Source organism: Streptomyces sp. NPDC033131 (genome assembly GCF_055578365.1).
In genome coordinates this window covers 171373-228679 of sequence record NZ_JBVIPA010000003.1, presented here as the reverse complement: position 1 = coordinate 228679, position 57307 = coordinate 171373, and the positions used below count along the sequence as shown (strand labels likewise).

At 70.7% G+C, this 57307-nt stretch carries 48 protein-coding genes and 1 tRNA gene (2 of these 49 running past the window's edge); 20 read left to right on the top strand and 29 right to left on the bottom strand.

Annotated elements, in window-relative coordinates; translation table 11 throughout:
- From ACZ5XS_RS06285 to ACZ5XS_RS06275, 3 genes are all read left to right on the top strand, one after another.
- Nucleotides 1-635, top strand: partial view of a glycoside hydrolase family 36 protein gene (locus ACZ5XS_RS06285; RefSeq protein ID WP_468648603.1) — the 3' portion only. Its footprint begins 679 nt before the window's first position; the window shows 635 of its 1314 coding nt (coding positions 680-1314); its start codon lies off the left edge, out of view; it ends in the stop codon at nucleotides 633-635.
- Nucleotides 632-2644 (top strand): beta-galactosidase, encoded by a 2013-nt coding sequence (locus ACZ5XS_RS06280; RefSeq protein ID WP_468648281.1) that lies wholly within the window; start codon nucleotides 632-634, stop codon nucleotides 2642-2644. Before ACZ5XS_RS06285 ends, ACZ5XS_RS06280 begins: the two co-directional genes overlap by 4 nt.
- Before the next feature lie 86 nt (nucleotides 2645-2730).
- A complete protein-coding gene (locus ACZ5XS_RS06275) occupies nucleotides 2731-3834 on the top strand; it encodes a hypothetical protein (RefSeq protein WP_468648280.1) in 1104 nt (367 codons plus the stop codon).
- A gap of 63 nt (nucleotides 3835-3897) precedes the next feature.
- Here the strand turns inward: ACZ5XS_RS06275 and ACZ5XS_RS06270 are convergent, their stop codons facing one another.
- The 4 genes from ACZ5XS_RS06270 to ACZ5XS_RS06255 all read right to left on the bottom strand — a co-directional run bounded on the left by ACZ5XS_RS06270 (nucleotide 3898) and on the right by ACZ5XS_RS06255 (nucleotide 8985).
- Entirely contained in the window at nucleotides 3898-5361 is a 1464-nt protein-coding gene (locus ACZ5XS_RS06270; RefSeq protein WP_468648278.1) for a GH1 family beta-glucosidase, read from the bottom strand.
- A gap of 125 nt (nucleotides 5362-5486) precedes the next feature.
- Complete coding sequence (locus ACZ5XS_RS06265) at nucleotides 5487-6389, bottom strand: carbohydrate ABC transporter permease (RefSeq protein WP_468648276.1); 903 nt, start codon at nucleotides 6387-6389, stop codon at nucleotides 5487-5489.
- Between the two features lie 11 nt (nucleotides 6390-6400).
- On the bottom strand, nucleotides 6401-7417 hold the full coding sequence (locus ACZ5XS_RS06260) for a carbohydrate ABC transporter permease (protein ID WP_468648601.1): 1017 nt from the start codon (nucleotides 7415-7417) through the stop codon (nucleotides 6401-6403).
- A gap of 242 nt (nucleotides 7418-7659) precedes the next feature.
- Nucleotides 7660-8985 carry an ABC transporter substrate-binding protein gene (locus ACZ5XS_RS06255; protein WP_468648274.1) on the bottom strand — a complete coding sequence of 442 codons (1326 nt, stop codon included), beginning with the start codon at nucleotides 8983-8985 and terminating at the stop codon, nucleotides 7660-7662.
- A gap of 355 nt (nucleotides 8986-9340) precedes the next feature.
- Here ACZ5XS_RS06255 and ACZ5XS_RS06250 point away from each other — a divergent pair, with 355 nt between their 5' ends.
- Complete coding sequence (locus tag ACZ5XS_RS06250) at nucleotides 9341-10396, top strand: LacI family DNA-binding transcriptional regulator (RefSeq protein ID WP_468648273.1); 1056 nt, start codon at nucleotides 9341-9343, stop codon at nucleotides 10394-10396.
- A 456-nt stretch (nucleotides 10397-10852) separates the two neighbouring features.
- Here the strand turns inward: ACZ5XS_RS06250 and ACZ5XS_RS06245 are convergent, their stop codons facing one another.
- The 6 genes from ACZ5XS_RS06245 to ACZ5XS_RS06220 form a co-directional block, all read right to left on the bottom strand.
- Entirely contained in the window at nucleotides 10853-11140 is a 288-nt protein-coding gene (locus ACZ5XS_RS06245; RefSeq protein WP_468648272.1) for a hypothetical protein, read from the bottom strand.
- Nucleotides 11141-11320: 180 nt separating this feature from the next.
- Nucleotides 11321-11818 carry a GNAT family N-acetyltransferase gene (locus ACZ5XS_RS06240; protein ID WP_468648270.1) on the bottom strand — a complete coding sequence of 166 codons (498 nt, stop codon included), beginning with the start codon at nucleotides 11816-11818 and terminating at the stop codon, nucleotides 11321-11323.
- 70 nt (nucleotides 11819-11888) lie between these two features.
- Nucleotides 11889-11961 (bottom strand) — tRNA-His (locus ACZ5XS_RS06235).
- A gap of 77 nt (nucleotides 11962-12038) precedes the next feature.
- Nucleotides 12039-12641 carry an oligoribonuclease gene (gene orn, locus ACZ5XS_RS06230; RefSeq protein WP_468648268.1) on the bottom strand — a complete coding sequence of 201 codons (603 nt, stop codon included), beginning with the start codon at nucleotides 12639-12641 and terminating at the stop codon, nucleotides 12039-12041.
- A 150-nt stretch (nucleotides 12642-12791) separates the two neighbouring features.
- Nucleotides 12792-14030, bottom strand: a complete 1239-nt coding sequence (locus ACZ5XS_RS06225; RefSeq protein WP_217240240.1) for a helix-turn-helix domain-containing protein — start codon at nucleotides 14028-14030, stop codon at nucleotides 12792-12794.
- Between the two features lie 387 nt (nucleotides 14031-14417).
- On the bottom strand, nucleotides 14418-14723 hold the full coding sequence (locus ACZ5XS_RS06220; protein WP_468648266.1) for a hypothetical protein: 306 nt from the start codon (nucleotides 14721-14723) through the stop codon (nucleotides 14418-14420).
- A gap of 318 nt (nucleotides 14724-15041) precedes the next feature.
- Here ACZ5XS_RS06220 and ACZ5XS_RS06215 point away from each other — a divergent pair, with 318 nt between their 5' ends.
- Nucleotides 15042-15569, top strand: a complete 528-nt coding sequence (locus ACZ5XS_RS06215) for a universal stress protein (protein ID WP_217240242.1) — start codon at nucleotides 15042-15044, stop codon at nucleotides 15567-15569.
- A gap of 149 nt (nucleotides 15570-15718) precedes the next feature.
- Nucleotides 15719-16276, top strand: coding sequence for a GPR1/FUN34/YaaH family transporter (locus ACZ5XS_RS06210; protein WP_468648263.1), 558 nt, complete (start codon nucleotides 15719-15721; stop codon nucleotides 16274-16276).
- A 347-nt stretch (nucleotides 16277-16623) separates the two neighbouring features.
- Here ACZ5XS_RS06210 and glmS read toward each other — a convergent pair whose 3' ends face one another.
- Both glmS and ACZ5XS_RS06200 read right to left on the bottom strand, forming a co-directional pair.
- Nucleotides 16624-18441, bottom strand: coding sequence for a glutamine--fructose-6-phosphate transaminase (isomerizing) (gene glmS / locus ACZ5XS_RS06205; RefSeq protein WP_217240244.1), 1818 nt, complete (start codon nucleotides 18439-18441; stop codon nucleotides 16624-16626).
- A gap of 48 nt (nucleotides 18442-18489) precedes the next feature.
- Entirely contained in the window at nucleotides 18490-18747 is a 258-nt protein-coding gene (locus ACZ5XS_RS06200) for a hypothetical protein (RefSeq protein ID WP_217240245.1), read from the bottom strand.
- 186 nt (nucleotides 18748-18933) lie between these two features.
- Here ACZ5XS_RS06200 and ACZ5XS_RS06195 point away from each other — a divergent pair, with 186 nt between their 5' ends.
- On the top strand, nucleotides 18934-20502 hold the full coding sequence (locus ACZ5XS_RS06195) for a purple acid phosphatase family protein (protein ID WP_468648261.1): 1569 nt from the start codon (nucleotides 18934-18936) through the stop codon (nucleotides 20500-20502).
- Nucleotides 20503-20514: 12 nt separating this feature from the next.
- Here the strand turns inward: ACZ5XS_RS06195 and ACZ5XS_RS06190 are convergent, their stop codons facing one another.
- Nucleotides 20515-21393: a DUF4429 domain-containing protein gene (locus ACZ5XS_RS06190; protein WP_468648259.1), complete on the bottom strand. Its 879-nt coding sequence runs from the start codon at nucleotides 21391-21393 to the stop codon at nucleotides 20515-20517.
- A 70-nt stretch (nucleotides 21394-21463) separates the two neighbouring features.
- Between ACZ5XS_RS06190 and ACZ5XS_RS06185 the strand changes: the two genes are divergently transcribed.
- Complete coding sequence (locus tag ACZ5XS_RS06185) at nucleotides 21464-23053, top strand: beta-N-acetylhexosaminidase (protein ID WP_468648257.1); 1590 nt, start codon at nucleotides 21464-21466, stop codon at nucleotides 23051-23053.
- A gap of 74 nt (nucleotides 23054-23127) precedes the next feature.
- Here the strand turns inward: ACZ5XS_RS06185 and ACZ5XS_RS06180 are convergent, their stop codons facing one another.
- The 7 genes from ACZ5XS_RS06180 to ACZ5XS_RS06150 form a co-directional block, all read right to left on the bottom strand.
- Nucleotides 23128-24903 (bottom strand): IucA/IucC family protein, encoded by a 1776-nt coding sequence (locus ACZ5XS_RS06180; RefSeq protein ID WP_468648255.1) that lies wholly within the window; start codon nucleotides 24901-24903, stop codon nucleotides 23128-23130.
- Nucleotides 24900-25469, bottom strand: coding sequence for a GNAT family N-acetyltransferase (locus ACZ5XS_RS06175; RefSeq protein ID WP_468648253.1), 570 nt, complete (start codon nucleotides 25467-25469; stop codon nucleotides 24900-24902). The genes ACZ5XS_RS06180 and ACZ5XS_RS06175 overlap by 4 nt, the downstream gene beginning before the upstream one ends.
- The gene (locus ACZ5XS_RS06170; protein WP_468648251.1) at nucleotides 25466-26746 is read right to left on the bottom strand and encodes a lysine N(6)-hydroxylase/L-ornithine N(5)-oxygenase family protein; all 1281 of its coding nucleotides are present in this window, start codon (nucleotides 26744-26746) and stop codon (nucleotides 25466-25468) included. Before ACZ5XS_RS06170 ends, ACZ5XS_RS06175 begins: the two co-directional genes overlap by 4 nt.
- Nucleotides 26730-28196: a lysine decarboxylase DesA gene (gene desA, locus ACZ5XS_RS06165; RefSeq protein ID WP_468648249.1), complete on the bottom strand. Its 1467-nt coding sequence runs from the start codon at nucleotides 28194-28196 to the stop codon at nucleotides 26730-26732. The genes ACZ5XS_RS06170 and desA overlap by 17 nt, the downstream gene beginning before the upstream one ends.
- Nucleotides 28197-28361: 165 nt before the next feature.
- Nucleotides 28362-29231, bottom strand: coding sequence for a siderophore-interacting protein (locus ACZ5XS_RS06160; protein WP_468648247.1), 870 nt, complete (start codon nucleotides 29229-29231; stop codon nucleotides 28362-28364).
- Between the two features lie 132 nt (nucleotides 29232-29363).
- The gene (locus ACZ5XS_RS06155) at nucleotides 29364-30410 is read right to left on the bottom strand and encodes an ABC transporter substrate-binding protein (RefSeq protein WP_468648245.1); all 1047 of its coding nucleotides are present in this window, start codon (nucleotides 30408-30410) and stop codon (nucleotides 29364-29366) included.
- Between the two features lie 444 nt (nucleotides 30411-30854).
- Nucleotides 30855-31481, bottom strand: a complete 627-nt coding sequence (locus ACZ5XS_RS06150; protein WP_468648243.1) for a Uma2 family endonuclease — start codon at nucleotides 31479-31481, stop codon at nucleotides 30855-30857.
- Between the two features lie 355 nt (nucleotides 31482-31836).
- On the opposite strand from ACZ5XS_RS06150, the gene ACZ5XS_RS06145 reads away from it, so the two are divergent.
- Complete coding sequence (locus ACZ5XS_RS06145) at nucleotides 31837-32394, top strand: hypothetical protein (protein WP_468648241.1); 558 nt, start codon at nucleotides 31837-31839, stop codon at nucleotides 32392-32394.
- Between the two features lie 55 nt (nucleotides 32395-32449).
- Here the strand turns inward: ACZ5XS_RS06145 and ACZ5XS_RS06140 are convergent, their stop codons facing one another.
- From ACZ5XS_RS06140 to ACZ5XS_RS06125, 4 genes are read right to left on the bottom strand one after another with little or no spacing between them, the layout of a single operon-like run.
- On the bottom strand, nucleotides 32450-33610 hold the full coding sequence (locus ACZ5XS_RS06140; protein ID WP_468648239.1) for an acyl-CoA dehydrogenase family protein: 1161 nt from the start codon (nucleotides 33608-33610) through the stop codon (nucleotides 32450-32452).
- Between the two features lie 6 nt (nucleotides 33611-33616).
- Nucleotides 33617-34573: a hydroxymethylglutaryl-CoA lyase gene (locus tag ACZ5XS_RS06135; protein ID WP_468648237.1), complete on the bottom strand. Its 957-nt coding sequence runs from the start codon at nucleotides 34571-34573 to the stop codon at nucleotides 33617-33619.
- Nucleotides 34570-36597 (bottom strand): acetyl/propionyl/methylcrotonyl-CoA carboxylase subunit alpha, encoded by a 2028-nt coding sequence (locus tag ACZ5XS_RS06130; protein WP_468648235.1) that lies wholly within the window; start codon nucleotides 36595-36597, stop codon nucleotides 34570-34572. Before ACZ5XS_RS06130 ends, ACZ5XS_RS06135 begins: the two co-directional genes overlap by 4 nt.
- Before the next feature lie 14 nt (nucleotides 36598-36611).
- Nucleotides 36612-38264: a carboxyl transferase domain-containing protein gene (locus ACZ5XS_RS06125; protein WP_468648233.1), complete on the bottom strand. Its 1653-nt coding sequence runs from the start codon at nucleotides 38262-38264 to the stop codon at nucleotides 36612-36614.
- A gap of 95 nt (nucleotides 38265-38359) precedes the next feature.
- On the opposite strand from ACZ5XS_RS06125, the gene ACZ5XS_RS06120 reads away from it, so the two are divergent.
- Both ACZ5XS_RS06120 and ACZ5XS_RS06115 read left to right on the top strand, forming a co-directional pair.
- Nucleotides 38360-38959: an SACE_7040 family transcriptional regulator gene (locus ACZ5XS_RS06120; RefSeq protein WP_217240260.1), complete on the top strand. Its 600-nt coding sequence runs from the start codon at nucleotides 38360-38362 to the stop codon at nucleotides 38957-38959.
- A gap of 355 nt (nucleotides 38960-39314) precedes the next feature.
- A complete protein-coding gene (locus ACZ5XS_RS06115) occupies nucleotides 39315-42350 on the top strand; it encodes an AfsR/SARP family transcriptional regulator (protein ID WP_468648231.1) in 3036 nt (1011 codons plus the stop codon).
- A 5-nt stretch (nucleotides 42351-42355) separates the two neighbouring features.
- On the opposite strand, the gene ACZ5XS_RS06110 is transcribed toward ACZ5XS_RS06115, so the two are convergent.
- From ACZ5XS_RS06110 to ACZ5XS_RS06095, 4 genes are all read right to left on the bottom strand, one after another.
- Nucleotides 42356-42502: a hypothetical protein gene (locus ACZ5XS_RS06110; RefSeq protein ID WP_468648229.1), complete on the bottom strand. Its 147-nt coding sequence runs from the start codon at nucleotides 42500-42502 to the stop codon at nucleotides 42356-42358.
- Nucleotides 42503-42674: 172 nt separating this feature from the next.
- A complete protein-coding gene (locus tag ACZ5XS_RS06105) occupies nucleotides 42675-43952 on the bottom strand; it encodes a cytochrome P450 (protein ID WP_468648227.1) in 1278 nt (425 codons plus the stop codon).
- Nucleotides 43949-44695, bottom strand: coding sequence for a thioesterase II family protein (locus tag ACZ5XS_RS06100; RefSeq protein ID WP_468648225.1), 747 nt, complete (start codon nucleotides 44693-44695; stop codon nucleotides 43949-43951). Before ACZ5XS_RS06100 ends, ACZ5XS_RS06105 begins: the two co-directional genes overlap by 4 nt.
- 11 nt (nucleotides 44696-44706) lie before the next feature.
- The gene (locus ACZ5XS_RS06095) at nucleotides 44707-46464 is read right to left on the bottom strand and encodes a non-ribosomal peptide synthetase (protein WP_468648223.1); all 1758 of its coding nucleotides are present in this window, start codon (nucleotides 46462-46464) and stop codon (nucleotides 44707-44709) included.
- Nucleotides 46465-46601: 137 nt separating this feature from the next.
- Between ACZ5XS_RS06095 and ACZ5XS_RS06090 the strand changes: the two genes are divergently transcribed.
- The 9 genes from ACZ5XS_RS06090 to ACZ5XS_RS06050 all read left to right on the top strand — a co-directional run bounded on the left by ACZ5XS_RS06090 (nucleotide 46602) and on the right by ACZ5XS_RS06050 (nucleotide 56802).
- Nucleotides 46602-47642: a pyridoxal-phosphate dependent enzyme gene (locus tag ACZ5XS_RS06090; RefSeq protein WP_468648221.1), complete on the top strand. Its 1041-nt coding sequence runs from the start codon at nucleotides 46602-46604 to the stop codon at nucleotides 47640-47642.
- A 31-nt stretch (nucleotides 47643-47673) separates the two neighbouring features.
- Nucleotides 47674-48891 (top strand): ATP-grasp domain-containing protein, encoded by a 1218-nt coding sequence (locus tag ACZ5XS_RS06085; RefSeq protein ID WP_468648219.1) that lies wholly within the window; start codon nucleotides 47674-47676, stop codon nucleotides 48889-48891.
- Nucleotides 48888-50099, top strand: coding sequence for an MFS transporter (locus ACZ5XS_RS06080; protein ID WP_468648217.1), 1212 nt, complete (start codon nucleotides 48888-48890; stop codon nucleotides 50097-50099). The genes ACZ5XS_RS06085 and ACZ5XS_RS06080 overlap by 4 nt, the downstream gene beginning before the upstream one ends.
- Entirely contained in the window at nucleotides 50092-51270 is a 1179-nt protein-coding gene (locus ACZ5XS_RS06075; RefSeq protein WP_468648215.1) for an ATP-grasp domain-containing protein, read from the top strand. The genes ACZ5XS_RS06080 and ACZ5XS_RS06075 overlap by 8 nt, the downstream gene beginning before the upstream one ends.
- Before the next feature lie 45 nt (nucleotides 51271-51315).
- A complete protein-coding gene (locus tag ACZ5XS_RS06070; protein WP_468648213.1) occupies nucleotides 51316-52323 on the top strand; it encodes an ATP-grasp domain-containing protein in 1008 nt (335 codons plus the stop codon).
- Nucleotides 52320-53669 carry a hypothetical protein gene (locus tag ACZ5XS_RS06065; protein WP_468648211.1) on the top strand — a complete coding sequence of 450 codons (1350 nt, stop codon included), beginning with the start codon at nucleotides 52320-52322 and terminating at the stop codon, nucleotides 53667-53669. The genes ACZ5XS_RS06070 and ACZ5XS_RS06065 overlap by 4 nt, the downstream gene beginning before the upstream one ends.
- 34 nt (nucleotides 53670-53703) lie before the next feature.
- Nucleotides 53704-54561, top strand: a complete 858-nt coding sequence (gene hisG, locus ACZ5XS_RS06060; RefSeq protein WP_217240271.1) for an ATP phosphoribosyltransferase — start codon at nucleotides 53704-53706, stop codon at nucleotides 54559-54561.
- 178 nt (nucleotides 54562-54739) lie between these two features.
- The gene (locus ACZ5XS_RS06055) at nucleotides 54740-55897 is read left to right on the top strand and encodes an acyl-CoA dehydrogenase family protein (protein WP_468648209.1); all 1158 of its coding nucleotides are present in this window, start codon (nucleotides 54740-54742) and stop codon (nucleotides 55895-55897) included.
- Between the two features lie 35 nt (nucleotides 55898-55932).
- Entirely contained in the window at nucleotides 55933-56802 is an 870-nt protein-coding gene (locus ACZ5XS_RS06050; RefSeq protein WP_217240273.1) for an acyl-CoA thioesterase, read from the top strand.
- A gap of 4 nt (nucleotides 56803-56806) precedes the next feature.
- Here ACZ5XS_RS06050 and ACZ5XS_RS06045 read toward each other — a convergent pair whose 3' ends face one another.
- A protein-coding gene (locus ACZ5XS_RS06045; protein WP_468648207.1) for a phosphatase crosses the window boundary here: on the bottom strand, nucleotides 56807-57307 show its 3' portion. 288 nt of this gene lie beyond the right edge of the window; 501 of the gene's 789 nt are visible here — the last part of the coding sequence; its start codon lies beyond the right edge, outside the window; the stop codon is at nucleotides 56807-56809.

The following is a 57307-nucleotide window of genomic DNA, read 5'->3' as shown; positions in this document are numbered from 1 at the left end:
TGGCCGCCGAACACCCCGACTGGCTGGTCCGTGACCCGGACGGCGGCTTCGCCCACGCGGGCCGCAACTGGGGCCACGACCTGAACATCCTCGACACCACCCACCCGGCCGCGGCCGAGTACCTGACCTCGGTCTTCACGACCCTGCGGGCGGAAGGCCACGACTACTTCAAGGTCGACTTCCTGTACGCGGGCGCCCTGGACGGCGTACGCCACGGAGCGCAGGACGCCCTCCAGGCGTACCGCGAGGGCATCCGGCTCATCCGCGACGCCATCGGCGAGGACGCCTACCTGCTGGGCTGCGGCGCGCCCATCCTCCCCTCCGTCGGCCTGTTCGACGCGATGCGGGTCAGCCCCGACACGGCCCCGCACCGGCGTCCCGCGGCCGACGACTACTCCCAACCCGGCCAGGATCCCGCCGAGTTCACCGGCGCCGGCCGCCAGTGGCAGCACGGCCGCCTCTGGACCAACGACCCCGACTGCCTGATGGCCCGCCCCGCGGTGGAGACCCGGGAGCGGTGGGCGGCGCACGTGGAGGCGACGGGCGGCCTGATGGCGTCCAGCGACCGGCTGCTGTCCCTGGACCAGTGGGGCGTGGAGACAACCCGCCGCCTTCTCGCGAAAGTCGACCGATGAACCCGTTGAACGTCCCCGGCATCGCCTACGGCGGCGACTACAACCCCGAGCAGTGGCCCGAAGAGGTGTGGGCCGAGGACGTACGCCTCATGCGCGAGGCCGGCGTCACCATGGTCAGCGTCGGCATCTTCTCCTGGGCGCTGCTCGAACCGTCCGAGGGCGTGTACGACTTCTCCCTCCTGGACCGGATCCTGGACCTGCTGCACGAGAACGGCATCGCCGCCGACCTGGCGACGCCGACGGCGGCCCCACCGGCGTGGTTCTTCCGCGCGCACCCCGAGGCGCTGCCGGTGGACCGGGACGGCCGCCGACTGTCGTACGGCAGCCGTCAGACGTTCTGCCCGAGCAGCCCCGCCTACCGCGAGGCCGCCCTGCGGATCGCGCGGGAACTCGCCGCGCGGTACGCCGAGCACCCGGCCGTGGTGATGTGGCACGTCCACAACGAGTACGGCTGCCACAACGCGGAGTGCTACTGCGACACCAGCGCCCAGGCGTTCCGGGGCCGGCTGCGCGCACGGTACGAGAACCTCGACGCGCTCAACGACGCCTGGGGCACCACCTTCTGGAGCCAGCGGTACTACGACTGGGACGAGATCATCCCGCCCCGCGCCACCGGTGCCGTCCCCAACCCGGCCCACCAGCTGGACTGGCGGCGTTTCTGCAGCGAGGAACTGCTGTCGCTGTACAAGGCGGAGCGGGAGGTGCTGCGGGAAGCGGCCCCCGGCACACCCGCCACCACGAACTTCATGGTGATGTACGCCTTCGACGCGCTGGACTACTGGCGCTGGGCCCCCGAACTGGACATCGTCTCCAACGACCACTACCTCCGCTCCACCGACCCCGAGTCGGAGATCGACATCGCGCTGAGCGGCGACCTGGTGCGCTCGCTCGCCGGCGGGCGGCCATGGCTGCTGATGGAGCACTCCACGGGCGCGGTCAACTGGCAGCCGGTCAACCGGGCCAAGACGGCGGGAGAGTTGCGGCGCAACGCCCTCGCCCATGTGGCGCACGGCGCCGACGGCATCGCCTACTTCCAGTGGCGGGCGGCCAAGGCGGGCGCCGAGCAGTGGCACTCGGCGATGCTGCCGCACGCGGGCACGGACAGTCAGATCTGGCGGGACGTGGTCGCACTCGGCGCCGACCTGAAGGCACTGGCCGAGGTGCGCGGCAGCACGGGCACGGCGTCCGTGGCCGTCGTCTGGGACTGGAACGCCCGCTGGGCCCTGGAACTCCCGTCCCAGCCGAGCGAACAGGTCCGCTACCTGGACCTGGTCCGCTCCTGGTACGAGCCGCTGTGGCGGTCGGGCGTCGCCGTGGACTTCGTACGCCCGGACGCCGACCTGTCGCCGTACCGCCTGGTGCTGGCCCCGAACCTCTACCTCGTCGACGACGAGGGCGCGGCGAACCTGACGCGCTTCGCGGAGGGCGGCGGCACGCTGGCGGTCGGCTTCCACAGCGGGGCCGTCGACGAGAACTGCCATGTGAGGCTCGGCGGTTACCCAGGCGCGTTCCGGGACGTGCTCGGTGTCCGCACGGACGAGCTGTTCCCGCTGCTGCCGGGTGAGTCGGTGAGCCTGAGCGGGGGCGGCACGGCGTCGCTGTGGTCGGAGCGCGTGCACCTGGCCGGCGCCGAGGCGATCACCTCGTACACCGAAGGCCCGCTCACCGGCATCCCGGCGGTGACGCGGCACGGCTGCGGCACGGGAACGGCCTGGTACCTGGCGACCCTGCCGGACCCGTCGACGCTGGCCGCCCTGTTGGACCGCATCCGCGCGGAGGCGGGTGTGGCGCCGGTCCGGGTGACGCCCGAGGGGGTGGAGGCGGTGCTGCGACGCGGGCCGGAGGCCGACTACCTCTTCCTCATCAACCACGGTGACCGGGGTGCGGAGGTAGAGGTGGCGCCGGACGCGACCGAGCTGCTGGCGGGGAAGCGGGTCGACGGCGGCCGGGTGACGGTGGCACCGGGAGACGTCAGGGTCGTACGGGAACCGCGCTCGACCACGCCATGAGCGGCCAGGGACGACCCGGTTGGCCTTCTTGCTGGCCAACCGGGTCGTCCCTACCCTGATCGGAGCGTCGACCAGGGGGAGCGGCTGTGGCCAGAGAACCGTCCGGCGAAGAAGTGCTCCAGGCGGTCGAGGCGCATGTCGCCCGGCGCGGCATCACCACCCGGTTGACCTCGCCCGGCACGGCGGACCTCACCTGGCACTCGCTGCTCGACTTCCGCATCGTCCGGTCCATCGAGACCCGCGGCGAGCGGCCGATGCGGGAGCCGGGCAGCAGGGGCGACATCGCCGGCCGTCCGACGTACACCGACATCCGCGCGTACCGCGTCGACCCGCCGGCCGGGCCGGAGCGGGCCGGCAGCCGGCTGCTGGTGCGCCGGGGCACGCTCGACGAGGTCCTGTGCGCCGACTGCCACGGCGGTACCAACGAGTGCACGGCGTGCGAAGGGCGCGGCCGGCGCGACTGCCCCCGGTTCGTCGACTGTGCCGCCTGCGACGGCGGCCCCGACGCCTGCTGGGAGTGCGAGGGCACCGGCCGCCCGCGCACGCGCCGGTCCCCGGCGTCCCGGCACCCCTACGCCACCGCCGGGGAACGGGCCGCGCGGGCCACCTGCACGCGCTGCCGGGTCCCGGACGTGGCCTGCCCGAAGTGCCGCGGCCGGCGCCAACTGGACTGCCCCGCCTGCAAGAAGGCCGGCTTCGTGGAGTGCGAGGTCTGCACGGGCACGAAACGGGTCACCCACCAGGAGTGCCAGGGCACCGGCCGCTTCACCGTCTGGACGGAGGGATTCGTCGACCACACCCCTCACCACGACAAGGAGAGACAGCTCGGCAGGCTGGACCTGCGGCGCGCGACCGGCAACCTGGGCGACTGGCGCGAGACGGGGCTGACAAACGCCACCGACAAACTCCCGGACGACCTCGAAGACGTTCACCGTCGGCTGGTCACGCCCCGACTGGCCGTGCACAAGGGGGAAGTGGCCCGCCGAGCCACCGTCCGCCACCTCCCGCTCGCCGTCGTCAGGGTCCACGCCGACCCGCACCGCGACTACTACGCCTTCCCCTCCCGTACCGGCATCGAGGTCACCTCCCGCCCCACCAGGGAACGCGTCCGCCACGTCGCCACGATCACCGCGGCCGCGGCGGCCGTCGTGGCCCTCGTGGTGGTGCTGGTGGTGGCGATGCTGAGGTGAGACGCATCGGGGCGCGGCACCCCCGTCGGACACCGCGCCCCGTCCCCCGCTTCCCCCTGGGTGTCAGTCCGTTGCCGCCAGGGGCGGCAGATCCTGCGAGGTCACCGGCGGGAGCGCTTTCGTGCGGGCCGCCTGGGCGTACCAGTGGGCGCTGGACTTGGGGGTGCGGGCCAGCGTCGCGTAGTCGACGTACACCGCGCCGAAGCGCTTGCCGTAGCCGTACGCCCACTCGAAGTTGTCCATCAGGGACCACAGGTAGTAGCCCCGGACGTCCGCGCCGTCCGCGATGGCGCGGCGGACCGCGCGCAGGTGGCCGTGGAGATACGCGATCCGCTCGGGGTCGTGCACGCGGCCGTCGGGGTCCGGCTTGTCGTCGTAGGCCGCGCCGTTCTCGGTGATGTACAGCGGCAGACCGGGAGCCTCACGCGTGTAGCGCATGATCAGGTCCTGCAGCCCCGTCGGGTCGATCGTCCAGCCCATCTCCGTACGGTCGCCCGGCGTCTGGTGGAAGGCGACGTCGTCCGCGCCCGGCCACGGCGAGTGCGAGCTGGAACCGTGGCCGTCGGCGCGCGGACCGCTCGCGTGCGGGTCGGTGGCCGAGACCAGCGCCGGCGTGTAGTAGTTGAGGCCCAGCGCGTCCAGCGGCTGGTTGATGGCCGCCAGGTCGCCGTCCTGGACGTACGACCAGTCCGTGATGAGCTCTGTCGCCGCGTACAGCGTCTCCGGGTACGCGCCGTGCAGCATCGGACCGTGGAAGACGCCGTTGGCCAGGTCGTCGATCTTCTGCACCGCCGCCAGATCCGCCGGGTCCGACGAAAGCGGCCTGACCACGGAGGAGTTGAGGCTCACCGCCACCGAGTTGCGGGCCGGCATCGCGGCACGCAGGGCCGTGGTGCCCAGGCCGTGCGCCAGGTTCAGGTGGTGCGCGGCCTTGAGGGAGGCCGCCGGGTCCGTACGGCCGGGGGCGTGCACACCGGAGGCGTAGCCCAGAAAGGCGCTGCACCAGGGCTCGTTGAGCGTGATCCACTGCTCCACCCGGTCGCCGAGCGCCTCGCCGACGATCTGCGCGTACTCGGCGAAGCGGTACGCCGTGTCGCGCTCGGGCCAGCCGCCCGCGTCCTCCAGCTCCTGCGGCAGGTCCCAGTGGTAGAGGGTGACCGCCGGCTTGATGTCATGCGCGAGCAGCTCGTCCACCAGGCGGCGGTAGAAGTCCAGACCGACCTGGACCGCCGGGCCCCGTCCCGTCGGCTGCACCCGCGGCCAGGAGATCGAGAAGCGGTACGAGGTCAGACCGAGCTCCGCCATCATCGCCACGTCGTCGCGGTAGCGGTGGTAGTGGTCGACAGCGATGTCACCGGTCTCGCCGCCGGCCGTCTTGCCCGGCGTGTGGCTGAAGGTGTCCCAGATGGAGGGCGTACGACCGCCCTCCCGCACCGCCCCCTCGATCTGGTAGGCGGAGGTCGCGGCGCCCCAGAGGAAGGCGGGGGGAAAGGTCACCGGGTTCGCCGGCGTTTCGGAATCAGGCATGGAAGCGCTCCCATAGGAGGTCGTGGAGACCGACAGGTGGAGGGGAGGGGGAGGGGAGGGGAGGGAGAGAAGGGGCCGAGGCGGCGATGGCTCGGCCCCCGAAGCAGGGGTGAACGGGGCAGGACTCAGCCCTTGACGGCGCCCTGCATGATGCCGCCCACGATCTGCTTGCCGAAGATGGCGAAGACGATCAGCAGCGGCAGCGTGCCCAGCAGCGCACCCGCCATGATCAGGGACTGGTCGGGCGTGAAGCCCCGGCCGAGTCCCGCGACCGCGACCTGCACGGTCGGACTGCCGGTCTGGGTCAGCACCAGGAACGGCCACAGGAAGTCGTTCCACGTCTGGACGAACATCAGCATGCCCAGGACGGCCATCGCGGGCCGCGCGGCCGGGAACACCACGTGCCACACCACCCGCCAGCTGCTCGCGCCGTCCACCCGGGCCGCCTCGATGATCTCGTCGGGCAGCGCCTGGATCAGGTACTGCCGCATGAAGAACACGCCGAAGGCGCTCACCAGCGAGGGGAAGATGACGGCCTTCAGCTGGTCGGTCCAGCCGAGCTCGGCGACCATCATGTACAGCGGGATCACGCTGAGCTGCGGCGGCACCATCATGGTGCCGATCACGATCAGCATCATCGCGCCCCGGCCCTTGAAGCGCAGCTTGGCGAAGGCGAACCCGGCGATCGTCGACAGGAACACGATGGTCACCGCCGACACCCCCGCCACGAACGTGGTGTTGATGAACGCCTCGCCCAGGTTGGCGTCGTTCCAGGCGATTTCGAGGTTGTCGAAGAGGTTCGAGCCGAACCAGAACGGCGGCGGCGTCTGCGCCAGGCGCTGGGTGTCGCGCGAGGCGGCGATCGCCGTCCACACCAGCGGGAACAGCGAGCCGATGGTGAACAGGGCGAGGATGATGTACGCGAGGGGACCGGCGTGCATCTGCCCGCCCGCGCGCGCCGACTTGGGCCGCCGTATCCGCTTGGGCTTCTGGTCGGTCGTGTCCACCGGGGTCAGTGTCGTCGTCACGGCCGGTTCTCCTAACTACTGGCGCGCAGCCGGCGCGAGATGACGTAGTTGACGATCCCGATCACGATGAGGATCAGGAACATCGTCCAGGCGATCGCCGAGGCGCGGCCCAGGTGCTGGTTGACCCAGCCCTGCTCGTACAGGTACAGGCCGAGTGTCTGGAACTGGTGCTGGGAGCCGCCCGAGGTGCCCTTGTTCGCGTCGAACAGCAGGGGCTCGCCGAACAGCTGGGAGGCACCGATGGTCGACACGACCACGGTGAACAGGATGGTCGGGCGCAGCGACGGCAGGGTGACGTGGATGAACTGCCGCCACCGGTTGGCCCCGTCCAGGGCCGCCGACTCGTACAGGTCCTGCGGGATCGCCTGCATCGCGGCCAGGTAGATCAGCGCGTTGTAGCCGGTCCAGCGCCAGATCACGATCGACGAGACGGCGAACTGGGAGGCCCACTTGTCGTTCTGCCAGTCGATGTGGTCGAAGCCGACGGCGTTCAGCGCCCAGTTGATCATGCCGTAGTCACGGCCGAAGAGCAGCACGAAGACCAGGGACGCGGCGGCGATCGACGTCGCGTACGGCGCGAGCATCATGACCCGGTAGAAGGTCGAGCCGCGCAGCTTGTAGTTGAGGATGTGGGCGATGCCCATCGCCATCATCAGCTGCGGGACCGTGGAGATGATGCCGATGGTCAGGGTGTTCTTCGCGGCGTTCCAGAAGAAGTCGTCGTCGAAGATCCGGGTGTAGTTGCGCAGGCCCGCCCACTCCATGTCGGTGGGCGCGGTCATCTCCACCGTGTGCAGCGAGGCCCAGCCGGTGTAGATCAGCGGGAACAGGCCGAACGCGAGGAAGAGCAGGAAGAACGGTGAGACGAAGGCGTACGGGCTCCAGCGCATGTCCCGCTGCCAGCGGCGGGACAGCCGGGCCCGGCGGCGCTTGTCCGCCTCGGGCACGGCGTCGGCGGGCGGGCGGCCCGGGGCCGCGCCCCCCTCCTTGGTGGGGGGCGCGGCGACGGTGTCGTGCCGGGGTGAGATTCCGGTCACCTGATGTCTCCGAGGAGGCGACGGCCTTCAGGCGTGAGACCGGTTGCCGTCCACACGATCGGGTGAACGGTGCTTGATGCGTTGCGAGAACCAAGCATGGGACTGGATCCTTGGTGTCGTTGTAGACCGGGCTGGTTCCAACCCGGCTGGCGTTGATCGCGTAGGACTCGATCGCTTGCTGAGCGGCCGAGCAGCGTGAGCCAGGAATCCCTCTGCTCCGGATGGGGGAGGGTTCAATTCTCCAGGTTGTTGTCGATCGTCTTGGTGGCGTTGGCCCAAGCCTCCTCAGGAGACTTGCCCTGGGTCACCAAGATGACGCCGTTGTCGGTCAGACCCTGCTGGATGATCTGGTCCTTCGGGCCGATCACCTGGGCGGGGATCTGCTTGGCGGCGTCGGCGAAGATCGTGCCGATCGGGGAGTCACCGGTCATGTCGTTCTTGGCGCCGGTGACCTGAGGCATGGTGTAGGCGGCCGGGGCGCTCGGGAAGCTGCCCTGCTTGGCGAAGAGCTTGGCCTGCTGCTCGGGCGCGGTCAGCCACGCGGCGAGCTTCGCGGCCTCGTCGGTGTTCTTGCCGGACTTCGGCACGGCGAGGAAGGTGCCGCCCCAGTTGCCGGGCTTGGGCGAGGTGGCCACGTCCCACTTGCCGGCCGCCTCGGGCTTCGACTTGCCCTTGATGTAGCCGAGCATCCACGGCGGGCAGGACATCGCGGCGAACTTGCTGTTGGCGATCGTCGTGTCCCAGGCGGGCTGGAACTGCGTCTGGTTGCCGATCAGCCCGTCCTCGGCGGCCTGCGCCGTCAGGTCGAAGGCATTCTTGATGGCGGGGTTCGTCTTGTAGATGACCTCGCCGGAGGCGTCGTAGAACTTCTCGCTCTCACCGCTGACGATCGCGTTCAGCAGGCCGCCGGGGGAGTCCAGGAAGGTGGTGCCCTTGGGAGCCTTCCCCTGGTAGTCCTTGCCGACCTTGACGAACTTCTCCCAGCTGCCCGCCCACAGCTTGCTGACCTCTTCGCGCTCGGACGGCAGTCCGGCCTGCTCGAACAGGTCCTTGCGGTAGCAGATGGCCATCGGGCCGACGTCGGTGCCGACGCCTATGGTCTGGCCGTCCTTGGTGGTGGCCTGCTTCCACTTCCAGTCGAGCCAGTTGCTCGACTGGACGCCCGACACCTTGGACAGGTCCATCAGCTTCGCGGCCTGGGTGTTCACGACCTCGGCGATGTTGCCGACCTCGACGGCCTGGATGTCCTGCAGGCCGCTGTTGGTGGTGAGGTGGTTGACGAGAGTCGGGTAGTAGTTCTCGTTCCGCTCGACGACGTTCTCGGCGATCTTGATGTCCGGGTTCAGCTTCTCGTACTCGGCGTAGAGGCCGGCTTCCTTGAAGCCCTGGGTGCCGAAGAGGCCCAGCGTGATCGTGGTCTTGCCGCTGCCTTCGCCCGAAGACGAGCCGTCGCCGCCGTCGTCTCCGTCGTCGGCACAGCCGGCCAGCAGCCCGGAGCCCAGCGCGGCGACGGCCGCGAGGACCATCGTCTTGCGGGCGATTCGGGTACGTGCTCGCATTGCGTCCTCCTGTTGCCCTGACGTGCCGACCCCCCGGCCAACTGCATTGTTGGGCCCGTTAGTTCTAGCTGCGGCTCGGGCGGGGAACGTGCGGGATGTGTATGTGTCAGGTACCGTGGGAGCGCTCCCACCGGTGATGTGTTGAAGCGTCGTCGGTCCGAGCGGGGGTGTCAAGGGACTAGGAGCGGAGAGATGCGTTCAGTTATCGGGCTGTTAACTGGAACCAGGGGATCGCGTTTCGGCCACTCCCGCACGTCATCGTGCGGAAACCCGGGAGCCGGCCAGGGGCGGGCTCCCCTCCGGCAGGACTGTTAGATTCCAGGCCAACGCAAGGGTCGACGGGAGGGCTAAGCCCATGGCAAGCCACGGAGCGCGGAGCCGGAGCGGTGGCCGGCCCACCCTCGAAGAGGTGGCAGCCCGAGCCGGCGTCGGCCGCGGCACGGTCTCCCGGGTGATCAACGGCTCGCCGCGGGTCAGCGACGCCACCCGCGCCGCCGTGGAGGCGGCCGTGGCCGAGCTCGGCTACGTCCCCAACACGGCCGCGCGAGCCCTCGCCGCCAACCGCACCGACGCGATCGCGCTCGTCGTCCCCGAGCCGGAGACCCGCTTCTTCGCCGAGCCGTACTTCTCCGACATGCTCAAGGGCGTCGGCGCCGAGCTGGCCGACACCCAGATGCAGCTGCTGCTGATCTTCGCGGGCAACGAACGGGAACGGGCCCGCCTCGCCCAGTACCTCGCCGCCCACCGGGTCGACGGCGTCCTGCTGGTCTCCGTGCACGCCGACGACCCGCTGCCCGACCTCCTCTCCCAGCTGGAGATACCGGCCGTCATCAGCGGCCCGAGATCGGCCGGGGAGACGCTTCCCTCGGTCGACTCCGACAACTTCGGCGGCGCCCGCTCGGCGGTCGAACACCTGTTGGCCCGCGGCTGCCGGGCGGTCGCCCACATCACCGGCCGCCTCGACGTGTACGGCGCCCAGCGCCGCGTCGACGGCTACCGCGCCGCCCTGCTCGACGCGGGCCACGAGGTGGACGAGCAGCTGATCCAGCCGGGCGACTTCACCGAGGAGGGCGGTCGGCGCGCGATGACCGAACTGCTCGCCCGCCGCCCCGACCTGGACGCGGTCTTCGCGGGCTCGGACGTGATGGCGGCCGGCGCCCGCCAGGTCCTGCGCGAGAAGGGCCGCAGCATTCCCGACGAGGTGGCGCTCGTCGGCTACGACGACTCCGCCATCGCCCGCCACATGGACCCGCCGCTGACGAGCGTCCGCCAGCCCATCGAGGAGATGGGCCGCAGGATGATCGACCTGTTGCTGACGGAGATCGCGGACCGCCGCCCCGCGATCACCCGGGAGCTGGAGCGCAGGCAGGTGGTCCTCGCGACGGAACTGGTGGCCCGGAGGTCGTCCTGACGAGGCCGGACCCCGGCCGGCGGACGGGCCCGGGTTAAGGGGTCCTTTCACTATGCCCGTCCGGGTCGCGTGGTCTGGCACCGCACCTCGCCGCGTTGCCGAAACGCCCACGTGGCTCCTCCCCCACGCTCGAACAACCTCGCGCGGGGGGACCCCCATCGAGGCCGCTCCGGCGCCTTGCGATGCACGGCACCAGACCACGCGACCTGATCGGACGCTCATAGTGAAAGGACCCCTAAGGCCTGTCCGGCGGATCATGCCGCGGACGCGGGGCCTGGCACGCCGATCTGCGGCGTTGTCGTCGGTTGCCGACTTCCCACTCTCGACTTCGCTCGAGCGGGGGACCCCCATCGCGTCGGCGCCCTCCTCCGCCGTGCAGCCCGACGCACCAGGCCCCGCTCACCTGCGTCGATGAGGTGCCGCGCATTTCCTGCGACGTGATCCGCCGGACAGGCCCTAGCGGTGCCGCCCCCGGCGGTGTCCCCGCCCCGGCTGGTCGGTGCGGTGGGCGAGCAGCCAGGCCACGCCCAGCAGCACGGCACCCGTCAGCCAGAAGAGGATCACCAGCCAGGCGCCCATGGCGCTGTCCGGACCGTCGGTCTCCCGGCACGGCTCCCCGACGCACGGCCCGTTCCCCTCGCCCGCCGCGTCCAGGGCGACCACGAGCCACAGCAGCATCGCCAGGTTGAACGCGATGACGACCCACGTCAGCAGTCGCCCCCGATGACTCCGGCGCGACCGCATCACGAGCCTCCCAACCTCACGAACGGCTCATAAGCCGACGATACGCCCACCGCTCGACGAGGAGCCCTCGCCCGGCGGCCCGGCGGATGAGGTGCTGTGCGCTTTCCGGCCTTCCGCATGTCGGGTGAACAGGCGGGTGGGGCAGGCGAGTTGTGGAGGCGGGCAGGCATGGCGGCGGGCTCAGCTCCGTAGGGTGAGCCGCCACCGCCGCTCCCCGTCGTGCTCTTCGTCGGTCGGTGTCAGTCCGGCAGCCGTGGCCACCGCCTCCGAGGCGAGATGCCCGGGATGGATGTGGGCCACGACCGTCCGTACGGCCTGCCGCCCGAGCTCGTCGACCAGTGCCCGCACCGCCTCCGAGGCGAACCCGCGGCCCTGCCACGGCGTGCCGACCACCCAGGCGATCTCGGCGGTGTGGCCCCGCGTGACCGTCGCCTGGACCGTCCCCACGAGACAGGCCTCCGCGCGCAGCCGCAGCACCCGGTTGTGCCAGGTGACGTCCGGGTCCGGCGAGCCGGCGACGAGCCGCCGGTAGCGCTCTCGCAGGGCGTCGGGGGAGTGGGGGGCACCGCCGATGAAGGCGTGCAGGGCCGGGTCGGACAGGACGACGGCCATCTCCGGGGCGTGCTCGACGCGCAGGGGGAGGAGGTCGAGGCGAGGGGTGGAGAGGAGTTCGGGCACCGGCTCAGCGTAGGTCCCTGAAACGACTTCAGCCGGTGCCTTGTCTCCAAGGCACCGGCTGAAGAATCAGGGTGAGTGACGGGACTTGAACCCGCGGCATCCTGGACCACAACCAGGTGCTCTACCAGCTGAGCTACACCCACCATGTCGGCTGTTCGGATCTCTCCGACCGGCCGAGAAAAAGTGTACAGGGTCCGAAGGGGTGCTCGCGCCCGACTTCTTACTGCGCAGGCAGGACGTACTTTGCGGCGATCTTCTTCGCGGTCTCCGAGTCCGGCCCCGGCTGCGGTACGAAAACGGCCTCGCGGTAGTAGCGCAGTTCCGCGATGGACTCCCGGATGTCGGCGAGGGCGCGGTGGTTGCCGTTCTTGTCCGGGCTGTTGAAGTAGGCGCGCGGATACCAGCGACGGGCCAGTTCCTTGATGCTGGACACGTCGACGATCCGGTAGTGGAGGTAGTCCTCGAGGGTCGGCATGTCCCTGAGCAGGAAGCCGCGGTCCGTGCCGACGGAGTTGCCGCACAGAGGGGCCTTGCCCGGTTCCTTCACGTGCTCGCGCACGTACGCCAGGACCCGCGCCTCGGCGTCCTCGAGCGTCGTGCCCCCGGAGAGCTCGGTGAGGAGTCCGGACGCGGTGTGCATCTGACGCACCACCTCCGGCATCGTCTCCAGCGCCTGGTCCGGCGGGCGGATGACGATGTCCACACCGTCGCCGAGGATGTTCAGCTCGGAGTCGGTGACGAGGGCGGCTACCTCGATGAGCGCGTCGTCGGACAGCGAGAGGCCGGTCATCTCGCAGTCGATCCACACCATGCGATCGTTCATGCGACCACCCTAAGGCTGGCGTGCGCTTTTGTGGTCCCCGGTGTAGCTGTGAGCACTACCGGGGCCGGCTGGGAGCGCGGCCCCAGGCATGGGACGGGCGGGGGCGACGGGGGTGGAATCTCCCCCGGCCGGCCCCCGCCCGTCCGAACCTCACATCCCGCTGCGCTGCCCCGGCAGACTCGCCCGGCTCCCCGCATACGCCTCGCGGCCGTTGTCCGAGGCCGGGCCGAGGGACGCGGACGTCCCGACCGGGCTCGGCGATGGAGTGCGGCGCGTCTGGAGCGGTACCGGGCCGCCGCTGTCGGGGTGCAGCGGCGAGGGCGCGCTCGGCGCAGCGGCCGCACCCTCGGGATCCGGCTGCCGTTCGGCCTGCGGCCGCCGCGCCCGGTAGGCCGCGCGGTACGCGGCCGGCGACGAACCCAGCTGGCGGCGGAAGTGCCCGCGCAGCGCCACCGGTGAGCGGAAGCCGCAGCGGCCCGCGACCTCGTCCACGGAGTAGTCCGACGTCTCCAGCAGCCGCTGGGCCTGCAGCACCCGCTGGGTGATCAGCCACTGCAGCGGGGCGCTCCCGGTGAGGGAGCGGAACCGGCGGTCGAAGGTACGACGGCTCATGTACGCGCGTGCCGCGAGCGTCTCCACGTCGAACTGCTCGTGGAGGTGCTCCAGCGCCCAGGCGACGACCTCGGCGAGCGGGTCGGCGCCGATCTCCTCTGGTAAAGACCGGTCGAGGTAGCGCTCCTGCCCGCCGCTTCGGCGCGGGGGGACCACCAGGCGTCGGGCCAGTGCGCCGGCCGCCTCGTTGCCGTGGTCCGTCCGCACGATGTGGAGACAGAGGTCGATTCCGGCCGCCGTACCCGCGGACGTCAGCACATCGCCGTCGTCCACGAACAGCTCGCGCGGATCCACGTGCACCGACGGGTAGCGCTTGGCGAGCGTCGGTGCGTACATCCAGTGGGTGGTGGCCGGCCGGCTGTCCAGCAGGCCCGCCGCCGCCAGCACGAAGGCGCCGGTGCACAGACCCACTATGCGGGCGCCCTCCTCGTGCGCCCGGCGCAGTGCGTCGAGTGCGTCCTCGGGCGGCGGCGAGGTGATCGAACGCCAGGCGGGCACGACGACGGTGCCCGCTCGTGAGATCGCCTCCAGGCCATGCGGTGCGGTGAGTTCCAGGCCCCCTGTGGTCCGCAGTGGGCCTTCCTCACCGCCGCACACCAGCAGTCGGTAGCGCGGAACGCCGGCGTCCTGGCGGTCGATTCCGAACACCGACAGTGGTATGGAACTCTCGAAGATGGGGCCGCCGCTGAACAGCAGCACCGCGACGATCTCCTTGCGGCGTCGCCCGGAGAGTTTCCGGGCCGCGGCTTCCGGCGCGGCAGTGGAGTCGTGGCTCATACTGCTAAGCCCCCCTCGGTGGTCGCGGCGCCCTGTTCCCTTCGGGTCTGTCGCTCCAACACGTTTCCCCTCGGTCCTGCACGAGTCCCCCGCCGTAAGACAGTCAAGATCGAATCTACTGCGTCGCGTGGTGCCGGGGAGACCAGTTGGGCATCCGGCACATTGTCGACTTGGCAACTTGGCGTGAAGCATTCGATCACGAAGCGTTGCACTCGTGGGGCGTGCAGGGAAGTGCGCCTTGTCGCCGTGGCCAATCCACGTAGGGTGCGCGGTGCCCCTCAGACCCTTTCCGTGCAGGTGGAACGGGGGTTGGGGGGTGGTCGGGGCAAGGGACGCGCGCTATCCGGAAGTTGGCTGAAAAGAGTCGGGCGCGTGCGCTGAAACCGGTCAGGCGACCGGTGTATTTCCCCCGCTGTGACGTCCGCCTCTGCGGGTCCCCGATCCGGTCCTGTGGCGGCGGCCACAACGCGGTGTGCGCTCCTCGGCGAGCATGCGTGCCGCACCGCGCTCCGACTGGCGCAGGAGGATACGGCAGACCGCGGTGACGGCGGCGAGGCCGAGGGCCGTGCCCGTGGCGCCGGCGAGGGAGGTGCCGTACCAGAGGAGGACCACGGGCACCACGACACAGCTGAAGGCCGCCCAGCGGACGACGTCGGTCGAGGAGTCCCGGGCGGGGGGTCGTGGTCCGGACATGGCGTGCTCCCTGTGGCGTGGCTCAGGGGGTTCAACGCGTGTTCGATCGGTCGGTCACTGTGCGTCCGGGTGTGAGCACGACAGTCCGGCCGGTGGGTGAGCCTTGTGCAAACCGGCTGTACAGCGCAGCAACCATTGCGTTAAGGGCGCCCCTCGTGCATGCTCCCTGGAACCCCCACGTACGGGGGGCGCGATCTGGGCTAAGGAGGCGTGCCGCCGTACCCTTGGGGGTATGGGGTTGGGAAGAGGATTCCCGGACACAGACTCCGCCGCACACTGTCGGCCCACCCATAAAAGGATCACAACGCCGAGACAGCCATGGCCGGTCACGAATTCTTCGAACCCGCGGACCGCAAGCGGCCCGTCGCCGACCACACGGCGGCCGAGCCCCTGGCGGCGGAAGAGCCACGCCAATCCTGCGACCCCGCCTTCAAGCACGGCGTCGTGGTGGGCTTCGACGGCTCCACGTCCAGTGAGCGCGCCCTCGCGTACGCCATCGGTATGGCCCATCGCTCCGGGTCGGGCCTGATCATCGTCCACGTCGCCAACCGGCTGCCCACCACCGTGTGGGCGGGCTGCGAGCCACCGGTCTTCGTCGACGTGCCCGATCACCGCACCGAGGTTCTCGGTCTCGAGCTCGCCTGCGCGGAGTACCTCGCGGAGGTGCCCTGGATCCTCGTCGAGCGCGGCGGCGACATCTGTCACGAGCTCGAGGAGGTCGGGCGGGAGTACGAGGCGGACGCGATCGTCGTCGGCTCGACCCACGGCCTCGTCGGACGCATCTTCGGCTCCGTCGCCGGGCGGCTCGCCAAGCGGGCCAAGCGGCCGGTCGTCGTCATCCCGTAACTCGTCGTCCCCCCAGGTCGGATGCACCGCAGGACGGCCCAACTCCCTTGTGCAGCGCATAAATCTACTGGCGCGTAGAGGTGTTTGTGCCCTTGTGAAGGGCATATATCGGTCACCGCACAACTGCACATGCATGAAGGGAGCCCGCCGTGGACAACGACGTCTCTGCGGGAAGCACCACCACGACCCTCGGCCGACTCGCGCTCGGTGTCACCCTGTTGGCCGTGGGCCTCGGGTACACCGGCGTGATCGACGGCGTGACGGCGGCCGACGCCGTGTCAATTGCCCAGTACGTGGGCGGAGTCGCCCTCTTCGTCGCCGGCCTCATGGCGTTCCGCGACGGTGACCTGGCCGGTGGTACGGCGTTCTCGGCGCTCGGCGCGCTCTGGTTCACGTGGGCCGTCTCGGCGCCGGTCTCCGACAATGCGGCCGGACTGTTCCTGCTGCTCTTCGCCCTCGTGGCGCTGTCTCTCACGGTCGCCGCGGGCGACCGACTCGCCAAGGGCACCTACGGGTTGTTCGTCGTGTCGCTGGTGCTGCTCGCCGTCGCGAACTTCGCTGACAGCGGGAGTCTCGCCAAGGCCGGCGGCTGGTTCGCCGTGGCGGCGGGCGCGGTGGCCTGGTACGCGGCGACGGCGGCTCTCGCCCACTGGCCGACTGCTGTTCCGCGACGCGCTGCTCGCCGGGGCGTGACGGCCACCGGTTAGCTGCGCCGGCTGGGGGTTGGGCGGCCCCCGGCGACAGAGACGGCCCCCCACGTGCAGGTGGCACACGTGGGGGGCCGTCTTGTTCGTCGTGCCCCCGCGGGTGTGTGGGGGCTGGTCGCGCAGTTCCCCGCGCCCCTTTGGGGCGCTTAGGGGTCCTTTCACTATGCCCGTCCGGGTCGCGCGGCCTGGCACCGCACCTCGCCGCGTTGCCGAAACGCCCACGTGGCTCCTCCCCCACGCTCGAACAACCTCGCGCGGGGGGACCCCCATCGAGGCCGCTCCGGCGCCTTGCGATGCACGGCACCAGACCACGCGACCTGATCGGACGCTCATAGTGAAAGGACCCCTTACTCCACCGTTACCGACTTGGCGAGGTTCCTCGGCTTGTCGATGTCCCTGCCCAGGGCCAATGCCGTGTGGTAGGCGAGGAGTTGCAGGGGGATGCCCATGAGGATCGGGTCCAGCTCGTCCTCGTTCTTGGGCACGATGATCGTCTGGTCGGCCTTCTCCTGGTTCTGGTGGGCGACCGCGAGGATCCTGCCGCTGCGGGCCTTGATCTCCTCCAGGGCGGCGCGGTTCTTCTCGAGGAGGTCGTCGTCGGGGACGATCGCGACGGTCGGCAGGGCCGGCTCGATCAGGGCCAGCGGGCCGTGCTTGAGCTCGGAGGCCGGGTAGGCCTCGGCGTGGATGTAGGAGACCTCCTTGAGCTTCAGGGAGGCCTCACGGGCCACCGGGTAGCCCCGGACACGGCCGATGAAGAGCATCGAGCGGGCCTCGGCGTACTCCGCGGCCAGCTTCTTGATCTCGTCCTCCTGCTCCAGCATCTCGGAGATCTGCGCGGGCAGCTTGCGCAGGCCCTCGATGATCCGCTTGCCGTCCCGGACGGAGAGGTCACGGGTGCGGCCCAGGTGCAGGGCGAGCAGCGCGAAGGCGACCGTGGTGTTCGTGAAGCACTTCGTCGAGACCACGCAGACCTCGGGGCCCGCGTGGACGTACACGCCGCCGTCGGCCTCGCGGGCGATCGCCGAGCCGACCACGTTCACCACGCCGAGGACCCGCGCGCCCTTGCGCTTCAGCTCCTGGACGGCGGCCAGCACGTCGTACGTCTCACCGGACTGGGAGACGGCGATGTAGAGGGTGTCGGGGTCGACGACCGCGTTGCGGTAGCGGAATTCCGAAGCCGGCTCGGCGTCGGCGGGGATGCGGGCCAGCTCCTCGATCATCTGGGCGCCGATCATGCCCGCGTGGTACGAGGTGCCGCAGCCGAGGATCTTCACGCGGCGGATCTGGCGTGCCGCGCGGGCGTCCAGGTTCAGGCCGCCGAGGTGCACGGTGGAGAAGCGGTCGTCGATGCGGCCGCGCAGCACGCGGTCCACGGCGTCGGCCTGCTCGTGGATCTCCTTGTGCATGTACGTGTCGTGGCCGCCCATGTCGTACGAGGCGGCCTCCCACTCCACGGTGGTGGGCTCGGCCGTCGTGCGGGTGCCCTCGGTGGTGTAGGTGCGGAAGTCGTCGGCCTTGAGGGTGGCCATCTCGCCGTCGTCGAGGGTGACGACCTGCCGGGTGTGGGCGACCAGGGCGGCGATGTCCGAGGCGACGAACATCTCCTTCTCGCCGATGCCGAGGACGACCGGGGAGCCGTTGCGGGCGACCACGATCCGGTCGGGGAAGTCGGCGTGCAGGACGGCGATGCCGTACGTGCCCTCGATGACCCGCAGCGTGTCGCGGACCTTGTCCTCCAGCTTCTCGGCCTGCGAGCGGGCGATGAGGTGGACGAGGACCTCGGTGTCGGTCTCGGAGAGGAACTCGACGCCGTCCGCTTCCAGCTTGCGGCGCAGGTCGGAGGCGTTGTCGATGATGCCGTTGTGGACGACGGCGACCTTGCCCTCGGCGTCGAGGTGCGGGTGGGCGTTCACGTCGGAGGGGGCGCCGTGGGTGGCCCAGCGGGTGTGGGCGATGCCGGTCGTGCCCTTGAAGCGGGCCGGGACCTTGGCCTCCAGGTCCCGGACCCGGCCCTTGGCCTTGACCATCTTCAGGCCGGCCGCCTTCGGGGAGGTGACGACGATGCCCGCCGAGTCGTAGCCGCGGTACTCCAGGCGCTGCAGGCCCTCCAGGAGGAGGGGGGCGACGTCACGCTTCCCGATGTATCCGACGATTCCGCACATATATACGTATTCCTCAGGTTGGGCCCGGTGGAAGGCGGCCGGCTCGGCTCAGCCGTAAACGATCCGCCGCAGCTGCCGGAGCGTGAGCTCCGGCGGCGCCACCGTGCGATATTTCAGGTCCGCCTCGATCCGTCCGAAGATCTCCGCGTTCACCAGGCCCTGTGCCTGGAGCTCGCGGTGGCGGCGACGGACGTACTCCTCGGTCGTCTCGTCGAAGAAGGCGAGCACGTCCTGGACCACCCGCAGTGCCTCGCCCCGGCTCAGGGGCGTGGACCGCGTCAGGTGATCAACAAGTTCGTCGTGCACCCGGTAGATCCTGAGGTATCGGCGGCACTTTCGCAACAAACCTGCCCGATTTCGGGCAGAGGCTTGTGGGGACTCTTTGGGAGAACGTTGAAGCTGTCATGAGTCCCTGTTCGTGAACCGTCCATTCCGCGTCCGGCAACCCGTTGCCTGAGCAGACGAGTTTCAGACGCTATGGACATTCCTCGCATGGGAGTACCCGAGCAGCTCGCCGAGCGCATGAGCATGGCCGAGCAGCACGCATACCTGCACGCCAGATTCTCGCGGCGCACGATGATCAGGGGCGGCGCGGTCACCCTGGGCGCCGTCGCGGGCGGCGCGTTCGTGCCGGGTGCCACCGCACAGGCGGCGACCCGGGCCGCCGCCCCGGCCGTCACCCGCGCCGAGAGCGTCGACGGCGCCCTCGTCGCTCCCTTCGGCCGCCACCTCGCCTACGGCAGTGACCCGCGCACCGAGATGAGCGTCTCCTGGCAGGTCCCGGTCGCCGTGCGGAAGCCCTTCATCCGGATCGGCGCCCGGCCCTGGGACCTCTCCCGCAAGATCGAGGCCGAGGTGCGCACCCTCTACACCCCGGCCGGCGTCGGGGCGAGCGGCGACCACACGCAGTACTACCTGCACGCCGAGCTCACCCACCTCAGGCCCGGCAGCACCTACTACTACGGCGTCGGCCACCAGGGCTTCGACCCCGCCCAGCCGCACCTCCTCGGCACCCTCGGCACCTTCACCACCGCCCCGGCCCACAAGGCGCCGTTCACCTTCACCGCCTTCGGCGACGAGGGCGTCGGCTACCACGGCCTCGCCAACAACAGCCTGCTGCTCGGCCAGAACCCCGCCTTCCACCTGCACGCCGGCGACATCGCCTACGCCGACCCGGCCGGCCAGGGAAAGAGTGCCGACACCGGCTTCGACTCACGCGTGTGGGACCAGTTCCTCGCCCAGACCGAGTCGGTTGCGGGGTCCGTCCCGTGGATGCCGGCGTACGGCAACCACGACATGGAGGCCTGGTACTCGCCGAACGGCTACGGCGGCGAGGACGCCCGCTGGAACCTGCCGGACAACGGGCCCGACAAGAAGAACCTCCCGGGCGTCTACTCCTTCGTCCACGGCAACACCGCGGTCATCTCGCTCGACGCCAACGACATCTCCTTCGAGATCCCGGCCAACCTCGGCATCTCCGGCGGCACCCAGACCACCTGGCTTCAGGCGCAGCTCAAGAAGTACCGCGCGTCCAGGGACATCGACTTCGTCGTCGTCTTCTTCCACCACTGCGCCTACTGCACCTCCACCGCGCACGCCTCGGAGGGGGGCGTGCGCCAGGAGTGGGTGCCGCTGTTCGAGAAGTACACCGTCGACCTGGTGATCAACGGCCACAACCACCAGTACGAGCGCACCGACGTCATCAAGGCGGGCGCGGTCACCAGGAAGCTCCCGATCGGCGGCACGGCGTACCCCGAGACGGACGGCGTGGTGTACGTGACGGCGGGCGCGGCGGGCCGCAGCCTGTACGCCTTCAGCGCCCCGCTGTCGTACGAGGGCCACGAGAACGACGTCGAGTCCGTGTCCTCGTTCGTCAACGTCAAGGAGGGCAAGCAGGACGAGACCGTCACCTGGTCCCGGGTCCGCTACCTCGACTACTCCTTCCTGCGCGTGGACGTCACCCCGGCCGCCAGGGGCCGTACCGCCACGCTGACCGTGCGGGGCATCGCGGAGACCGGCGAGGAGGTGGACCGCTTCACGGTGGCGCGGACGGCGAAGTGACCCGGCAACCCGCTACATCCGTTTGAGGATCGCCTGCTTGGCCATCGTGAACTCCTCCTCCGTCAGCACGCCCGTGCGGTGCAGTTCGCCGAGCTCGCGCAGCCGTCGCAGGAGGGCGTCGTGGCCGTCCTCGGCGGCGGGCGCGGTCAGTTCCCTGGCCTCCGGCGGCCGGACGTCCCTGGGGGCGGCCGCCGCCGGATGCGGGAGCCGGGCCTGGACGGCCGCCGCGACCAGGGCCATCAGCGGGTCCTTCTTGAAGCCCCACAGCTCCACGGCGTTGGGGTCGTACTTGGGCGGGGCCTTGGTCGGGGCGTTCTTCACGCTGAAGCGGAGGTGGCCGTTGTCCAGGCCGATCGCCGGATGCCACTCCACGGCGGTGAGGTCGGTGACCGCGAGGGTGCGGGGGCCGGCGGCGGCCTTGGCGTCCTCCGTCTTCCAGTTCCAGTCCAGCCGGATCAGCTCGCCGTCGAAGCTCACGGTGCCGTCCCCGGCGGACACGGACAGCGGCAGCGCCGGGCCCGGCAGCAGATAGGCGTCGACCGGGTCGGCCGGCACCTGGTCCAGGAGCAGGGCACCGCGGACCTCGTCCACGAGGTACTCGGCGACGCCGTACCGGTCCGACTCGACGACCAGCTGGTACGGGTCGTGCGGTTCGGTGAGCCGGCCGCCGGTCGCGTGCAGCAGCGGGTCGGAGCCGTCGCGCAGCCGCAGCCGCAACCGTCCCGTCTTCTTGCCCTGTTCGAAGGAGATACCGGCCAACGCGCCGAGCGGGACGACGAGTTCGCCCAGCGTCCTGCGGAGCAGGCTGACGTTCTTGTCCCGTCCGGGGGTCAGCCGCAGGGCGTCGCCGTCGAAGACCCAAGTGCCGTCTTTCTGGAGGATTTCCGCCATGGGGGGATTGTTTCACTGGTTTCGAGGGAGAGTTGGTCCATACCTGTTCGGCTCAAGGAAGGGACCGTAGGTGAGACAGCACCACAGAACGACCCGCCTTCTCGGCTCGCTGCTGCTCGTCGCGGCGGCGGGTGTCTCCGCCGTCGGCGCGACCCCGACCACCGCCGCGCAGCACGCCCGGCCGCTCGACCGGATCGTCCCGGCCCCCGCCTCGGTCACCCCCGGCGGATCGCCGTACCGCCTCACCCGGGACACGCACATCCGCGTCGACGACAACCGCGAGGGCCGCCGCATCGGCGCCTACCTCGCGGACGTCCTGCGCCCCTCGACCGGCTACCGTCTGCCCGTCACCACGCACGGCAAGGGCGGTATCCGGCTGCGCCTGGCCAAGGGCCCGTTCGGGGCCGAGGGCTACCGCCTCGACAGCGGCGGCAAGGGCGTCACCATCACGGCGGCCGAGCCCGCGGGGCTCTTCCACGGCGTGCAGACCCTGCGCCAGCTCCTCCCGGCGGCCGTCGAGAAGGACTCCGTCCAGCCCGGACCGTGGCTGGTCGCGGGCGGCACGATCACCGACACCCCCCGCTACGGCTGGCGCGGCGCGATGCTCGACGTCTCCCGGCACTTCTTCACCGTCGACCAGGTCAAGCGCCACATCGACCAGTTGGCCCTCTACAAGATCAACAAGCTGCACCTGCACCTCAGCGACGACCAGGGCTGGCGCATCGCCGTCGACTCCTGGCCGCGCCTGGCGACCCACGGCGGCTCCACGCAGGTCGGCGGCGGCCCCGGCGGCCACTACACCAAGGCCGACTACCGGGAGATCGTCGGCTACGCGGCCTCCCGCTTCCTGGAGGTCGTCCCCGAGATAGACATGCCGGGCCACACCAACGCGGCCCTGGCCTCCTACGCCGAGCTCAACTGCGACGGCGTCGCACCCCCGCTCTACACCGGCACCGAGGTCGGCTTCAGCTCGCTGTGCGTGGACAAGGAGATCACGTACGACTTCGTGGACGACGTCATCCGGGAACTCGCCGCCCTCACCCCGGGCCGTTACCTCCACATCGGCGGCGACGAGGCGCACTCCACCAGCCACGAGGACTACGCGCGGTTCATGGACCGGGTGCAGCCGATCGTCGCCGAGTACGGCAAGACGGTGGTCGGCTGGCACCAGCTGACCGGCGCGACCCCGGCGAAGGGGGCGCTCGCCCAGTACTGGGGCCTGGACTCGACCGGCGCCGAGGAGAAGGCGCGGGTCGCCGAGGCGGCGCAGAGCGGGACCGGGCTGATCCTCTCGCCCGCCGACCGGATCTACCTCGACATGAAGTACGACGAGGACACCCCGCTGGGGCTGTCCTGGGCGGGCTACGTCGACGTGAAGCGGTCCTACGACTGGGATCCGGGCACCTACCTGCCGGGGGCGCCGCCCGAGGCGGTGCGTGGCGTCGAGGCGCCGTTGTGGACCGAGACGATCGTGACCGGCGAGAACGTCGAGTACATGGCCTTCCCGCGGCTCGCGGGCGCCGCCGAACTCGGCTGGTCGCCGGCCGCCACGCACGACTGGGACGGCTACCGGGTGCGGCTGGCGGCGCAGGGGCCGCGCTGGGACGCCCTGGGGATCGGGTACTACCGGTCACCGCAGGTCCCCTGGCCCGCCGGGTAGCACGGGCACGACGACGGGCACCCCGGAGGACCGTACTCCGAGGTGCCCGTCTGTCTGCGGGGACGGGGCGGTGGCTACAGCCCCGCGATGGGGTTCTCCAGCTCGCCGATCAGCTGGAGGGCGCCGGCCGGGTCCGCGAGGTCCACCATCTGCTCGTTGTTGCGCAGTTGGAGGCGGTTGAGGCAGGACAGCGCGAACTCGGGGGCGAACATGTCGTACTGCTTGAACTTGTCGCCGAGTTCGGGCACCGAGCGCTGGTAGTCGCGGGTCACCTCCGCGACCGTGCGCCAGAAGTCGTCCTCCTCCAGGATCCCCTCGGTGGCGAGGTTCGCGGCGAGGAAGCGGAAGAAGCAGTCGAAGACGTCCGTGAAGACCGACAGGAGTTTCTTGTCGTCCGGGACCTCGACGCGCAGCCGCTCCACCGTCGGCGGCAGCACCGCCTCCGGGTCCATGACGGCGATCTCCTCGGCGATGTCCTTGTAGATCGCGCGCTGCACCACGCCGTCCTTCAGAACCAGGATCACGTTCTCGCCGTGCGGCATGAACACCAGGTCATAGGCGTAGAAGCTATGGAGGAGCGGGGTGAAGTAGGCCCGCAGGTAGCGCTGCAGCCACTCCTTCGGCGTCAGACCGGACTGTTCGATCAGCGCGCCCGCGAAGGACGCGCCCTCGTGGTCCACGTGGACCAGGGAGGCCATCGTCGCGAGGGACTCGCCGTCCCGGAGGGAGGACACCGGGCTCTCGCGCCACAGCGCGGCGAGCATTTTGCGGTACGGCGAGTAGCGGTCCGTCGCCTGCTCGTACTCCAGGTGCCGGTAGCCCACGGCCGCCCGCTCCCGGATGATCGTGAGGCCGGTCGACTTCAGCACCGGGTCGCCCTCGATGAGCTGGGCGAGCCAGTCGTTGATCGCCGGGGTCGCCTCCATGTAGGCGGCCGAGAGTCCACGCATGAAGCCCATGTTGAGCACGGACAGGGCCGTCTTCACGTAGTGCTTCTCGGGGTGCGACGTGTTGAAGAAGGTCCGGATGGACTGCTGGGCCAGGTACTCGTCGTCGCCCTCGCCCAGGCACACGAGGTGACCACGGGCGACCTCGGCGGCGAAGGTGACGGTGAGCTTGTTCCACCACTGCCAGGGGTGGACGGGGATGAGGAGGTAGTCCTCCGGGTCCCGTCCCTGGTCCCTGAGCACCTGGGAGAACCGCTCGACCGTGGCCTCGCCCAGCTCGTCCCGCACGAAGGACTCGTACTCGATCCCCACCCCCGCCGTGAACGCGGCCCGCGAGCGGTGCGCGGCCAGCCACACCAGGCGGACCGGGCTCGCGGTCTCGGGGGCGTACGACAGGTACTCGTGGATGCCGAAGCCGAGCCGCCCGTTGTTGGCGACGAAGCAGGGGTGGCCCTCGGTCATGCCGGTCTCGATGGCCTGGAAGTCGCTGTTCACGAGCTCGGCGACCGGGGTCTGCGGCTTGGTGAGCTTGTAGCAGGTGCCGGAGAGGGTGGAGGAGATCTCCTCCAGGTAGACCGGCAGGATCGCGTCGCTCAGACCGAGGGTCCGCTTGAGCTCGATGAAGAAGTCCAGGGCCGCCAGGGGAAGTTCGTCGCCGTCCCTCGTGCGGGTGATCGAGTCGGCGGCCACCTGCCAGTGGTCGAGGGCGTGGCGGGTGGCGGAGAAGCGGTAGCGGGTCAGGCCGTCGTCACTCCGTACGACGTACTCGTCCCCGCCCCCGTCCTTCTCCGGCGCGATCAGCCGCTCGTGCGCGAACTCGGCCAGCGCCTTGCGGATGAGCAGGCGGTTGGCCGTCTCCCAGCGCTCGGGGGAGAGGTGGGCCACGGCGTCGGCGAGGCTCATGCCGCCACCCCCGTCGCCGCGGCGAACTGTTCCCGGGTGCAGAAGCTCAGCAACGCCCTCTTCTCCGGCTTCTGTATCTCGCGGTCGGGCACGAACCCGACGGCTTCGTTCAGGGCGTGGACGGCCTTGTTGGACACGTCGGGTTCGACGACCACCCGGGCGGTGGCGGGGTCCTCGAAGAGGTGCGCCATCACGGCCGTGATGACCGCGCGGGTGAAGCCGTGCACGGGCCGGTCGGTGGGGGCGACCAGGAAGTGCATGCCGACGTCGCCGGGCTCGGGCTCGTACAGACCGACCAGCTCGTGGTGGGCGGGGTCGTACTTCTCCATCAGGAACGCGGGCACGCCGTCGTGCAGGCCGATCAGCGCGTGCCAGTGCTCGTCGGCGGCGATCTCCATGTACGCGCGCTCGACGTCCTCCAGCCTGGCGTCCTGCATCATCCAGAAGGCCGCCTTCGGGTGGGTGACCCAGGAGTGTACGAGCTCGGCGTCCTTGAGGGGGTCGAGGGGGCGGAGGGTGAGGGTGCCCAGGTCGGTGCGGGTGCGGGTGCCGGTGGTGGGGGTCATGCGGCGAACTCCTGGAACGCGATGGTCTTCTCGACCGGGTAGTACTCGCTGCCGAGCAGCTCTCGGATGATGTAGCTGTTGCGGTACGCGCCCATGCCCAGGTCGGGGCTGGTGATGCTGTGCGTGTGGACGCCGGCGTTCTGCAGGAACACGCCCCGGCCGGTCACGTCGATCGCGTAGTTGCGGGCGACGTCGTAGTTGCCCTGGGAGTCGTAGAGCAGCCGGTCGCGGACGGGCTTGAGGAACTCCGGCTCGGCGTACCTGTAGCCGGTGGCCAGGACCAGTCCCTGCGAGGTCAGCTCGTAGTCCTTCTCCTGCTCCTCCTGGCGGAAGGACAGGGTGTACGTGCCCTTCTCGTACCGGGCGCTGTGCAGGGAGGAGTTGGTGAGCAGCCGGGTGGGCACCGGACCGCCGAGGTTCTTCTGGTAGAGCAGGTCGAAGATCTCGTTGATCAGGTCGCCGTCGATGCCCTTGAACAGGTTCTTCTGCTCGGCCGTGAGGCGGTAGCGGGTCTTCTCCGGCAGCGCGTGGTAGTAGTCGACGTACTCCGGGGAGGTCATCTCCAGCGTGAGTTTCGTGTACTCCAGCGGGAAGAAGCGCGGCGAGCGGGTGACCCAGTTCAGCTGGTAGCCGTGGACGTCGATCTCGCTGAGGAGGTCGTGGTAGATCTCGGCGGCGGACTGGCCGGAGCCGACGAGGGTGATCGACTCCTTCTTCTGCAGCTCCCGCTTGTGCTGCATGTAGCGGGAGTTGTGCAGGAAGTCGCCGCCCAGGCCCTGACAGGCCTCGGGGACGTAGGGCGGGGTGCCGGTGCCGAGGACCAGGCGGCGGGCGCGGAAGGTCTCGCCGGCCGTGGTCCTCACGACGTACAGCTCGTCGCCTTCGTCGTACTGGACGTCCGTGACGGTGGTGTCGAAGCGGACGCAGCTCAGTTTGTTCGCGGCCCAGCGGCAGTAGTCGTCGTACTCGACCCGCAGCGGGTAGAAGTTCTCGCGGATGTAGAACGAGTACAGCCGGCCCTTCTCCTTCAGGTAGTTGAGGAAGGAGTACGGCGAGGTCGGGTCGGCGAGGGTGACCAGGTCCGACATGAACGGGGTCTGGAGGTGGGCGCCCTCCAGGAACATGCCCGCGTGCCACTCGAAGCAGGGCTTCGAGTCCAGGAAGATGCCGTCCAGTTCGTCGATGGGTTCGGTGAGGCAGGCGAGGCCCAGGTTGAACGGGCCGAGCCCGATCCCCACGAAGTCGTAACTGCGGGCGGATTCAGGAAGCGCGGTCAAGGGACTCTCCCAGGTACTGCTCGGCATGGCCGGCGATCAGGTCGAGTACGGCGGCCATGTCGTCGGTCGTCGTCTCGGGATTGAGCAGGGTGAACTTGAGGTAGTGGCGGCCGGCCACCTTGGTGCCCGCGACCACCGCGTCGCCGGAGGCGAACAGGGCCTTGCGGGCGTACAGGTTGGCGCGGTCGATCTCGGCCGGGTCGGTGACGGCGGCCGGGATGTAGCGGAAGACGAGGGTGGAGAGGGTGGGCTCGACCACGACGTCGAAGCGCGGGTCGGCGGCCAGCAGCTTCCAGCCCTCCACCGCCAGGTCGCAGACCTCGTCGAAGAGCTGACCGATGCCGTCGGCGCCCATCACGCGCAGCGTCATCCACAGCTTGAGCGCGTCGAAGCGGCGGGTGGTCTGCAGGGACTTGTCGACCTGGTTGGGGATACGTTCCTGCACCATGCGGCGCGGGTTCAGGTACTCCGCGTGATAGGTGGCGTGGCGCAGGGTGGACGCGTCCCGGACCAGCACGGCGGACGAACTCACCGGCTGGAAGAAGGACTTGTGGTAGTCGACGGTGACCGAGTCGGCGCGCTCGATGCCGTCGATGCGGTCGCGGTACTTCACCGAGGCGAGCAGTCCGCAGCCGTAGGCGGCGTCGACGTGCATCCACACGCCGTACTGGTCGCACAGCTCGGCGATCTCGGGCAGCGGGTCGATGGAGCCGAAGTCGGTGGTGCCGGCGGTGGCGACGACGGCCATGGGGACGAGGCCGTCCTGCCTGCAGCGCTCCAGCTCGCGAGCGAGCGCTACGGTCTGCATGCGCTTGTCGGTATCGACGGGGATCGACACGACGGAGTCCTGGCTGAGGCCGAGCAGTTTCGCGGACTTCTGCACGCTGAAGTGGCTGACCTCGGAGGTGAAGATGCGCAGTGCGGAGAAGGAGGCCGGCCCGTCCCACCCGTCCCGGCCCGGCTTCGCCTCCTCGCGGGCGAGGAGCAGCGCCTGGAGGTTGGACTGGGTGCCGCCGGAGGTGAACACGCCGTCGGCGTTCTCGCCGAGGCCGATGCGGGCGGTGGTCCAGTCGACGAGCTTGCGCTCGATGAGGGTGCCGCCGGCCGACTGGTCCCAGGTGTCCAGGGAGGAGTTGACGGCGGAGAGGACGGCCTCGCCGACCACGGCCGGGATGACGACCGGGCAGTTGAGATGGGCGAGGTAGCGGGGGTGGTGGAAGTAGACCGCGTCCCGGAGGTAGACGTCCTCCAGTTCGTCGAGCACCGCGCCGGTGTCGTGCAGCGGCTTGTCGAGGTCGATCGCGTCGATCGTGGGGGAGAGGGCGTCGACCGTGACGCCGGTGAACGGACGGTTCGTGGTGGCGAGTTTGGCCGCCACCCGCTCTATTCCTTCCGTCACGGAGCGGCGGTAGTGCTCCGCGGTCGTGTCGTTGAGCAGGTGCGAGCGCATGTGCAAGTCCTCCGGTGGGGACAGTCCGTGGGGCGGGGGAGCGGGGCGGAGCCTCGGCTTCAACTTAGGTTAACCTAACCTAAGTAACGTGCACGACACGCGGCCCCTGCCGTGACTGCGGTCACTCTGAACGCAGCCCCGCCTCGGGCGAGTTGGACGTTTCGGTCATTCCTGCTCGCGCAGCTGCTCCTCGGTCAGGCCCTGCCGCCAGTAGCCGACGAAGGTGACTCTGCGGCGGTCGAGCTCGCGCTCCCGCACGAAGTGCCGGCGCAGCTCCTTCACACACCCGGACTCGCCCGCGATCCAGACGTACGGGTGCTCGGCGGGCGGGAGTCGAGTGTCACGCAGGGCGCTGAGGGCCATGGGGGAGCTCTGGGTGCCGCTCTTCTCGTCCTGCACCAGCCAGGTGATCTCGGCGTCCGCCCGCGTCACCACGTCCTGGATGTCAGCGGCGTGCGGGACCTCCAGCCAGACCCGGGCGCTAAGGCCCGCCGGCAGCGACTCGACGATGGAGCAGGCGGCCGGTACGGCGGTCTCGTCGCCCCAGATCACCACCAGGTCGGTGTCTTCGGGCGGGCGGAAACGGATCGCCCGGTTGTCCGCGATCGCCGGGCCGAGCAGGACGACCTGGTCGCCGGCGGCGGCGTCCGCGGCCCACCGGGAGGCGGGGCCGGCCTCGATGGCCGCGTCCGGCTCGACGCCGTGCAGCACGAAGTCGATGTCGATCTCGGCCGTGCGGCCGTAGGCGTCCCGCCGCAGGGCGCGGAGCGTGTACGAGCGCATCACCGCCCTTACGTCGTCCGGGAGTTCGCGCCAGCCCTGCCACCAGCCGTCGCCGAGCTCGATCGGAACCCGGGGCTCCTTCTGGCCGGGGTGCGGGATGAACAGCGACAGGGACTGGTCCCGCCCGTCGGAGTGGAAGTCGCGGAGGTCGGGGCCGTCGAAGGTGACCCGGACCAGGGACGGGCCGAGCCGCCTCGTCCGCACGACCTGGAGGGAGAAGAAACGGAACGGGGCGGCTACGGCGGTGGCCATGGGGTAACTCCTGAATCGACGTCAGGTACAGGTGCCTGGGGGCGCGGGGCTGGGCCGATATGCGGCTTCGCCGCGGGGCGCGACCGGCCACAACCGGCCCGCGGTCACCCGGCAAAGCTCAGCGACCCCTGGTCAGCTGACCTTCTTCGCCTTCTCCAGCGCCTCGGCCAGGCTGGTGAGCAGCGGGGTGCACTTGGCGTAGGACAGGATCGGCTCGGGGGAGCGCGCGATGACCTGGCCGGCCTTGACGGCGGGCAGCTTCTTCCAGGTGGCCTCGGTGATGTCGGCCGGCTGGATGGTCGAGGAGCGGTCGTCCATCATGATGATGTCGGCCTTGTACTTGTCGACGTTCTCCCAGCTCAGCGACTCGAACCAGCCGCCACCGACCTTCTTCGCGCTCTCCGGGGGCTCGACGAAGTTCACGCCGAGGGCCTTGAAGTACTCCAGGTCGATGGAGAGGTTGGTGCCGGAGACGTAGAACAGCTCCGCGCTGGCGGAACCGGCCATCACCTTGATGTCGGGCTTGGCCTTGGCGGCCGCGCGCAGGCGGGTGGCCGCCGCCTCGAAGGCCTTCTTGGCATCCGTCACCTTGGCGGAGGTCAGGTCGCCGCCGAGGGACTCGGCCAGCTGCCACATGCGCTCCAGCGGCTGGGTGAGCTGGCGGTCGTAGACGGAGATGCCGACGCTCGGGGCGAGCTGGGCGATCTTGTCCTTCGACGCCTCGGGGACGTACCAGAGGGTGCCGGCGTCGTCGAACAGCGTGGAGATCAGCACGTCGGGCGCGAGGGCCGCGTACTTCTCGACGTTGAACTGGTCCCAGGCGTTGCCGAGGACGGTGAGCTTGCTGATGTCCATGTCGCCGGCCTGGACGTCGGCCTTGCCGTCCGCGGTCTTGGTGGGGCCGAAGACGCCCTTGACCGAGATGCCGTAGTCGTAGAGGGCGGCGGCGACGCCGGTGAAGGCGACGATGTTGGCAGGGGCCTTGTCCAGCTTCACGGTCGTGCCGCGGTCGTCCTTGAAGCTCCAGGGGCCGGAGGCCTTCGCGGACGCCGTCGAGTCCGAGCCGCTGCTCTCCGAGTCGCCGTCCCCGCACGCGGCGAGGAAGGCGCCGAGGCCGAGCGCACCCCCGGTGGCGAGTATCCCGCGGCGGGAGAAGTGGGCGGTTGTGGCGTTCGACATGGAATGGGTCTGCTTTCGTGCGTACGGGGGCCACTGGGGGGTCCGCGCCTGCGGGTGGCTGGAATCAGGCTTAGGTTAGCCTAACCTTGCACGCTGTCCAGGGGGCACCCGGTACCTGTTCCCCTGCTGTGGGGGGCGATACCCGGGACTTCTGTGAAGCGAGCCACAAACGCGTGCGGGGTCCCGCGGAACGGCCCCCGCGACATCACGCCGACGAACTCCCGTACGGAGCCCGCCCCTTCGCGCCCTCGGCCTCAGCTTCCCTGGGCGCTCCCCGGCGCCGCCAACCTCGTCTTGGGCGTGGCCGCCGTCGTTTCCCCCGTGGTTTCTCATGCAGTTCGCGAGCAACTACCCCCTGGCGGCTCTGGGCCCCACCAGCCGCGAACCACGGACGACGACGGCACGTTGCCGTGGGCGATTCCGCTAAAGCCCGTCAGAGCCAGTTCACTCGGGGACGTGACCGGAATCCGCTTCAAGCTCGGTTTCGGGTGCGCGGCGAAGGAACCCTGAGGTGTCCAGCTCGAAGTCGAAGGGAGCGGGAACCCGCACGGGCCGCCCGAACGGGACGTTGGTCCGCGACCGGTATCCCTTCGGAGACGGGTCCCAGAAGACCGAGACCTCCTGCACCTGCATGTCGAGCACGAGGTACACCGGCACGATCCGCCCGTACGTGTCCAGCTTGTCGAGCCAGTCCGCATCCTTGGCGGAGTCGGAGGTCAGCTCGGCGACGAGGGAGAGGGCGGCGCCGTCGGCGTGGCGGCCCTCGGCGTCGAACGCGGATTCGTCGGCGACGAAGAGATCGGGGCCGAAACCGCGCTCAGCGGGAGGAAACACGAAGAGGAACGGCGAGGTCTCGGTGACGTGCCCGTCGGGGGCGTGGGCCTCTACCTGTGCGCGCAGCCTGCGCATGGGACGCAGGTAGCGCAGCTTCGACCACGGCGACACGACGATCTTCCCCCGGATGAGCTCGGCCTTGTAGCCGTCAGGTGTGTCCAGTTCCTCGACGATCCGGAGCATGTCTTCGAAGGCTCCGGCCGGAGGAGCGTCTATGGGCGCAGGTCGCTCGGTCATGGCGGGCACCGCGATCATCCATTGATTACAGAGCGTGTCGCTCGCTCCACGATAGCGTCGCCCCGCATCGACCGCCCGCGACTCGGCACCCCTCACGCCGCAGCAACCCGCCCCGCAGCCTCCGGCCCCACCTCACACCACAGCAGCTTCCCGCCGCGCCCGATTGGGGGGCGTACTCCGTCGAGGTCGTCCAGCCGAGGCGGTTGGTCGTCGTCGACTTGGTCGCCAGGCCGTACGCATTGTTCGTGTAGGTGGTCGAGGACGTGTACGGTCGCGGCTCGTCGGGACCGGGCGCCTGCGCCTCGACCCGGAGCGGCTGGCCGGCGGCCGGCCGCTGGAGCGCGGGGTCCACGAAGTGTGGGCGTACGTCCAACTGCTGGGCGTCGACCGGATGGTCCGCATGACCGGCGACGGCACTCCGAGCGCCCCGGCCGCGGGCCCGGCGCTGACCGGCGGGCGGCTCGCTCTCCCGTACTGGACGGCAGGCAGGGGCCAGCTCACCCTCGATCTGGACCAGCGCCTGCGAAGCCTCGGCGCCGACACGACCAGTGCCGCCGCCGGGAACGCCGCGCGCGGCAAGACGTCACTCCCGCTGCCGTACGTGGCGACGGCGGACAGCGCCCCGGTTCCCGTCAAGGCCACCGTGTCCGCCCTGACAGTGGAGGCCAAGCTGACGTCCGGCGCCGACGGAACGGCGCGGCTGCGCCTCCCGGCCCGCCTCAAGCTGCCGACCGGACGTCACGCTGTCACCCTCCCGAAGGCGGACACTCCGGTCGCGTACGCCGTCGTCCGGGACGGGACGCTGCTGCGTCTGGAGGGCCCGGCGTACGAGGCCGGCACCGGGCGCCGGCTCCGGGACGCGGTCGCCGACAACCGTCACGTCCGGCGTGCACGGCGGCGGTTGGGCCGTTAGGGCCGAGTGGACCTCGCCGGCCCGCTTCCGCGCGGACGCGGGCCGGCGCCGGCACTCAGCCCGTCAGGCCCAACTCCCGCGCGATCAGCATGCGCTGGACCTCGCTCGTGCCCTCGCCGATCTCCAGGATCTTGGAGTCGCGCCACATGCGGGCGACCGGGTACTCGTTCATGAAGCCGTAGCCGCCGTGGATCTGGGTGGCGTCGCGGGCGTTGTCCACCGCGATCGTCGAGGAGTACAGCTTCGCGAGCGCCGCCTCCTTCTTGAAGGGCTCGCCCGACACCAGGCGGGACGCCGCGTCGCGCCAGGCGAGGCGGGCGGTGTGGGCCTTCATCTCCATGTCGGCGATCTTGAACTGGATGGCCTGGTTGGCGCCGATGGGGCGCCCGAACGCGTGGCGTTCCTTCGCGTACCTCACCGACTCGTCGACGCAGCCCTGGGCGAGGCCCGTGGCCAGGGCCGCGATGGCGATCCGCCCCTCGTCGAGGATGCGCAGGAACTGGGCGTAGCCCCGGCCCTCCTCGCCCAGCAGGTTCGCCGCCGGGACCCGGACGTCGGAGAACGACAGCTCACGGGTGTCCGAGGCGTTCCAGCCGACCTTCGAGTACGGCGCCGCGACCGAGAAGCCAGGGGTGCCCGAAGGGACGATGATCGCGGAGATCCGCGGACCGCCGTCCGGCTTGCGGCCCGTCACCGCCGTGACCGTGACCAGGCCCGTGACGTCCGTGCCCGAGTTGGTGATGAAGCACTTGGTGCCGTTGATCACCCACTCGTCCGTCTCCGGGTCCAGGCGGGCCGTCGTGCGCGTCGCGCCCGCGTCCGAGCCGCCGTCCGGTTCCGTGAGGCCGAACGCGCCGAGCATCTCGCCCGTGCACAGACGGGGCAGCCACTCCCGCTTCTGGGCCTCCGTGCCGTACAGGTGGATCGGCATCGCGCCCAGCGAGACGCCCGCCTCCAGCGTGATCGCCACCGACGAGTCGACGCGCGCCAGTTCCTCCAGCGCGATACCGAGGGCGAGATAGTCGCCGCCCATGCCGCCGTACTCCTCCGGGAACGGCAGCCCGAACAGGCCCATGCGGCCCATCTCGCGGACGATCTCGTACGGGAACTCGTGCCGCTCGTAGAAGTCGCCGATCTTGGGGGCGACGACGTCGTGCGCGAACTCCTCGACTGTGCGCCGGAGTTCCTCCAGCTCGGGGGAGAGACGGTGGTCCATGGCAGGTCACTGCTCCTTGGGGTCCTTGTGGGACAAGGCTCGGACGGTACGAGAAGGGCTGGGTCGGCCCAGTTGTGCGGCCATCCACGCGCTCGTGGCGACGAGGTGGCCGAGGTCGACCCCGGTGTCGATGCCGAGGCCCTGAAGCATCCACACGAGGTCTTCGGTGGCGAGGTTGCCGGTCGCGGACTTCGCGTACGGGCAGCCGCCGAGGCCGCCCGCCGAGGCGTCGACCGTGGTGACGCCGTACTGGAGCGCCGCCAGGGTGTTGGCGAGCGCCTGGCCGTACGTGTCGTGGAAGTGCACGCCCAGCGCGCCCGTGGGGACCCGCTGTTCGGTGAGCTCGGTGAGCAGTGCGAGGACGTGGCCCGGCGTCGCCACGCCGATCGTGTCGCCCAGGCTCAGCTCGTCGCAGCCCATGTCGAGGAGGGCCCGGCAGACCCGGACGACCTGCGGGACCGGCACCGCCCCCTCCCACGGGTCGCCGAAGCACATCGACAGGTAGCCGCGCACGTGGACGTCCTGTGCCTTCGCACGTGCCACCACCGGCTCGAACATCGCCAGTGCCTCGTCGACCGTGCGGTTGAGGTTGGCCTTGGCGAAGGACTCGGTGGCGCTGGCGAAGACGGCGACCCGGCGGGCGCCCAGCGCGAGGGCCCGGTCCAGGCCGCGATCGTTCGGCACGAGGACCGGGAGCGCCACCTCCAAGTCGCTGACGAGCGGGAACAGGTGCTCCGCGTCGGCCAGTTGGGGCACCCACTTCGGGTGGACGAAGCTGGTCGCCTCGATCGTCGTCAGGCCCGCGTCGGCCAGCCGACGGACGAACTGAGCCTTGACCTCCGTGGGGACGGTGCTCTTCTCGTTCTGCAGGCCGTCCCGGGCACCGACCTCGTGGATGCGGACACGGGCGGGCAGGCCCGGGGCCGGTACGACCATGGGCAGGCCGCGTTCGGGAGTGCTCATGCGGTCTCCTCCTCCGCCGGGGTGATGACGGCCAGCACCTGGTCCATGGCGACCGTCGACCCCGGCGCCACGTCCAGTTCGGCGACCGTGCCGGCGTGCGGGGCGGAGATGACGTGCTCCATCTTCATCGCCTCGACGACCAACAGGCTCTGCCCGGCGCTCACCTCGTCGCCCACGGCGACCTTCACGACGGTGACCGTGCCGGGCATGGGCGCGGTCAGCGAGTCGGCGCCCGCGTGCCCGGCCCGGTTGAGGGAGGCGGCGACCGGGTCGTGGTCGCGCACCTGCCAGGCGTCGCCGTCGCGGCCCAGCCAGGTGCCGCCCGGCAGCGCGGCGAAGGTGTGGGCGACGCCGTCGAGGTGGACGGTGAAACGGGCGTCACCGCCGGGGCCCGGGGGCGGTCCGGCGCGCACCGGGAGGGGCACGTCCGCGCCGTCGGGGAGCACTTCCGCCCCGCCGTCCGGCGTGCTGCGCACCCGGACGGTGCACGGGTCGTGCCCGGCCACCCGCAGGTGGTGCGCCGTCCACGCCCGTTCCCCGCCCAGGCGCCAGCCGGTGGTGGCCGAGAACGGGTCGATCCAGCCGCTCCCCTGTGCGGTCTCCTCCGGACCGAGGGCGGCCTGGCGCAGCAGTGCCGCCGCCGCGTAGACCTCCCGCGGCACGTCGGCCGGGACGAGTCCTTCGGCCTCCCGCTCCACCAGCCCCGTGTCCAGCTCGCCCGCCACCACCGCCGGATGCGCGAGCAGCCGCCGCAGGAACCCGGCGTTGGTCGGCACGCCCAGCGTGACCGTCTCCGCGAGGGCCGCCCGGAGCTTCCTGAGCGCGGTCGCCCGGTCCGGGCCGTACGCGATCACCTTGGACAGCATCGGGTCGTACAGGCTGCCGACCTCGGTGCCCTCGCTGAGCCCGGAGTCGGTGCGGATCCCGTCGCCCTGCGGCTCGCTCAGCCTCAGCAGCGTGCCGCCGGAGGGGAGGAACCCGCGCGCGGGGTCCTCGGCGCAGATACGGGCCTCGACGGCGTGCCCGGTGAGCTCGACGTCCTTCTGCCCGAAGGGCAGCGGCTCGCCCGCAGCGACCCGCAGTTGCCACTCCACCAGGTCGAGGCCGGTGACCAGCTCGGTGACCGGGTGTTCCACCTGGAGGCGGGTGTTCATCTCCATGAAGTAGTACGAGGACGGGTCGTTCCCGGGGACGATGAACTCGACCGTGCCCGCGCCCGCGTACCCGCACGAACGCGCCGCCTGGACCGCCGCCTCGCCCATCGCCGCGCGGGTCTCCTCGTCGAGGAGCACGCTGGGCGCCTCCTCGATGATCTTCTGGTGGCGGCGCTGGAGGGAGCACTCGCGCTCGCCGAGATGGACCACGTGCCCGTGGCCGTCCGCCAGGACCTGGATCTCGATGTGCCGGGGCCGGTCGACCCACCGCTCGACGAGGAGCGTGTCGTCACCGAAGGAGGCGCGGGCCTCGCGGCGGGCGGCGGCGATCTCGTCGGCGAGCACCGCGGCATCGCGCACCAGCCGCATGCCCTTGCCGCCGCCGCCCGCGCTCGGCTTCAGCAGCACCGGCATGCCGATCTCTTGGGCGGCGTCGGCCAGTTCGGCGTCGGTGAGTCCGCTGCCACTGGATCCGGGGACGACCGGCACGCCGGCCGCCCGCACCGTCTCCTTGGCGCGGATCTTGTCGCCCATGAGCGCGATCGCCTCGGCCGGCGGCCCGACGAAGACGAGCCCGGCGTCGGCGCACGCGCGCGCGAAGCCGGCGTTCTCGGCGAGGAAGCCGTAGCCGGGGTGGACGGCCTGGGCGCCGGTGCGGGCGGCCGCCGCCAGCAGCCGCTCGGCGGACAGATAGCTCTCGGCGGCCGGCGCGGGACCGATCCGTACGGCCGTGTCGGCCTCCCGGACGTGCCGCGCGTCCGCGTCCGCGTCGGAGAAGACGGCCACCGAGCGCACGCCGAGCGACCGCAGCGTACGGATGACGCGGACGGCGATCTCGCCCCGGTTGGCCACAAGCACTGTGTCGAACATCGTGTGGAAGTCCCTCACATCCGGAAGACGCCGAACTGGGGGTCACCCAGCGGGGCGTTCGCACAAGCGGTCAGAGCCAGTCCCAGCACCTGCCGGGTGTCGAGCGGGTCGATGACCCCGTCGTCCCACAGGCGGGCGGTGGCGTAGTAGGCGTTGCCCTGGCGCTCGTACTGCGCGCGGATCGGTGCTTTGAAGGCCTCTTCCTCCTCCGCGGGCCACATCTCCCCGCGGGCCTCCGACTGGTCGCGCTTGACGGTCGCGAGGACGGAGGCGGCCTGTTCGCCGCCCATGACCGAGATCTTGGCGTTGGGCCACATCCACAGGAAGCGGGGGGAGTAGGCCCGGCCGCACATGGAGTAGTTCCCCGCGCCGTACGACCCGCCGACCACGACGGTCAGCTTCGGCACGCGCGTGCACGCCACCGCCGTCACCATCTTGGCGCCGTGCTTGGCGATGCCGCCGGCCTCGTAGTCCTTGCCGACCATGAAGCCGGAGATGTTCTGCAGGAAGAGCAGCGGGATCCCGCGCTGGTCGCACAGCTCGATGAAGTGGGCGCCCTTCTGGGCGGACTCGGAGAACAGGATGCCGTTGTTGGCGACGATCCCGACCGGGTGGCCGTGGACGCGGGCGAAGCCGGTGACGAGGGTCTGCCCGAACTCGGACTTGAACTCGGCGAAACGGGAACCGTCGACCACGCGCGCGATGATCTCGCGCACGTCGTAGGGGGTGCGGGAGTCGGCCGGCACCGCGCCGTACAGCCCGTACGGGTCGACCTTCGGTTCGGTCGCCTCGGTCACCTTCCAGGGCAGGGGGCCGCGCCCGGGGAGCGTGGCGGCGATGGTCCGCACGATCCGCAGGGCGTGCGCGTCGTCCTCCGCGAGGTGGTCGGTGACGCCGGACACGCGCGCGTGCACCTCTCCGCCGCCGAGCTCCTCGGCGGTGACGACCTCGCCGGTGGCGGCCTTCACGAGCGGGGGACCGCCGAGGAAGATGGTCCCCTGGTTACGCACGATCACGGCCTCGTCGCTCATCGCGGGGACGTACGCCCCGCCGGCCGTGCACGAGCCGAGCACCGCGGCGATCTGCGGGATCCCCGCCCCCGACATCCGGGCCTGGTTGTAGAAGATCCGCCCGAAGTGCTCCCGGTCGGGGAACACCTCGTCCTGCATGGGCAGGAAGGCGCCGCCGGAGTCCACGAGGTAGAGGCACGGGAGGCGGTTCTCCAGCGCCACCTCCTGCGCGCGCAGGTGCTTCTTCACCGTCATCGGGTAGTACGTCCCGCCCTTGACGGTGGCGTCGTTGGCGACGATCACGCACTCGCGTCCGGCGACCCGGCCGATCCCGGCGATGACACCGGCGGCCGGTGCCTGTCCGTCGTACATCCCGTCGGCCGCGAGGGGCGCCAGCTCCAGGAAGGGGGAGCCCGGGTCGAGGAGCGTGTCGACCCTGTCCCGGGGCAGCAGCTTCCCGCGCGCGGTGTGCCGTGCCCGCGCCTTCTCACCACCGCCCAGCCGGGCCGCGGCCAGCTTGCCGCGCAGCTCCTCGACGAGTGCGAGGTGGGCTTTCTCGTTGGCCCGCCAGGCCTCCGACGCGGGATCTTCCCCCACGCTCGAAAGGACTCGCGCGGGGGGACCCCCATCGCTCGTCAGCTCCGCTGCCTCGTGCATTCTGCGGTCCCCTCACCCAGCGATCGACTGTTAATGAGCGTTAACCATTTCCATCAGGTTAACGACCGCTAACCTCCCTGTCTAGAATTACTTCCATGGCCACCAGAACCGACGCCCCCACCCGCCGCGAGCAGATCCTCAAAGAGGCTGCGCGGCTGTTCGCCGAACGCGGTTTCCACGGCGTCGGTGTCGACGAGATAGGCGCCGCGGTCGGCATCAGCGGCCCCGGTCTCTACCGCCACTTCGCCGGCAAGGACGCGATGCTCGCCGAGCTGCTGGTCGGGATCAGCGGGCAGCTGCTGACCGGAGCGAAGCGACGCGTCCAGGAGGCGGACGGCGTGGGTGCCGATGCCCTCCTCGACTCCCTCATCGAGGGCCACATCGACTTCGCCCTCGACGACCGCCCACTGATCACGTTGCACGACCGCGAGCTGGACCGCCTGCGGGACAGCGACCGCAAGCTGGTGCGGCAGCTCCAGCGGCAGTACGTCGAGCTGTGGGTGGAGGTCGTGCGGGAGGTGTACCCGGCGCTCGGTGAACCGGCGGCGCGGTCCGCCGTGCACTCGGTGTTCGGGCTCCTGAACTCGACGCCGCACCTCGGAAGACCGGGGGCGCTGCCCGGGCGGGCGGTGACGGCGGGCTTGCTGCACCGGATGGCACGGGGGGCGTTCGGGGCGGCGGGCGGGGTGGCGTAGGCCTGTCCGGCGGATCATGCCGCAGACGCGGGGCCTGGCACGCCGATCTGTGGCGTTGCAGTCGGTTGCCGACTCCCCACTCTCGACTTCGCCCGAGCGGGGGCCCCTCGGGGGCCCCTCATCGCGTCGACGCCCTCCTCCGCCGTGCAGCTCGACGCACCAGGCCCCGCTCACCTGCGTCGATGAGGCGCCGCGGCTGTCCTGCGACGTGGTCCGCCGGACAGGCCCAGGGGGCGCGCGTAATCCTCCGAGAGGGTTGCACTTTGTATGCAACCGAATGCGCAGCGCATACTCTGCTCTGAGCCGCACGGCTGTACGCAGGGCCTCGGGGGAGGCGGTAGTGAGGGAGGATCGCGTGGGTGGGGACGTTCACTTCGCCGTCTTGGGCTCCTTGGAAGTCAGGGTCGGCGACATCCGGCTGAAACTGGGCGGACCCGTTCCCAAGCGGATCCTGACCATGCTGCTGCTGGAGCCGGGGCGCATGGTCCCCGTTTCCCGGCTGGTGGAGGCCGCCTGGGGCGAGGAACCGCCGCGCACCGCCGCCCACCAGGTGCGCAAGGCGATCGCCGACCTGCGCCAGCGCATGCCGGACGGCGGCTCGCTGCTCGTCACCGAAGGTCCGGGGTACCGCCTGGACGTCGACCCCGCGAACCTGGACCTCAGTCTGTTCTCGCTCCGGCTGCGACAGGCGCGCGAGGCGCAGGAGAACGGCCGTACGGCCGAGGCGGCGGGGAGGCTGCGGGCCGCGCTCGCGTTGTGGCGGGGCCCGGTCATGTCCGGCAGCGGAGGCTCGGTGATCGCCGCCGCCTCCGCCGTGCTGGAGGAGCGCCGGCTGGCCGCCGTCGAACAGCTCGTCGAGCTCAGGCTCGCGCTCGGGGAGTCGGGGGAGCTCGTCGGGGATCTGCGCCAGCTCATCGCCGAGCACCCGCTGTGGGAGACCCTGCGGGGCCATCTCATGGTCGCGCTGTACCGCTCGGGGCGGCAGGCCGAGGCCCTGGAGGAGTTCGGCCGGGTCCGCGACCTCCTCGTCGAGGAGCTCGGCATCGACCCCAGCCCGCAACTGACCCGTCTGTACGAGGCGATCCTGCGCGACAGCCCCGAACTGGCCGCGGTGGCGCCGGGCGCCCTGGAGCAGGAGGAGACCGAGGCCGCCGCGCACCGGCCGGCCGCACCGCAGGCCATGGCGCCCTGCACGCTGCCGCACGACCTGATGGACTTCGCCGGCCGGGACCGCGAACTGCGCCGGCTGCTGGAGTTCGCGGAGCTGACCGACGGCGGCACCGTCCGTATCGTCGCCATCGACGGCATGGGCGGCAGCGGCAAGACCTCCCTGGCCGTACGCGCCGCACACCGTCTCGCCGACCGCTATCCGGACGGGCAGATCTACGTCGACCTGCGCGGTTTCACCCCCGGCGAGGAACCCCGCCGGCCGGCCGTCGTCATCGGCGCGCTGCTGCGCACCCTGGGGGTGCCGAGCGAGCGGATCCCCGACGACGTGGACGGCCGGGTCGCCCTGTGGCGGGCCACCCTGGCCAGGCGCAGGGTGCTGCTGGTCCTGGACAACGCCCTGGACGCCGCGCAGGTCCGGCCGCTGATACCGGCGTCGACGGGCTGCCTGGTCCTGGTCGCCAGCCGGAACCACATGGTCGGGCTGGACGGCGCCGACTGGCTGTCCATCGGGATGATGTCGCCGTCGGACAGCCTGGAGCTGATCAAACTGGCGCTCGGCGAGGACCGTGCGGCGGGCGAGCCGGAGGCCGTGGCGGAGCTGAGCGCGCTGTGCGGCCGGCTGCCGCTCGCCCTGCGCGTCGCCACCGCCCGGCTGCGCAGCCGGCCGCGCTGGACCGTGCGGCACCTCGTCGACCGCCTCGGCGACGAGGCCCGGCGGCTGGACGAGCTGAAGTCCGGTGACCACAGTGTCGAGGCGACGCTGCAGCTGTCGTACCAGGCACTGGACGACGAACAGCGCGACGCCTTCCGGCTGCTGGGCCTGCACCCGGGTACCGAGACCGACGCCCACTCGGCCGCGGCGCTGCTCGGCACCGGGGTGCGCGAGGCCGAGGAGGTGCTGGAACACCTCCTGGACATGCATCTGGTCGAGCAGTACGAGATCGGCCGGTACGCGTTCCACGACCTGGTGCGCAGCTTCGCCCGGCGGTTGCAGGGCCAGCGCCCCCAGGAGGAGCGGGCCGCCTTCGGGCGGCTGCTCGACTACTACCTGTCGGTGACCGAGAAAGCCTGCCGCACCCTCTATCCGGGACGGGCCCCGATCGGTGAGCGGTCCGGCGCTCCGGCGGCGGCCCAGCTGCCCGCGATCACCACCGCGGCCCAGGCGGAAGGGCTGTTCGACCGGGAACACGTCACGCTGCTCGCCGCCGTGGAGCGCGCGGAACAGGAGGACTTCCACCACCATGCCGTCCACCTGGCCCGGAACCTGATCTTCCATCTGAACTCGCGCAGCTATCTGGAGGAGTACCGGCGGGCCGCGGGCGTCGCGGTGTCCGCGGCCCGCAGGCTCGGCGCGCCCCGCACCCTGCGCCTGAGCCTGACGAACCTGGCGGCCGTGCTGTGGAAGCTCGGCCGGTTCCGGGAGGGGATCACGGCCGCCACGGAGGCTCTCGACGTCACCCGGCGCCTCGGTGACCGCGGCGGCGAGGCCGTCTGCCTCGACATGCTGGGGCTCCTGCACAGCTGCCTCGGCCATCTCGCGCAGGCCCGGCGCTATCTGGAGCAGGCCGTCGACCTGCACGAGGACCTGCCCGACGGCCGCCAGCGGGCCTACGCCTGGTGCAACCTGAGCTCGGTGTACGCCTGGTTCGGCCGGTACGAGGACGCGGCGGCGGCGGCCGAACGCGCGGTGTTCCTCTGCCAGGGCGCCGAGGCCCGCGGCGAGGAGATCATCGCCCTGACGGACCTGGCGACGGCCCGGCTGGGCATGGGGCAGCATGCCGCGGCCCTCGTCAGCCTGGAGCGGGCGCTGGAGCTGGGCGACGAGTCCCGGATGCCGGAGAACCTGGCCCTCACCTTCGCGCTCGCCGCGGAGGCGAGTGAACGGCTCGGCGCGGTGGAGCGGGCGACGGAGTACGCGGCCGAGGCGCTGCGGATGATCCAGTCCAAGGGAACCGCCACCCGGAACGCGACCGTGGAGAACCTTCTCGGGCGCTTCCACTGCCGGCGTGGCGATCTCCCGTTGGCGCTGGAACTGCACGCGAGCGCGCACCGGCACGCGGTGACCATCGAGTACCGCATAGAAATCGCCCACGCCCTGGACGGAATGGCGGAGGTCCTCAAGGGCATGGGCGATTTCCAGGAGTCCGGGATTCACCGGACGCGGGCACACGACCTCTTCCAGGGAATGGAGGTCCCTGTGGAGCGGTCGTCCACGGTCTGACCCGGTCAGGAACCGGCGCTTCCGGGTCCGGTTCCGTTGTCCAGGACGCCCAGGTCGAACGCGGGGTGCGCGGCGGCCGGCGCGGCGGATCCGAACCCGACGGTGACGGCCAGCGCGAGAATTCCCACGACCGTGGCGAGCTTGCTGAGCATCTTGTTCCACCTTTGTGCTGTGGACTTTCGTCCCTGTTTTCCTTCGGTGGTGTGGATACTCACGGCGCCCGTTCCCGATCGCTTCCCGGACCGGTACCGGGGAAAGGACCGGTCCGGGGAAAGAACCGGTCCGGGGAAAGGACCGGTACCGGGGAAAGCGGAATCTCGTCTCTCATTCGGTTCCGCGCGGTGTCAGCCGCAGCGGGAGCGCGCGCAGGCCGTTCACCACGATGGAGTCCAGGTACTCGGGTTCGCCGTAGACGGCCGCGTCGCCGACCTGGGCGAAGAACTCCCGCAGCACGGCCCGGATCTCCAGCTTCGCCAGCTGGGTGCCCACGCAGTAGTGCGGGCCGGCGCCCAGGGCGAGGTGCCGGTTGGGGCCGCGGCGGACGTCGAAGACGTCGGGGTCGGGGAAGTGCGCCGGGTCGCGGTTCGCGGACGTCAGCCAGCACACCACCAGCTCGCCCCGCCGGATCAGCCGCCCGCCCAGCTCCACGTCCCGGGTCGCCCGGCGCATGATGTGCGTGGCGCTCGACGTCCACCGCAGGATCTCGTCGATCGCGGTGTTCACCACGTTGTCGAAGTCGTCGCGCAGCAGCGCCCACTGCTCCGGGTGCTCCAGCAGCGCGAGCATCCCGCCGGACATGGCGAGCCGGACGTTCTCGGTCCCGCCGACGAGCAGGTTGTCGCAGTTGAGGACGACCTCGTCGACGGGCAGGTGCTCGCCCTGGTGGGTCAGGCCGGCGAGAACGCTGACCAGGTCCTCGCCCGGCGTGGCCCGCCGCCGCTCCACCAGGTCGCCGAAGTAGTCGAGGATTTCCAGGTGGGCGATGCTGCGGTCCTCGGCGGTGCCGGCGCAGAACGCGTCCGTCGACCACTGGACGAGGGACGGCCGGTCCTCGTCGGGAACGCCCAGGAACGAGCAGACGACCTCGATCGGCAGCTTCGCGGCGACATCGCCGACGAAGTCGGTCCGCGAGGCCGCGACGGCCGACCGGACGATCGAGTACGCCGCCGAGTCCAGGGAGTCCGACAGCCGCCGCAGGTTCCTGGGCGCGAACCAGCCCGCGACGGCGCCTCGCAGCAGCTGGTGACGCGGGGGGTCGGACAGGGCCAGGGTCCGGTTGCTGCCGGGGTCCTCGCCCTGGGCCAGCGGGCGCAGCAGGATGCCGGAGGAGGAGCTGAAGGTCTCGGCGTCCCGCAGCACCTCCTTCACCTCGTCGAACCGGGTGAGCGACCAGAACGCGGGGAAGACGCCCGGCTCGTGGCGGACCACCGGCTCGTTCTCCCGCATCCAGCGCCACAGCCCGAACGGGTTGCCGTGCCGGTAGGTCCCGCCGTCGACGAGCCGGCCGATGTCGCGGACGTCATGCACGTCATGCACGTCATGCGCGTCTTGGACGTCACGCACGTCATGGATGCCGTCGGTCACGGTGCTTGTGTCGATCACGGTGCTTTCCCCCAGGAACGAGCGAGCTCGGCGGTGATCAGCCCGGTGGGCGGATCGCCTCGCAGGTAGAAGTGCCCGCCCGGCGTGACCACCGGGACGAACGCGCCTTCCGTGTGGTCCCGCCACTGCCCGGTGTGGGACCGGATCTCCGGGATGTCGTCCTCGCCGACCACGGCCACCAGCCGGGCGTCGATCCGCTTGCCGGCATGCTCCCGGTACCGGGCGACGAGACGCAGGTCGTCCTTGATGTAGTCGAGGATCAGTTCGAGCAGTTCCTCGTCCTGCCGGATCTCCGGGCTCACCGGCTCGTAGCGTTCGAGATACCGCAGTACGTCCGCGGAGTCCTCGAAGGGGACGGGCGGCCGCAGTGCGGGCGCCGCGGCGGACGAGACCACCAGCGTCGGTACGCCGGCTCCGGCCTCGCGCAGACAGTGCGCGACCTCGAAGGCGACGTACGCGCCCATGCTGTGCCCGAACAGCACGGAGTACCGCTCGGACCCCGCGAGGATCTGACCGGCCACGGCCTCGGCGAGGTCGCGCAGCCGGGCCGGCGACTCGTCCAGGACGCGGTCCTCCCGCCCCGGGTACTGCACGGCGTGCACCCGGGCCGCGGGCAGCAGCGACTGCCAGGACCGGAAGAACGACGCGCAGCCGCCGGCGTGCGGGAAACACAGCACGGCCGGGAGCGAGCCGTCGGCGGAGCCGAACCGTCGTATCGGGCCGAGGGAGGTGACCGACGACAAGGAGTGCCCCCTCACGACCGGGTCAGCAGGTCCACCTGCTGGGGGATCGTGCCGCAGCGGTACACCTGCTTGACCCCGACGGGCCGCCCGACGATCTTCCCGAGGGCGCGGGTCAGCTTGAGCACGGTCAGCGAGTTGCCGCCGAGATCGAAGAAGGTGCCGGTCTCGCCCTGCCGCACCGGGACTCCGAGGATCTGCTCCCAGGCCTGCGCGACCTGATCGGCGAGGCCGTCCCCCGCGGTCGTCCTCGGTACGGCGGTGCGCACCGACGCCAGCAGCGCCGCCCGGTCGATCTTGTCGTGCGCGGAGCGCGGCAGGGTGTCGGCGAACAGGATCCGGTCGGGGACGACGGCGGCGCCGAGCGCCTCGGTGACGAACCGGCGTACCGACGCCGCGTCGACCTCGGCGCCGGGCTCCTTGACGGCGAAGGCGTAGCAGACCGACGTCGCGGTGTCGTAGGCGACGGCGGCCGACTGGACGCCGGGATGCGCGGCCAGCGCCTCCTCGATCGTCTCCAGGTGCACGCGCACCCCGCGGATCTTGACCTCGTTGTCGAGCCGCCCCACGAACTCCAGCCCGCCCCGGTCCGACCAGCGTCCGAGGTCGCCGGTGAGATAGACCCGTACGGTCCGCCCGGCGTCGGCCTCCACCTCGACGAACCTGGCCCTCGTCTCCGCCTCGTCGCCGACGTAACCCCGGGTCACGCCGACGCCGGAGACGGCGATCTGACCGACCTCGCCCGGCGGGACCTCACGCAGGTGGCCGTCGAGGAGGTGGACGGCGGTGCCCGGTACAGGGAAGCCGATGGTGGGCTCGGCGGGCTTGTCGTAGACGCGGCAGGTGGACCAGACGGTGCATTCGGTCGGCCCGTACTCGTTGCCGAGGCTGACCGCGGGCAGCAGCGCGAAGTGCTGGTCGATGACGCCACGCGTCAGCGACTCGCCCGCGCAGATCACCAGCCGCAGCGAGGCCAGGTCCCCGGCGAGCCGGTCGTCCTCCCGCACCGTGTGCAGGAGTTCGGTGTAGAAGCTCGGCACCGTCAGGGTGTGCGTCACGCCGTGCCGGGCGACCAGCCCGACGAGCGCCCGCGGGTTGCGCCGTTCGTCCTCCCCGGCCACGACGAGCGTGCCGCCGGCCGCCAGGGTGCCCCAGATCCCGGCCACCGACGAGTCGAAGTGGAACGGCGACAGCAGCAGGAACACGGGGGTGCCGAACCCGTCGTACACGGTGAGCCGCGCGGCGTTGGAGGCGGCCAGGTTGTTGTGGGAGACCGAGACGCCCTTGGGCCTGCCGCTCGTGCCCGAGGTGTAGAGCACATACGCCTCGTCCTCCGGTGCGGGGGCCGCGGCCGGCTCCGCGTCCGCACGGGGATACGTCACCCGCTCCCCGGTCCGCGGATCGAGGACCACCGACACCCCCGACGAGGACCGGATGTGCCGGGCGACATCGTCCGGAGCCTCGGGGTTCAGGAACACGAAGGACCCGCCGGACAGCGAGACGCCCAGCGCGAGGGCGACCGTGGAGACCGTCCGGTGCGAGCGGATCCCGATCCGGCGGGAGCCGGCGTACCGGCCGTCCGTACCCAGCTCCCGGGCCAGCGGCAGAGCCGCCGCGGCGAGTTCGCCGTACGAAAGGGTGTCGTCGCCGCAGATCACGGCGGGACGGTCGGGGTGCTGCCCCGCCCGCTCCATGACCGCGTCGCAGACGCGTGGTCCGGGAGGGGGCAGATGGAGCTCGTCGGGCATTCCGCGAAGCTGAAGTCTCGTCATGGACGAAGATCCTCCGCACCTCATTCCGGAAATCTTCCCGGCACGGTCCGGGAACGGATCGGGAATGCCCCGGGATCCCGGCCTCCTACCTTTCGACTGTCGACGACCGGCATTCGCAGTCATGGGAAAGGGACGCGGTGTACTCCTCATTCGCCGAGAAACTGTCAGAACCGGATCTCATAGACCTGGGCAACGGGATCTACGTGGTCCGCTTCGAGGTCATGAAGGTCACCTCGGTCCGGGCCGCGGTCAAGGACCTGCTCGACCGCAAGGTCATCCGCCCCGGCCAGACGCTGGTCGACAGCTCCAGCGGCATCTACGGCCACGCCCTCGCGCTGGTCTGCCGCGAACTGGGCCTGAAATGCCACATCTTCGCCTCCGTGGCGGTCGACGCTGCCATCAGGACCCAGCTCAAGTACCTGGGGGCGACGTACACCCAGGTCCCGTCCTCCGGCGACGACGGCCTCCAGCACGACCAGGAGACCCGGGTCCGGCTCGTCCACGCCTACATGAAGGACAACCCGGACGCGTACTGGATGCAGCAGTACCACGACGACGTGCACTACATCGGCTACGAGAGCGTCGCGAACACCGTGGTCAAGGAGCTCGGTTCGGCCGGAGTCACCCTGGTGGGCGGGGTCGGCACGGGCGCGTCGACCAGCGCGATGGGCCGCTACCTGCGGGAGGCGGGCTGCGACGCGCGGGTGGTCGGCATCCAGCCCTTCGGCAGCCGCTCGTTCGGCTCGGAGACCATCCCGCTCGACGGGTTCATCATCGCCGGCATCGGCAGCGGCATCCGGTTCGGCAACATCGACTACCGCGCCTACGACGACATCCACTGGATCAACTTCGACGTCTCCGCCGCCGGCTGCCGCCGGCTCCTGGCCACCACGGGCGTCTTCGCCGGCCTCTCCGCCGGCGCGGGCTGGCAGGTCGCCAACCACATCCGCGCGACCGAACCCGACAGCGGCCCCGTCGTGTTCCTGGCCGCCGACCCGGGACACCGCTACGTCGACCGCGTCTTCCCGCCCGACGGCCCCGTCGAGGACGACCCCGCGTACCGCCCCGAGATCATCACCGATCTCGCCGACATGACCGGCCCCTGGTGCGCCATGGACTGGGCCCGCCGCCCGTACGACGTCCAGGACGACCTGCCCGTCTTCGCGCTGCAGACCTGATGTCCCGGAATCCCACTGTGAGGCCCCTCCCATGACCCGTGTCGCCGTCATCAACTACGGCCCCAAGAGCGACTACGCCGCCATGCTGCCGGAACTGGCGGACACCCTCCACGTGTTCACCCACAACGAGCTGCACAACACCGACGCCTTCGCCCGCTACGAACACGTACCCGACTGCGAGTTCGTTCCCTACCCGGAACTGCGGATCAGGCAGCTCGCCGCGGAGCAGCCGTTCACCCACCTCATCACGGACAACGAGTACGACCTGGAACGGGTCGCCCGCATCCGCGAGGACCTCGGCATTCCCGGCCAGTCCGCGGCGAGCGCCCTGTCCTTCCGCGACAAGGTCGTGATGAAGGAGGTCGCGAGCCGTACCGTCCCGACGGCCGCCTTCGCCCGACTGGAGACCATCACCGATCTCACCGGCTTCATCGCGGCCCACGCGTACCCGGTCGTGGTCAAGCCGGTGAAGCAGGGCGGCTCCCGCGACATCTCGGTGCTGCGCGGCGAGGACGACCTGATGGAGTTCAGCCGCCGGCACTGGCGCGAGGACCTGATGGTCGAGGACTTCGTCGAGGGACGGATGTACCACGTCGACGCGGTCCTGGCCCCCGGCTACCGGTTCGTCGCCTCCTCCCGCTATGTGCGCAGCTGCCTCGGCGTCTTCTCCGGCGAGAACAACGGCTCGATCCAGCTGCACCCCGAGGAGAAGTTCGCCGGACGCCTGGAGGAGTTCCTCGACCGCGTCCTGGAGGCCTTCGAGGTCCCCGAGACCAGCGCCTACCACCTGGAGGTGTTCCACACCCCCGAGGACGAACTGGTGCTGTGCGAGATCGCCTCCCGCGTCGGCGGCGACCGTATCCCCGCACTCACCCGCCTCACCTACGGCGTGGACCTGCACGCCAGTTGGCTGCGCCAGTCCTGCGGCCTGCCCGTCGACCCGCCCCCGGCCGCACCGCCCGCCGAGGTGCACGGCTCGATCTCGATCCTGCCGCAGGGCCGCCCCGTACGCGCGCCGCGCCGGCCCCCGTTCCCGTGGGTGCGGCACTACGAGGTCAACGAGAAGCTGGCCCCCGGTGCCGTCGCGCAGAACAGCACCTCGTTCCTGTGCTTCGTCATCGTCGGCGGCCGCGATCTCGCCGAGGTCGAGGAGCGGCTGCTCCAGGCGGAGACCTGGCTGATGGAGAACCTGGAAGAAGCGGACGCAGCAGAGGAAACGGAAGCCGCGGAAGAAGCCCGCGCGTCATGAAGACCTGGCGCCGGACGTCGGCGAACGGGCGGGCGCTGCTGGTGGCCGTGCTCGTCACCGGCCTCACGACGTTCATGTTCCTGCCGCTGCTGGCCATCCACTTCACCGCCGAGGGCCTTCCGGCGGGGCGGGTCGGCTTCCTGGTGGGCCTGCTCGCCTTCTGCAGCCAGGGTTTCTCCCTCGTGTGCGGGCTGATCGTGGACCGGCTGGGCACCCGCGTGGTGCTGACCAGCGGGTTCGCGCTGCGCATCGTCGGCTATCTGCTGCTCGCGCTCGGCGACGGCGGCCGGATGGTGCCGCTGGTCGCCGGTATCGCGGCCATCGGTGTCGGCGGCTCCCTGCTGGGGCTGTCCATCAAGACGCTGCTGGTGCGGGAGGACAGTGTCCAGCCGCGCGAGATGCTGGCGCTGCGCTCGACCTTCGTGAACATCGGCGTGGTCGCCGGACCGGCGCTCGGCGCGGTGGTCTACCCCCTCGGCTTCTCCTACATCCTCGCCGCCTGCGTGCTGTCGCACCTGCTCCTCGGCATACGGCTGACGCTCCGCCCGGCGGCGCGGGCGCTGTCCGAGCCGCCTGCCGCCACCGAGGCGGCGAAGAACGGCCCGGCGGCCGCCGGCCCGCCTGATGACGGCCCGCCGCAGTGGGAGCGCTGGCGGTGGGTGCCGCTGTGCCTGGTCGGCGCCGCGTTCTGGGCCATCTACAGCCAGCTCAACGTGCTGCTGCCCATCACCGCCAAGGAACTGACCGGGAGCACCGAGGCGATCTCGGTCGTCTTCACCCTCAACGGAGTGCTGTGCGTGCTGTTCCAGTACACGCTGCTGCACCACGTGTTCGGCAAGGCCGCCACCCGCACCCTGCTCGTCGTCGGCTTCGTCGCGTTCGCCTGCGCCTACGCCGTGTTCATCCCGCTCGCCGGCTGGTACTCCCTGCTCGCCTTCGTCCTGCCGGTCACCGTCGCCGAGATGCTGATCGCCCCGAGCCTCGACGAGCAGGCCGTCAAGGTCAGTTCCGTCCGCCGCACCGGACTCGCCCTCGGCACCATGAGCGCCGCCGGGGCCGTGGGCAGCCTCCTGGGATCCAGCATGGGCGGCTACCTCCTCCAGTCACTGCACGGCGGCACGGGCGTCTGGCTGGTGCTCGTCGTGTTCTCCCTCGCCGCCGCAGCCACCTCATTCCTCCTACCGAAGGTGCACACGCAGCATGCCTGACACCCGGCCGACAGCCGTCCTGCTCAACCCCCGCGATCTGGTCGTCACCGCCGCCCAGAAACTCGGCTTCTCGGTGATCGTCGTCGGCGATCCGGAGGCACCGCTGCCCGGCAACGCCCCCGAGCCGGTCCTCCGCAGCCCGTGGATCACCGACGTCGACCGGCTCGTCGAGCAGCTGCGCGCCCTCGACCTGCCCGCACCCGTCAGCTGCTTCGGCTTCGGAGAGCTGGGCTGTGCGACCTCGGCGGTGGTCAACGAGCGCCTGGGCTGGCCCGGGAACCCGCCCGAGGCACTCGCCGCCTTCAAGGACAAGGCGAGGCTGCGGGCCGAGGTCGGCGATCGCGCCGGTGCCCCGGTCGCGCACGTGACCTGCGCGACCGAGGAGGAGCTGCGCCCCGCCGTCGAGCGGATCGGCTTCCCCTGTGTGGTCAAGCCGGTGGACGGCACCGGGAGTTCGGGTGTGCGGTACCTGGCGGACCGGGAGGAGACGGAGCGGTACCTCGCCGCCCTGAGCTTCGACACCCCGCACATCGTGGAGGAGTTCCTGGTCGGCGCCGAGTACAGCGTGGAGGCGGTCAGCTCGGTGGAGGGGCACCGCATCCTGGCGATCACGGAGAAGACCACCACCGGCGCCCCGCACTTCGTCGAGACCGGCCACACCCTGCCGGTACGGCTCGATCCCGCGTCCGAGGCCGCGATCACCGACCTCGTCACCGGGATGCTGGACGCGATCGGCTACCGCTACGGCCCCTCGCACACCGAGGTCATGCTCACCGAGACCGGCCCGCGTCTCATCGAGTCCCACGGCCGCCCCGGCGGCGACCGGATCAGCGATCTTCTGGTCCTCGCCCTCGGCGAGGACGTGTTCGCGCAGATGATGACCGCCGTCTTCGGCCTGCCGACACCCGCCGCGGCCACCCGGAAGCAGGTCGCCGGCATCCGCTACGTCACCTACGACCGCACGGTCCCGATGCCGGGCATCAGCACCGAACTCGTCGCCTCGCTGCCGGGCGTCGCCGAGACGGCCATCACCGTCGCGGCCGGCGAGCAGCCGCCGGAGGTCCGCAGGTCGGCCGACCGGCACGGCTTCGTCGTCGCCACCGGCAACACCCGCGACGAGCTCGAGACCAACCTGGCCCGCGCGGTGCGCACGCTCACGGCGAAGGCCTGAACAGCCCTTATTTTCCCCCAGTATCTCCAGAACAGGTGTCCTGAGTTGCCGTACAAGATCCTCGTCCTCGTCTCCGAGGCGTCCAAGTTCGAACTCGACAACCACTCGATCATTCCCAGTGCCCTGTACCGCGAGGGTCACGAGGTGCACATCGGTGACATCGACACGCTGAGCGTGCACGACTCCGTCGTCGTCTGCGACCGCATGAAGGTGACCGACGAGTTCACCTCCGGCGGCGACTTCCCGTCGCTGAGCGAGTCCTACGCCTCCGCCGAGGAGTTCGACCTGGTGTGGGTGCTCGCGGGCACCCATCCGGAGGCGGGCAACGACTCCTTCCAGCTGCTGTGGCTGCTCAACCAGCGGGTGCCGTTCGTCAACGACGCGTCCGCGCTGTTCTACCTGAACACCAAGACCAACCTGGTCGCCATCGTGCCGGGCGAGCACCTGCCGAAGTCGTACGTGACGAACGACTTCGACTTCCTGAACGACCTGGTCGAGTCCGACCCCGACCGTTCCTGGGTGGTCAAGCCGACCAACGACGGCTGCGGCGCGGACGTGTTCGTCGTCAACAAGTACGACCGCAACCGTTCGGCACTGCTGGGCTCGGCCACCGGCAACGCGATGTCGCGCTACGGGCGGTACGGCCGCGACATCATCGGCATGGCCAAGCGGCACACCGCCGTCCAGGAGTACATCCCCAACGTCCGCGACAACGAGAAGCGCGTGATCATCGCCGGCGGTGAACCGGTCTCCGGCTTCCTCCGTTTCCACCCCGAGCACGACAACCGCTCGAACGCCACCCTCGGCGCCCGCTTCGCGAAGCTGGAACTGACCGCGGAGGAGGACGAGTTCGTCCGCGCCCTCGGCAAGCGGCTGATGGACCTCGGCATCTTCTACTCGGGCATCGACCTGGCGTACCCCTATGTCATCGAGGTCAACATGGTGAACCCGGGCGGCCTGAGCTACCACCAGCTCGCGACCGGTGAGGACAAGTCGTCCGACGCGGTCAACACCGTGCTGGAGGCGCTGCGCACCGCCGGGAAGCTGACGTGAGCGCCTGGTCCTGGGCCGACCCGCGGGCCCTGGCGGCGTGGGACGACTTCGCGGCCGGGCAGGAGGCCGGGCCCGACCGGGAACGGTTCGAGAAGGCGCTGTGGCGGCCCGGCTGGGGAACCGCCTACCCTCCGCAGGTGTTCACCGCCGACGCCGCGTCCGAGACGGCGACGGCCGGAGTGCGCCTCGCCGAGCTGATCTCCGGCTTCCCGCGGCGGGTCTTCGGGGAGGACCTCGACGCGTGGGTCGACTACCTGGGGGTTCCGGCCGAGGACGCCGCCCTCATGGGCGAGGCGCTGCGGCAGCCGCGGCTGCGGCGCGTCGCCACCGCCTTCATGCGCCCGGACCTGGTGCTGACCGACGACGGCCTGAAGCTGGTCGAGCTGAACGTCGCCACCTCGCTCGGCGGGCTCAGCACGCTCGCGCCGTACACCGCCGCCACCCGGGAGTCGGCGTACGCGGCCTTCCTGGCGGAGCGCGGGCTCGCCGTGGACGCCCCGGACACGGCGGCGATCTGGCTGGAGGTCTTCGCGGGGCTGACCCGGGCGCGCGGGGAGGGGCCGTTGCGGGTGTTCGAGGCGACCGCCGACCCGGCCGACCTGGACGGCGGCCGCCGGTTCTTCGTCGACATGATCCGCTCCGCGGGCCACCACATCAGCTGCGGGCTCATCGGCGACCTGGAGCTCACCGACACCGGCGTACGGTTCGAGGGCGAGCCGGTGGACGCCGTCTTCACCGCGTACACCTGGCACGAGACCAAGGAGTTCGTGCCGCCCGCGCTCACCCGCAGGCTCATGGAACTCGACGCCGCCGGACTGGTGGACTTCATCGGGTCGCCCGCCGCCGCCCTCCACGACAACAAGGGCAACCTGGCGCTGCTCCACGACGAGGCGTTCGACGGCCTGCTCGGCGAGGACGAGCGGTCCCTGGTCCGCCGGTACGTGCCGGTGACGTTCCGCCTGCGTGCCGAGACCCTCGACCGGGCGGTCGCCGAGCGGGAGTCGCTGATCTGCAAGCCGGCCTCCGCCTACGGCGGCAAGGACCTGGTGTTCGGCTCCGGCACGGGCGACGACGAGTGGCGCGCCCTGCTGCGGGACCGGCTGGCCGACGCCGACGAACGGTACGTCCTCCAGGCGCGCCAGCACCCGGCCGTGGTGTCGGTGCCCGGCGCCCGGATCACCCCCGAGCGCGAGATCGTCCTGGCACCCCTGGTCTTCGGCGGCACCTACGCCGGGGTGTTCCTGCGCCAGGCGACACCCCGGCCCCGGTCGACGATCAACGCGTCCAGCGGCGCCGAGGTCGCGGCGGTGCTGACCCTCCGCGACCAGAGCACGGCCGACACCTGACGTAATGGGAAACCGAGGCGAAGGAAGCCGACGCATGCTGCGCATAGCCGTGCCCAACAAGGGCTCGTTGTCCGGACCCACGATGGAGATGCTGCGTGAGGCGGGGTACCGGCAGCGCGAGGACAGCAAACAGCTCGCCCTCGTCGACCCGGTCAACGAGGTGGAGTTCTTCTATCTCCGCCCGCGCGACATCGCCGTGTACGTCTCCGCCGGCCGCCTGGACCTCGGCATCACCGGCCGTGACCTGCTCGTCGACTCCGCCGCGGGCGCCGAGGAGATCCTGTCGCTGGGCTTCGCCCGCTCCACGTTCCGCTTCGCCGCCCGGCCCGGCACGGCGCGGGGCGTCGAGGACTTCGACGGCATGACGATCGCCACCTCGTACGAGGGCGTCGTCGCCAAGCACCTGGCGCAGGCCGGTGTCGTCGCCTCGGTCGTGCACCTCGACGGTGCCGTGGAGAACGCCATCGAGCTGGGCGTCGCCCAGGTCGTCGCCGACGTGGTGGAGACCGGGGCGAGTCTGCGCAACGTGGGCCTGGAGGTCATCGGCGAGCCGATCATGAGCTCGGAGGCGATCGTCGTCCGCCGCGCGGGTGCCGACGCGTCCGGCGACGACGCCACCACGGCCCGGCGCTTCCTGCGCCGTCTCCAGGGGGTTCTCGTCGCCCGCTCCTACGTGATGATGGACTACCACTGCCCGGCCGAGCACCTGGAACGGGCCATCGCCCTCACGCCCGGCCTGGAGTCCCCGACCATCTCCCCGCTGCACACCAGGGGCCGCGTCGCCGTCCGCGCGATGGTCCCCGCCGACCGCGCCCAGCAGATCATGGACGACCTGTACGCGGCGGGCGCCCGGGCCATCCTGACCGCCTCGATCCACGCCTGCCGCCTCTGAGTTGTCTCCGGCCGGGCGGGCGTGACGAGCATTACGTGGACGCGGCTCCCTACTCGCCGGTACCTTGGATGAGCAAGCGCTTAGCCATGGGGTCGCGACGATCGGTCGAGGACCCCGACGGCGAGCAACCACGTACGCGAGAGCGGCGCCGGTTTAGGCGCAAGGAAGGGTGGCGGCGGTGCGCCGTACGGTGTTCAACGAGGATCACGAGGCGTTCCGGGAGACCCTCCGGGCGTTCATCGAGGCCGAGGTCGTCCCGGTCTACGACGAGTGGTTCGCCGCCGGCCAGGCGCCGCGCGACTTCTACTACAAGCTCGCCGAGCTCGGCGTCTTCGGCATCCGCGTCGACGAGGAGTACGGCGGCGCCGGCATCGACTCGTACAAGTTCGAAGCCGTCATGTACGAGGAGACCGCCCGCGCCGGCGTCCAGTTCGGCGGCTCCGGTGTGCACGTGCTGCTCGGCCTGCCGTACATCAAGATGCTCGCCACCGACGAGCAGAAGAAGCGGTTCCTGCCGAAGTTCGTCTCCGGCGAGGAGATGTGGGCCCTCGCGATGACCGAGCCGGGCACCGGCTCCGACCTCGCGGGCATGAAGACCACCGCCAAGCTGAGCGAGGACGGCACGCACTACGTCCTCAACGGCTCCAAGACCTTCATCACCGGCGGCGTCCACGCCGACCGCGTGATCGTCTGCGCCCGCACCTCCGCGCCCACCGCCGATGACCGCCGCTTCGGCATCTCCCTGTTCGCCGTGGACACCAAGTCCGAGGGCTACTCCGTCGGCCGCAAGCTCGACAAGCTCGGCCTGAAGACCTCCGACACCGCCGAGCTGGCGTTCGTCGACGTCAAGGTGCCCGTCGAGGACCTTCTCGGCGAGGAGAACAAGGGCTTCTACTACCTCGGCCACAACCTGGCCTCCGAGCGCTGGGGCATCGCCTTCGGCGCCTACGCGCAGGCCAAGGCGGCCGTCCGGTTCGCCAAGGAGTACGTGCAGGACCGCACCGTCTTCGGCAAGACCGTCGCCTCCTTCCAGAACACCAAGTTCGAACTGGCCGCCTGCCAGGCCGAGGTGGACGCGGCCGAGGCCGTCGCCGACCGCGCGCTCGAGGCCCTGGACGCCGGCGAGCTGACGCCCGCCGAGGCCGCCAGCGCCAAGCTGTTCTGCACCGAGGTCGCGCACCGCGTGATCGACCGCTGCCTCCAGCTGCACGGCGGCTACGGCTTCATGAACGAGTACCCGATCGCCCGCCTGTACGCGGACAACCGCGTCAACCGCATCTACGGCGGCACCAGCGAGATCATGAAGACGATCATCGCGAAGGACATGGGTCTGTAAGGCTCAGGAAAACACTGACCAGTAGAAATGACTGCATGAGTCAGGCACTACAGAGTCTCCTCGATCTGCTCGACATCGAGCAGATCGAGGAGAACATCTTCCGCGGCCGGTCCCGGTCCGCCGTCGTCCCCCGCGTCTTCGGCGGGCAGGTGGCGGCCCAGGCGCTCGTCGCCGCCGGGCGGACGGTCCCCGAGGACCGCCTCGCCCACTCGCTCCACGCGTACTTCCTGCGCCCCGGCGACCCCGGCGCGCCGATCGTCTACACGGTCGACCGCATGAACGACGGCCGCTCCTTCACCGCGCGCCGCGTCGTCGCCGTCCAGCACGGACAGCCGATCTTCGCGCTGTCCGCCTCCTTCCAGCGGCACGAGGAGGGCTTCGACCACCAGGCCCCCATGCCGCCCTCCGTCGATCCCGTGACGCTGCCCACCTCCGAGGAGCGGCTGCGCGGCTACGGCCACCTCGCCCCCGAGGTCGTGGAGAAGTTCCTGGAGGCCCGCGAGGCGATCGACCTGCGCTATGTCGACGAGCCGCCGTACGGCGCCTTCGGCGAGCCGCGCGAGCCGCACTCCCAGGTCTGGTTCCGCACCAACGGCAAACTCGCCGACGACCCGCTCCTGCACGTCGTCCTCGCCACCTACGTCTCCGACATGACGCTGCTCGACTCGGTCCTGCTCGCGCACGGCCGCGGCGGCTGGGCGGTCGGCGACGTCGTCGGGGCCTCCCTGGACCACGCGATGTGGTTCCACCGCCCGTTCCGCGCCGACGAATGGCTCCTCTACGACCAGGAGTCACCCTCGGCCCACGGCGGCCGCGGCCTCGGCCAGGCCCGCATCTACACGCAGGACGGGCAGCTCGCCCTCTCGGTCATCCAGGAAGGCGTGGTCCGCGCCCCCAGACGCTGAGGGCTCAGGCCAGTCCCGCCTCCGACAGCAGGTACGCCGTCATCGGGTCGTAGTGGCGCGGGCTGACCACGTGGTCGTCGAGCGGGACCGACACCTGGACCGTGCCCTCGGACTCGGCGAGGAACAGCGCCGGGTCGTTGCAGTCGGCGTATCCCATGGAGTCGACGCCGTGCTGCCCCGCGTAGCCCGCCCAGCCGTGGTCGGCGACGACCAGGTCGGGCAGCGGGCGGCCGGCCCGCTCCAGCGCGGTGAGGATGGCCTTCATCGGCTCGCCGGAGTGCGTGTGCCACAGGGTGGCGCCGTGCTCCAGGACCGCCACGTCCGCGAACTGCATGACATACCCCTCGTCCGTCTGCAGCCCGTCCGGGATGACCACGATCTCGCAGCCCGCCGTGCGCAGCGCGGCGGCCGTGGCCCGGTGCACGTCCAGCAGGCCGCCGGGGTGGCCGGTCGCGAACAGGACCCGCTGCTGCCCGTCGGCCGCCTTGCGCAGCCGGCCCGCCAT

Excerpts from the sequence above, each read along its gene's own strand:
- ACZ5XS_RS06280 (WP_468648281.1), top strand. The coding sequence starts at position 632 with ATGAACCCGTTGAACGTCCCCGGCATCGCCTACGGCGGCGACTACAAC.
- desA (WP_468648249.1), bottom strand. The coding sequence starts at position 28,196 with ATGCGCTCGCACCTGCTCAACGACACGACCGCGGAGCACTACCGCCGC.
- ACZ5XS_RS06125 (WP_468648233.1), bottom strand. The coding sequence starts at position 38,264 with ATGCACGAGGCAGCGGAGCTGACGAGCGATGGGGGTCCCCCCGCGCGA.
- ACZ5XS_RS06155 (WP_468648245.1), bottom strand. The coding sequence starts at position 30,410 with ATGTCGAACGCCACAACCGCCCACTTCTCCCGCCGCGGGATACTCGCC.
- ACZ5XS_RS06130 (WP_468648235.1), bottom strand. The coding sequence starts at position 36,597 with ATGTTCGACACAGTGCTTGTGGCCAACCGGGGCGAGATCGCCGTCCGC.
- ACZ5XS_RS06095 (WP_468648223.1), bottom strand. The coding sequence starts at position 46,464 with ATGACGAGACTTCAGCTTCGCGGAATGCCCGACGAGCTCCATCTGCCC.
- ACZ5XS_RS06050 (WP_217240273.1), top strand. The coding sequence starts at position 55,933 with ATGAGTCAGGCACTACAGAGTCTCCTCGATCTGCTCGACATCGAGCAG.
- ACZ5XS_RS06225 (WP_217240240.1), bottom strand. The coding sequence starts at position 14,030 with ATGAGCCACGACTCCACTGCCGCGCCGGAAGCCGCGGCCCGGAAACTC.
- ACZ5XS_RS06215 (WP_217240242.1), top strand. The coding sequence starts at position 15,042 with ATGGCCGGTCACGAATTCTTCGAACCCGCGGACCGCAAGCGGCCCGTC.
- ACZ5XS_RS06160 (WP_468648247.1), bottom strand. The coding sequence starts at position 29,231 with ATGGCCACCGCCGTAGCCGCCCCGTTCCGTTTCTTCTCCCTCCAGGTC.
- glmS (WP_217240244.1), bottom strand. The coding sequence starts at position 18,441 with ATGTGCGGAATCGTCGGATACATCGGGAAGCGTGACGTCGCCCCCCTC.
- orn (WP_468648268.1), bottom strand. The coding sequence starts at position 12,641 with ATGAACGATCGCATGGTGTGGATCGACTGCGAGATGACCGGCCTCTCG.
- ACZ5XS_RS06180 (WP_468648255.1), bottom strand. The coding sequence starts at position 24,903 with ATGAGCCTCGCCGACGCCGTGGCCCACCTCTCCCCCGAGCGCTGGGAG.
- ACZ5XS_RS06250 (WP_468648273.1), top strand. The coding sequence starts at position 9,341 with ATGGCAAGCCACGGAGCGCGGAGCCGGAGCGGTGGCCGGCCCACCCTC.
- ACZ5XS_RS06195 (WP_468648261.1), top strand. The coding sequence starts at position 18,934 with ATGGGAGTACCCGAGCAGCTCGCCGAGCGCATGAGCATGGCCGAGCAG.
- ACZ5XS_RS06150 (WP_468648243.1), bottom strand. The coding sequence starts at position 31,481 with ATGACCGAGCGACCTGCGCCCATAGACGCTCCTCCGGCCGGAGCCTTC.
- ACZ5XS_RS06220 (WP_468648266.1), bottom strand. The coding sequence starts at position 14,723 with ATGTCCGGACCACGACCCCCCGCCCGGGACTCCTCGACCGACGTCGTC.
- ACZ5XS_RS06190 (WP_468648259.1), bottom strand. The coding sequence starts at position 21,393 with ATGGCGGAAATCCTCCAGAAAGACGGCACTTGGGTCTTCGACGGCGAC.
- ACZ5XS_RS06075 (WP_468648215.1), top strand. The coding sequence starts at position 50,092 with ATGCCTGACACCCGGCCGACAGCCGTCCTGCTCAACCCCCGCGATCTG.
- hisG (WP_217240271.1), top strand. The coding sequence starts at position 53,704 with ATGCTGCGCATAGCCGTGCCCAACAAGGGCTCGTTGTCCGGACCCACG.
- ACZ5XS_RS06135 (WP_468648237.1), bottom strand. The coding sequence starts at position 34,573 with ATGAGCACTCCCGAACGCGGCCTGCCCATGGTCGTACCGGCCCCGGGC.
- ACZ5XS_RS06080 (WP_468648217.1), top strand. The coding sequence starts at position 48,888 with ATGAAGACCTGGCGCCGGACGTCGGCGAACGGGCGGGCGCTGCTGGTG.
- ACZ5XS_RS06255 (WP_468648274.1), bottom strand. The coding sequence starts at position 8,985 with ATGCGAGCACGTACCCGAATCGCCCGCAAGACGATGGTCCTCGCGGCC.
- ACZ5XS_RS06120 (WP_217240260.1), top strand. The coding sequence starts at position 38,360 with ATGGCCACCAGAACCGACGCCCCCACCCGCCGCGAGCAGATCCTCAAA.
- ACZ5XS_RS06140 (WP_468648239.1), bottom strand. The coding sequence starts at position 33,610 with ATGGACCACCGTCTCTCCCCCGAGCTGGAGGAACTCCGGCGCACAGTC.
- ACZ5XS_RS06270 (WP_468648278.1), bottom strand. The coding sequence starts at position 5,361 with ATGCCTGATTCCGAAACGCCGGCGAACCCGGTGACCTTTCCCCCCGCC.
- ACZ5XS_RS06245 (WP_468648272.1), bottom strand. The coding sequence starts at position 11,140 with ATGCGGTCGCGCCGGAGTCATCGGGGGCGACTGCTGACGTGGGTCGTC.
- ACZ5XS_RS06085 (WP_468648219.1), top strand. The coding sequence starts at position 47,674 with ATGACCCGTGTCGCCGTCATCAACTACGGCCCCAAGAGCGACTACGCC.
- ACZ5XS_RS06110 (WP_468648229.1), bottom strand. The coding sequence starts at position 42,502 with ATGCTCAGCAAGCTCGCCACGGTCGTGGGAATTCTCGCGCTGGCCGTC.
- ACZ5XS_RS06175 (WP_468648253.1), bottom strand. The coding sequence starts at position 25,469 with ATGACCCCCACCACCGGCACCCGCACCCGCACCGACCTGGGCACCCTC.